This window comes from Mycobacterium sp. NGS59 (genome assembly GCF_059812345.1).
The window spans coordinates 517,754-575,424 of sequence record NZ_JCALCN010000001.1 but is presented as its reverse complement, the minus strand read 5'-3'; the positions used below and the strand labels follow the sequence as shown (position 1 = coordinate 575,424).

The window sequence follows — 57,671 nt, the reverse complement described above, 5'->3', positions numbered from 1 at the left end:
GCCGGTGTGCCACCAACGCGTCGAGGAAGCTGTTGGCCGCCGCGTAATTGCCCTGGCCGGGGGTGCCCAGCAAGCCGGCCAGCGAGGAAAACACCACGAAGACAGCCGGTTCGAGATCACGGGTCAAGTTGTGCAGGTTCCATGCTCCGTCGACTTTGGCGCGCAGCACCGCGTCCACCCGCTCCGGCGTCAACGATGCGATCAACCCGTCGTCGAGGATTCCGGCGGCATGGATGACTGCCCGGAGTGGAAACTCCTCCGGTATCTGTTCCAGCAGCGCGGCAACGGCGTCGCGATCGGCCACGTCAGCGGCGACCACCGACACCCGCGCCGCGCCCGCCTCCAGCTCGCGCACCAACTCCGAAGTGCCGTGCGTGCATGAGCGGCTGACGAGCAGCACGTGCGGGACCCGGTAGTGGGACACCAGGTGTCGGGCCAGCGCAGCACCGGCCATCCCGGTACCGCCGGTGATCAGGACGGTGCCGGCCGAGATCGCGGCGGCGGTGGCGCCTGGAAGAGTCAACACCACCTTGCCGGTATGACGGGCTTGGCTGACGAACCGATACGCCTGCCGCACAGAGCGCACGTCGAAGGTCTTGACCGGCAACGGCGCCAGGCTGCCGGTCCGGAACAAGCCGGTCAGTTCGCTGAGCATCTGTGCGGTGTGATCGGGTCCCGCCTCGATCAAGTCGAATGCCCGGTACCGGATTCCGTGCCCGGTGAGTGCGTTCGCGTCGCGAAGGTCGGTCTTGCCCATCTCGATGAATCGTCCGCCCGGCGCCAACAGTCGCAGCGAGGCGTCGACGAATTCACCGGTCAGGGAGTTCAGCACCAGATCGACGCCGGCGTCGCCTGCGGTGACCCGAAACTTGTGCTCGAAGTCCCGGCTTCGGGAATCGCCGATGTGGTCGTCGTCAAAACCCATCGCGCGCAGCGTGTCCCATTTGCCTCGGCTCGCGGTGGCGAACACCTCCAGCCCCCAATGCCGGGCCAGCTGCACCGCCGCCATGCCGACTCCTCCGGTGGCGGCGTGTATCAACACCCGCTCGCCGACTCGGGCTGCACCCAACACCTTCAGTCCGTACCAGGCGGTCAGGAACACCACGGGCACACCCGCGGCCGACTCCAGCGACCAGCCCGCCGGCAGCGCTGTGACCAGCCGGCGATCGACCACCGCTTCGGGTCCGACAACTCCCAGCAGTCCCATCACGGCGTCGCCGACGGCGACATCGGAAACCCCCGGCCCCACTTCGACGACGACCCCGGCGCCCTCGACGCCCAACTCGCCGCCGCCCGGGTACATCCCTAACGCCACCAACACATCTCGGAAGTTCACCCCTACCGCGGCCACCGCGACGCGCAGCTGCCCGAGAGCAAGGGCGGATCGCGCACAGGAACCTACCTGGACGCCCTCCAGCGTCCCCGAACCGTCGGTGACCAGACGCCATCCGTCATCGGCCTCGGGCAGTGTGAGTCTCGGACTCAGGGGCTTCAGCCGGGCCCGATAGGCCACCCCACGCCGCACGATCAGTTGCGTCTCCCCGCAACCGATTACCTTGCCGACATCGACGGATCCGTCGGAATCAAGGAGCAGCACCCGGCCCGGGTGTTCGGCCTGGGCCGAACGCACCAATCCCCACACCGCCGCGCCGGGCAGATCCGAGACCGCCTCGTCGTCCAACGCCACCGCGCCGCGCGTCAGCACGACCAGCAACCCTGGCTCGTCACCGGCCAACCAGTTCTGCAGCGTCGCCAGGGCCGCGTGAGTAGCGGCATAAACCGCCGACGGGTCGTCGGCATCCCCAGATGGCGGCTGCCACAGCGTGACCGGAGTGTCGCCGCCGTCGGCAAGCGCGACCGGCGACCAGTCGACCTCGAACAGTCCGGCGTCGTCACGCACAACCGACGACTGCGCGGAGACGGGACGGAAAGTGAGGCTGCGCACGGTCAGTACGGGCAACCCGGTCGGGTCGGCCAGCTCCACCCGGACCGCGTGGGTGCCGGCGGGGCTGATCCGGACCCGCAACCGGGTGGCGCCCGCGGCATGCAGCGACACACCCTGCCAGGCGAACGGCAACACCGTGTCGGTCTGCGGACCGCAAACACCCAAAGCGTGTAGCGCGCCGTCCAGCAGCGCAGGATGCATACCGAAACCCGTTGCGGTCAGACCGGCGTCTTCGGCCAGCACGACTTCGGCATAGAGGTCGCCGCCGGACTGCCACACCGCCTGCAGACCCTGAAACGCCGGCCCATAGTCGTATCCCCGCGCGGCCAGCCGAGCGTAGGCGTCGGCCAACTCGATCGGCTCGGCGTTCGGCGGGGGCCACGACGACATGTGGGTCTGCGGAGTCAGCGCACCTCCGCTCAGCATCCCTTGGGCATGAAGAACCCATCCCGAATCCGGTTGAGCGGCAGCGGAATAGATCGAGATTGTACGTCGATCAGACTCGTCTGCGGCACCGGCCACTACCTGTATCCGCACCGCGGCGTCGTCAGGCAACGGCAGCGGGGTCGACAGGGTCAGCTCGTCGAGCACCGGGAGTCCGACTTGATCTCCGGCCCGGATGGCGAGTTCGACGAATCCGGCGCCCGGAAACAGCACGGTGCCGTTGACCGCGTGGTCGGTGAGCCAGGGCTGTGCGGCCGCGGACAATTGGCCCGTCAACACCACGCCGCCGGAGTCGGGCCGCTCCACGACCGCGCCGAGCAGCGCGTGCTCGGCGCCCTGCAGCCCGTCCCGGCGTATATCCCGGGCCGTCGACTCGGCGAGCCAAAACCGCCGCCGCGCAAAGCCGTACGTCGGCAACGCCACCTGCTCGGCGCCGCGGAACGCAGGCCGCCAATCCACGGTCACGCCGGCCACGTGGGCCTGGGCCGCCGAAAGCCAGAACCGTCGCAGCCCGCCGTCGTCGCGACCCAAAGTGGGTACGATTACCGGTTGGGAGGCGGGATTGCGCACGGCCAGCGTGTCTTCGACAGCTGCGGTCAGCACCGGGTGGGGGCTGGATTCAATGAACACCTGGTAGCCCATTTCCGATGCCGCGCTCACCGCGCTTTCGAATTGCACTGTGCGACGCAGGCTTTCGTACCAGTAGTCCGGGGTGAGTTCGGCGGTGTCGATGACGTGCCCGGTCAGCGTGGAGAATAACGTCACGGAGGACGATTGCGGCTCGATACCTGTGAGCGCCTCGAGGAGCGGGGTGCGGATCGCATCGATGTGGGCGCAGTGGGAGGCGTAGTCGACATCGATCCGGCGGGCGCGCAGGCCGTCGGCGTCACATTGCCGCACCAATTCGGCGACGGCGTCCACTTCGCCGGACACGGCCACCGCCGAAACACCGTTCACGGCAGCGATACTCAAGCGCCCGCCCCACGGCGCCACCAGCCTCTTGGCTTCGGACGGTCCGACGGCCAGCGAAGCCATGCCGCCCGTCCCGGACAGCTGGGTCAGCAGCCGACTGCGTCGCGCCACCACACGCGCCGCATCCTGCAACGACAGCGCCTCGGCCACGCAGGCAGCCGCGATCTCACCCTGCGAATGTCCGATCACCGCATCGGGTGTGACGCCCATCGAACGCCACAACTCAGCCAAGGACACCATGACCGCCCACAGCGCCGGCTGTACCACGTCCACCCGGTCCAGACGCGGGGCGTCGGGGGCGCAACGGAGAACGTCGATCACCGACCAGTCGACATGTACGCGCAGCGCCTCGTCACAACGCTGCATCTGCTCGGCGAAAACCGGTGCACTACCCAGCAATTCGGCGCCCATGCCGGCCCACTGCGAGCCTTGCCCGGGGAACACGAACACCGTCTTGCCCATCATCGTGCGTGCCCGGCCGACCACCGCGCCGGAACCCTGCTCGCCGGCAGCCAATCCCGCGAGTTCGGCCAGCAACTGCTGACGATCGGTGCCCACCAGGACCGCGCGATGTTCGAACAGCGACCGTGTGCCAACCAGCGACAAGCCGACATCGGGCGCACTCAGGGCGTCGTCGGCGCTGACCCAGGCCGACAACCGTCGCACCTGGTTGCGCAGCGCGGTGGGCGAGCGCGCCGACACCACCCACGGCGCTGCACCCTCAACCCCTTCGCGCACAGCGATTTCGACCGCAGGCGTCTCCTCCAGAATCACGTGCGCGTTGGTCCCGCTGATCCCGAACGACGACACCGCAGCACGACGTGGCCGTCCAGAGCGTGGCCACGCCTGCGCCTCGGTCAACAGCGACACCGCACCGGCAGACCAATCCACCTGCGGCGTGGGCGCATCCACATGCAACGTCTTGGGCATGACGCCGTGCCGCATCGCCAACGTCATCTTCATCACCCCGGCCACGCCGGCCGCGGCCGACGTGTGGCCCATGTTGGACTTGATCGAGCCGAGCCACAGAGGCTCGGTGCGCCCCTGACCGTATGTCGCCAGGATCGCTTGTGCCTCAATGGGATCTCCCAGGGTGGTTCCCGTCCCGTGCCCTTCGACCACGTCGACGTCGGCGGCGCCCAACCGCGCGCTCGCCAATGCCGCGCGGATCACCCGCTGCTGGGACGGTCCGTTCGGGGTGGCCAGGCCATTGGACGCTCCGTCCTGGTTGACCGCCGAACCCCGCACCAGCGCCAGGACCTGATGACCCAATCGCTGCGCATCTGCCAACCGTTCCACGACCAGCGCACCGGCACCCTCGGCGAAAGCGGTGCCGTCGGCGGCGGCGGCGTACGCCTTGCACCGGCCGTCAACCGAAAGTGCCCGCTGCCGGCTGAATTCGACGAACATCGCGGGCGTGGCCATCACCGTCACCCCACCCACCAGGGCCAGGTCGCACTCCCGGGACCGCAGCGACTGCACAGCCAGGTGCAGCGCCACCAGCGACGACGAGCACGCCGTATCCACCGACACTGCAGGGCCTTCCAACCCCAGCACATACGCCACCCGGCCCGACGCCACGCTCAACGTCGAACCACGCAACCCATAGCGTTCCAGGTCGCCGGGCACCCGGCCCTGGCCGCCGTAGGAACCATGGAAGATGCCGACGAACACGCCGGTCGGCGAACCCCGCAACGTGAGCGGGTCGATTCCGGCTCGCTCCAACGCTTCCCAGGACACCTCCAACAGCAGACGCTGCTGTGGATCCATCGCGAGCACCTCGCTGGGCGCGATCCCGAAGAACTCGGCGTCGAATCCGGCGACGTCGCCGAGGAAACCCCCGGCACGGGTGTAGGACTTACCGACCGCGTCGGGATCAGGATCGAACAGCGACGCGCGGTCCCAGCCGCGATCCGTCGGAAACTCCGAGACCACGTCGCGGCCGTCGGCCACCATCTGCCACAGCGCCTCGGGCGAATCCACCCCGCCGGGATACCGGCAACCCATGCCCACCAACGCAATTGATTCAGTGCTTTGCGTCAGATAGTCGCGGTTTTCCCGCTTGAGGCGCTCGTTTTCTTTGAGAGATCTCCGCAGGGCCTGGATGAGCTCGTCTTGGGTGCTGGTCATGCCACACGAAAAGTATTCAGTGCCAGCGCAACAGCACCAGTTCGGAACAGAACCCCGGCCCCATCGCGATCATCAGGCCCGGACTTCCGCTGGGCGGCGGTTTGGCGATGGTGTCACGCAGCACATGCAATACCGACGCCGACGACAGGTTGCCGATCTCCCCCAGCGAGCGCCAGGTCAATTCCAGCGCTTCCGTTGGCAGATCAAGGGTCTCGGTGATCGCCTCGATGATCTTGGGTCCACCCGGGTGGGTCACCCAGGCACCGACATCGGCGACGTTCAGGCCATGCTCGCCCAGGAACGCGGTGACGTCGTTGCCCAGATACTGCTTGACGACCGCGGCCAGGTCCTTGGACAAGACCAACTCGAACCCGGCCGAGCCGACGTCGTAACCCATGGTGCGCAACGAGTCGGGATAGAGATGGCTGCGCGAGTCGAGGATGGACGGGCCGGCCGCCGCCAGCTGTTCGGCGCGGCGATCCCCGACGCCGACCACCGCTGCCGCGCCGTCAGCAAACAGTGCGCTACCTACCAGTCCGGCTACCGACGGCTTGTACCCGGGGAAGGTCAGCGAGCACAGTTCGACCGCGACCAGTGCTGCGACGCCGTCGGGAGCGCCCCGCAGGTAGTCGTGCAACCGGGCCACCCCCGCCGCGCCGGCCACACAACCCAGCCCGAACAGCGGCACGCGGCGCACGTCGGGACGCAGCCCGACCCGTCCGGCGATCCGGGCGTCCAGCGAAGGCACGGCGAGTCCGGTCACCGTGGTGGTGATGAGCACGTCGAGATCCTCGGGCGCCAGCCCCGCCTCGTCGAGCGCACCCATCAGCGCCTCGACGCCCAGATCCACGGCCTTCTCGATGAAAATCCCGTTGGCCTCGCCGAAGTCGTTGAGTTTCGGGTACTTCTCCAGCGGGAGCACGAGGTGGCGGCTGTTCACTTTCGCGCTGGCGTGCAATTGCCGAACGATGTCTTCATAACCCTCGAAATCGGGAATGTTGACAAAGGTGTCGGTCAGTTCGTGCTGCGAGTAGCGATACGGTGGCAAGGCGCCGAAGACACCTGCGATGACGCTCATTGGTCCCACCCCTTTGATACGAACATCAAGGCCACATTGTTCACCAAGATCGGTCAATCGGATCGCGCAAAGGTCAAAGTTTAGTCCGCCCTAATCCGACCGGCAAAGAAGCAGGACGACACTCAGCGCTGCAGCTGCCCCCGCAGCCCGTCGGCCGCCGAGCGCAACGCGGTGAGTTGCTGGGCAACCTGATTAGGCGCGGTGCCGCCCCGGCGATCACGTGACATGACCGAACCCTCGATGGTCAGCACGTCGCGGACCTGCGGCGTCAAGTCGGTGCTGATCGCGGCCAGCTCGTCGTCGGTGAGCTCTTGCAGCCCGACACCGCGCTGTTCGGCGGTACGCACCGCCGCGCCGGCGGCCTCGTGCGCAGAACGGAACGGAACACCTTGTCGCACAAGCCATTCAGCGATATCTGTGGCGAGTGTGTAACCGGCCGGCGCGAGTGCGGCCATCCGCTCGACATGGAAGGTCAGGCTGCCCACCAGCCCGGCCATCGCCGGCAGCAGCAACTCCAGCTGCAGCACCGAGTCGAACACCGGCTCCTTGTCCTCCTGCAGGTCACGGTTGTAGGCCAACGGCTGGGCTTTGAGCGTGGCCAGCAGCCCCGCCAGGTTGCCGATCAGCCGCCCGGACTTGCCCCTGGCCAGTTCGGCGATGTCGGGGTTCTTTTTCTGGGGCATGATCGAGCTGCCGGTGGACCACGAGTCGTGCAAGCTGACGTAGCCGAACTCCGTCGAACTCCACAAGATGATGTCTTCGGCCAGCCGGGACAGATCGACGGCGATCATCGCGAAGACAAACGCCGCCTCGGCCGCGAAGTCCCGGGCCGCGGTGGCGTCGACCGAGTTGTCGGCGGCGGCGGTGAAGCCAAGGTCGGCGGCGATCGCGTCGGGATCCAGGCCCAGCGACGAGCCGGCCAGCGCGCCCGAGCCGTAGGGCGAGATCGCCGCCCGCTTGTCGAAGTCCACGATGCGGTCCACATCGCGCAGCAACGGCTGCGCATGGGCGAGCAGATGATGCGCCAGCAGGATCGGCTGGGCCGACTGCAGGTGCGTCTTGCCCGGCATGATGTCCGTCGGGTGTGCGGCGGCCTGGTCTGCCAGCGCGGCGACGACGTCGAGCACGCCGTCAGCGACCCGCCGTACCGCGTCGCGCAGCCACATCCGGAACAGGGTCGCCACCTGGTCGTTACGCGACCGCCCGGCCCGCAAGCGGCCACCGAGATCCGCCCCGACGCGGTCGATGAGTCCGCGTTCCAGCGCGGCGTGCACGTCTTCGTCGGAGACCAGTGGACCGAAGCTGCCGTCGGCGACGTCCTCGGCCAGGCTGTCCAGTCCCGCCAGCAAGCCGTCGCGCTGTTCTTCGGTGAGCAGGCCGGCCCGGTAGAGCACCACGGTGTGGGCGCGCGAAGCGATGATGTCGTACGGTGCCAGCACCCAGTCGAAGTGGGTCGATTTGCTCAGCGCGGCCAACGCGTCGGAGGGCCCGCCGGCGAACCGCCCACCCCACAACGACCCCTCGTTGGTGCTCACTTTTTTGTGCCGAGCAGACGCAAAAGCCCCTTTGCGCCCGGCGTGTCGGGGGCTTTTGCGTCTGCTCGCCGGACGACGGTCACCGCAGGTCCCGGCGGGCGGACAGCTTCGACGACAACCCGTGCACGTAGACGAAGCCCTTCGACATGGACTGGTCGAAGGTGTCGCCCTCGTCGTAGGTGGCCAGGTTGAAGTCGTAGAGCGACTCCGCACTGCGCCGCCCGTTGACGGCGATGTGACCGCCGTGCAGGACCAGCCGAATCTCGCCGGTGACGTGCTCCTGGGTCTTGGCGACGAAGCTCTCCAACGCGATCTTCAGCGGCGAGTACCACAGGCCGTCGTATACCAGTTCGGCCCAGCGCTGGTCGGTCTGACGCTTGAACCGGCCCAACTCGCGCTCGAGGGTGACGTGCTCGAGTTCGGCGTGCGCGGTGATCAGCACCATCGCGCCGGGTGCCTCGTAGATCTCGCGACTCTTGATGCCCACCAACCGGTCTTCGACGACATCGAGGCGCCCGACGCCCTGTGCGCCGGCGCGCCGGTTCAGTTCCTCGATGGCCTGCAAAACAGATGTCGACTTGCCGTCGATGGATACCGGCACGCCCTGTTCGAAGCCGACGATCACCTCGTCGGGGGTGTTCCAGTTGACGGTCGGGTCTTCGGTGTAGTCGTAGACGTCTTTGGTAGGCGCATTCCAAAGGTGTTCGAGGAAGCCGGTTTCCACCGCGCGGCCCCACACGTTCTGGTCGATCGAGAACGGCGAGCGTTTGGTGACGTTGATCGGGATGGCGTTCTCCTCGGCGAACGCGATGGCCTTCTCGCGGGTCCAGGCGTAATCGCGGACCGGGGCCAGTACCTCGAGATCGGGTGCCAGCGAAGCGAATCCGACTTCGAACCGAACTTGGTCGTTGCCCTTGCCGGTGCAGCCGTGCGCGACGATGCCGCCGCCGTGCTCGCGTGCCGCGGCGACCAGATGCTTGACGATCAACGGCCGGCTGATGGCCGACACCAGCGGGTAGCGGTCCATGTAGAGCGCGTTGCTGAGGATGGTGGGCAGGCAGTAGCCGTCCGCGAACTCGTCACGGGCGTCGACGACGACGGCTTCGACGGCGCCGCAGTCCAGTGCCCGCTGGCGGACGACCTCCATGTCCTCGCCGCCCTGGCCGAGGTCGATCGCGACGGCGACGACCTCGCGGCCGGTCTCCTTGCCGATCCAGCTGATGGCCACCGAGGTGTCCAGGCCGCCGGAATAGGCCAGGATGACGCGCTCTGACATGAACCAATCTCCTTTATCTGAGGTTCTCGATAGCGGTGGCCAGATCGGCGCCGGTCATCGGCTCACGAGCTGCCACGAACACGGTGTCATCACCGGCGATGGTGCCGACCACGTACGGTAACGCGGCGCGGTCGAGCGCGCTGGCCAGGTAGTGGGCGCCCCCGGGCGGGGTGCGCAACACCGCGAGGTTGGCGCTGGCGTCGGTGGACACCAGCAGCTCGGCGAGCAGCCTGGAAAGCCGTCCGGTACCGCCGGCGACCCCGCGTACCGGGCTGCCGTCCTCGGGGACGACGTAGACGCCGACACCGCCGTCGGCGCCGCGCAGCTTGACCGCGCCCAGTTCCTCGAGATCGCGGGACAGGGTGGCCTGGGTGACCTCGATTCCTTCCGCCGCCAGCAGGGCCGCGAGTTGGCTTTGACTGTGCACCTCCCGGGTGGACAGCATCGCCACGATGCGCGCCTGCCGTCCGGCGCGATTGGCGCTGATCTCCGGTGACGCTTTGGTGTTGCCGTTCGTCATCGTGACCGCTCCAACAGCCAGACCAGCAGCGCCTTCTGCGCGTGCAGTCGATTCTCGGCCTCGTCCCACACCGCGCTGGCCGGCCCGTCCATCACTTCATCGGTGATCTCGTCGCCGCGGTGCGCCGGAAGGCAATGCAGCACAATGGCTTCGGGGTGCGCAAGGTCGAGCAGTCGCTGGTTGATCTGGAACGGCCGGAACGGCTTGACGCGATCCAGGCCGTCGTCTTCCTGTCCCATCGACGTCCAGGTATCGGTCACCAGGACGTCGGCGCCGTCGGCGCCTGAGTCCGGGTCATCGGTCACGGTCAGCTCGGCGCCGGTATCCCGGGCGCGGTGCTCGGTGGCGGCGACTACGCCGGAATCGGGTGTAAACCCTTCCGGTGCAGCGATGGTGACGTGCATGCCGGCGGTCACCGCACCGAGCATCAGCGAGTGAGCCATGTTGTTGCTGCCGTCGCCGAGGTAGGTCAACTTCAAGCCGTGGAGGCTTCCTTTGCGCTCGGCGATCGTCTGCAGGTCGGCCAGCACCTGACAGGGATGGAACTCGTCGGACAGCGCGTTGACGACGGGCACGGTGGCAGCCGAGGCCATGGCGACGAGGCGCTCTTGCCCGAAGGTCCGCCACACGATGGCATCGACGAAGCGGGACAGCACCCGTGCGGTGTCCTCCAAGGACTCGTCGCGGCCCAGTTGGGTGCTGCGTCCGTCGACGACCACGGCATGGCCGCCGAGTTGCGCGATGCCCATCTCGAAGGAGAACCGGGTCCGGGTGGAGTTCTTGTCGAAGATGACCGCCACTCCGCGGGGCCCCTCGAGGGGACGACGGGCGAACGGGTCCTTCTTCAGCTCAGCGGCAAGTTGGAGGACCTCGGCCTGTTCCGCAGCGCTCAGGTCGTCGTCACGCAGGAAATGTCTTGTCATGTCTGTGTTCCCGCCGCGTCGAGGATGCGCGGCAGCGCGGCGACGAAGCCGTCGAGCTGCTGCTCGGCGATGATCAGCGGCGGCGCCAGCCGAATAACGTTGGGCGCGGCCGCGTTCACCAGGTAACCGGCACTTCGGGCGGCTGCCTCGGCGTCTTTGGCGCTCGCGACGGTCAGCACGATCCCCAGCAGCAACCCCCTACCGCGCACGTGGTCGATCAACGGGTGGCCCAGTGATTCGATGCCGTGCCGCAGGGCCTTGCCTTTGACATCGGCACCACGCACCAAGTCGTCGGTGGCCAGCACCTTGAGCACCGCCAGCGCGGCCGCGGTGCAGACAGGGTTGCCGCCGAAGGTGCTGCCGTGCAATCCGGGAGTCAGCAGATCTGCGGCCCGCCCTATCGCGATGCACGCCCCGATCGGCAGCCCACCTCCGAGGCCCTTGGCCAACGTCACCACGTCGGGAGTGATGCCGTCGTGCTGATGGGCGTAAAACGTTCCCGTGCGGCCCATCCCGGTCTGCACCTCGTCGAGCACCAGCAAGGCGCCGTGCCGGGAGGTGATCTCACGCGCGGCCGTCAGGTAGCCCCCGGGAGGGACGACGACACCGCTCTCCCCCATGATCGGTTCGAGAAACACTGCGGCCGTGTCGTCGTCGACCGCGGCTGCCAACGCATCGGCGTCGCCGTATGGGATGTGTGTCACGTTGCCCGGCAGCGGTTGGAATGGCGCCTGTTTGGCGGGCTGTCCGGTGAGCGCCAGGGAACCCATCGTGCGGCCGTGAAACGCCTCCTGTGCCGCAACGAGTTTCGTGCGACCGGTCAGGCGGGTCAACTTGAACGCCACCTCGTTGGCTTCGGTCCCGGAGTTGCAGAAGAACACACGCGCTTGGGCTTCGGCGCCGAGCAGGGCGATCAGTTGCTCGGCCAGCGCGATACCGGGTTCGGTGGCATAGAGGTTGGAGGTGTGCCCCAATGTCGACATCTGTTGTGTGACAGCATCGATGACGGCGGGGTGGCGGTGCCCGAGCACGTTGACGGCGATGCCGCCGAGCAGGTCGACGTAAGTCTTGCCGTCCACGTCGGTCAGCACGGCGCCGTCACCACTAGCCAGCGCCATCGGCGGCGTGCCGTAGTTGTTCATCATGACGGCCTGCCAACGCTGCTGCACCGCTTCGGTTTGCGTCACGCCGACACCACCTTGGTGCCGGTTCCCGCATTCGTGAACAACTCCACCAACACACAGTGCTCGACGCGTCCGTCGATGACGTGTGCGCTAGGCACACCGGCGGTGACGGCCCGCAAGCACGCTTCCACTTTGGGGATCATGCCCGCCTCCAGACGGGGTAACAGTTGGGCCAAGGTGGCCGTGTCGATCTCGCTGACCAACGAAGTTCGGTCCGGCCAGCTGGTGAACAGACCTTCGACATCGGTGAGCATCAGCAGCTTTTCGGCTCCCAGCGCTTCGGCCAGCGCCGCGGCCGCCGTGTCAGCATTGATATTGTGCACCACGCCATCGACGTCAGGCGCCAGCGTCGAGACCACCGGAATCCGCCGTGCGGCAATGAGATCCAACACCGCGGCGGTGTTCACTAGCTCGACGTCACCGACCAGACCGATGTCTGTATCCACGCCGTCGACGGTGACGCTGCGACGCACGGCTGTGAACAGCTGAGCATCTTCACCGGTGATGCCGACCGCGTACGGTCCATGCGCATTGATCAGATTGACCAGTTCCCGGCCTACCTGCCCGAACAACACCATGCGGGCCACGTCGAGCACTTCCGGTGTGGTGACACGGAATCCACCCTTGAAATCACCGTCGATACCCAGCCGACGCAGCATGGCACTGATCTGCGGCCCTCCGCCGTGCACAACCACCGGATGGATGCCACAGTTGCGCAGGAATGCCATGTCGGAGGCAAACGCCCGCCGCAGTGATTCGTCGAGCATGGCGTGCCCACCGTATTTGACGACGACGATCTTGCCGTGCAACTGCTTGAGCCACGGCAGCGCTTCGGCCAACACCTGCGCCTTGACCTGGGTTGACAGCGATTCGGTGGTCTCCGTCATGAGCTGTAGGCCGAATTCTCTTCGACATATCCGTGCGACAGGTCCGTAGTCCGGATGGTGGCGGTGCCGTCGCCGACAGCGAGATCCACCACGATATCGATATCGCTGCCGGTCAGATCGACGTCGCGCGCGCCCGGGGTGCCGACGCCGTCGCGGTAGACGACGAAACCGTTGAAGGACACTGTGATTCGATCGGGTTCCAGGTAGACCGGGGCCAATCCAACGGCGGCCAGGACCCGTCCCCAGTTCGGGTCGGAACCGAACAATGCGGTCTTGACCAGGCTGTCGCGAGCGATCACCCGCGCTGCGGTCACCGCATCGTCTTCTGTGCGAGCACTTTTCACGGTCACGTCGACCCGCTTGGTGACACCCTCGGCGTCCGCCTGCAGCTGAGCGCACAGGTCGTCACAGACCCGCAACACCGCCTCTTCGAGATCCTCTGCCGCCGGGGCGATTTCACTGGCTCCCGAGGAGAGCAGCAGCACGGTGTCGTTGGTCGAGCAGGTTCCGTCGACGTCGAGCCGGTCGAATGTGCGGATGGTGGCGCGTCGCAGCGCTTGCCCGAGGGCGTGGGCGTCGGCCACGGCGTCGGTGGTGATCACGCACAGCATGGTGGCCAGGGACGGCGCCAGCATGCCGGCGCCCTTTGCCATCCCGCCGACGGTCCAGTTGTCTTTGTGGTGCAGTGCAACCTGTTTGGGCACGGTATCTGTGGTCATGATGGCGTGCGCGGCATCGTCGCCGCCGGTAAGGCCACCGTGCATCTCGTGCACCACGTCGCGGACACCGGCCAGTACCTTATCCATCGGCAGCCGGTCGCCGATCAACCCGGTGGAGCACACCGCGACCTCTACGGCGCCGGTCTCGGTTCCCCAGTCCGACAACGCAGTTGCCACTGCTTCAGCGGTCGCGTGGGTGTCTTGGAAGCCACCGGGACCGGTACAGGCGTTGGCGCCACCGGAATTGAGGATCACCGCCCGCAGTCGCCCAGTCGTCAGCACCTGTTGTGTCCACAGCACCGGCGCGGCCTTGACTTTGTTGCGGGTGAGCACCCCCGCCGCCGCATAGTCGGGACCCTCGTTGAAGACCAGCGCCAGGTCGGGCGCACCGGATGCCTTGATGCCGGCCGCGATTCCGGCGGCGCGGAAGCCGGCCGGAGCCGTCACCCCTTGCGCCCGCACCAGCCTCGTGGAGTCGACGGTATCGGTCATGGCGCCACCCCGACGATCGAAAGCCCCTCGCCCTCCGGCCAACCCAGCGCCAGGTTCATCGACTGCACGGCGGCCCCACCGGTGCCTTTGACCAGGTTGTCGATCGCGGCGATCGCCACGAACGTCGCGGCGTCTTCGTCCACCGCGATGGCGATGTGTGCGGCGTTGCTACCGATCACGGACCCGGTGCGGGGCAGCTGCCCGTCAGGCAGCAGATGGACAAAGGGCTCTGCGTCGTAGGCCTTCTCATATGCCGTTCGCAGTTGCGAGATCGGCGCTTGGGTGCGTGCGGTGCACGTCGCCAGGATTCCGCGTGACGTCGGGATGAGCACCGGGGTAAACGACACTGTGACGTTACGGTCGGTCACCGCCCGCAGTCCTTGTGCGATCTCGGGGGTATGCCGGTGGACGCCGCCGACGCTGTAGGCGCGCGCCGATCCGATGACCTCCGCCCCGAGCAGGTCGGCCTTGGCTGTGCGCCCGGCCCCCGAAGTGCCGCTGACGGCGACGATGGTGACTGCGGGCTCGATGAGATCGTCGGCGACCGCAGGCAGGAGGGCCAGCAGTGCCGCCGTCGGATAGCAGCCCGGTACTGCGATACGGCGGGTCCCTTTCAACCGCTCCCGCGCTCCCGGTAGCTCCGGCAGGCCGTAAGGCCAGCTCCCGGAATGCGCAGAGCCATAGAATCGCTCCCATGCCTGAGAATCGGTTAGTCGGAAATCCGCACCGCAGTCGATGACGAGCGTTTCGGGTCCGAGTTGCTCGGCGAGCGCTCCCGAGTGCCCGTGCGGAAGACCGAGGAAGACGACGTCATGACCGCGCAGGACGGCAACCTCGGTGGGTTCGACGACGCGATGAGCCAACGGAACAAGGTGCGGGTGATGCTCGCCGAGCGTGCTGCCGGCGCTGGACGCCGCCGTCACTGATCCGATGACCAGCCGGCCGTCCGAGTAAGAGGGGTGCCCGAGCAGCAGGCGCAGGACCTCGCCGCCCGCGTATCCGGTGGCTCCGGCAACCGCAACCCGTATCGCGTCGACCATCCGGCGATTGTGCATGTTTATGCAGTCGATCGCAAATTCATTCGTTGTGAGCAGATTTTTCGTTCCGCCACATGCGAGGAGGATCGGCGTTATCGTTGTCAAACCGACACGCCGCGGCGTACTGTCCCATTGTGTCGATTTCGCCCCATTCACATCGGAGCAAATGCTCTCGGGCACAACGGTTTTCGGCCAAAAGGTAGGACTGCGGCGGCGATCGCAGACCCTAAGATTCGGGGCCGAAAACTCTTAGAAATAACTGGTTTAAGCGCCCTCCCCTTTGGGGACCTATTGGGCACGTGTTGTCTCAGCGGCGTTCGGGCGTCGCCGAGTCAAGGCTTGTCTATTTGGGTCATCTGGGGAGATGGACATGTCATTTGTTATCGCTGTACCTGCGTTCGTGGAAGCTGCGGCCGACCAGTTGGCCGGTATCGGGTCTTCACTAGTCGAGGTAAGTTCGTCGGCCGTACTCGCCACGACCGAGCTGGCGCCGGCCGCGGCGGACGAGGTATCGACCGCTATCGCGCGGCTGTTTGGCACCTTCGGTAGCGAATACCAGGCCGTCAACGCTCAAGCGGCGGCGTATCACCAGGAGTTCGTCACTCTCCTGACCCGAGGCGCGACGTCCTACGCCGCCGCGGAAGCACTGAATATTTCGGCGCTGTTCAACCTGAACAACATTGCGGCCAACATCGAGATCGGCCTCAACAACGTCGCCGCTGGTTTCCAAGGGGCCCTGAGCGGATCCCTCGGTGGCTTCGGCGGCTCGATCGGAGGTTCCGGGTCTCTGGGCCTGAACGCCGCCACCGCATTGCGGGCTCTCACGGCTCTTCCCAGCCTCGGCGCGGGACTTGCTCTTGAGACTGGTGGCGCATTGGCTTCAGGTCTGGGCACTGGACTGGCGCAGACCGGTCAGGCCATCATCGGCGCCGGCGCGGCCTTCCAGGGCCTGGGGGCAAGCCTGTCGGCATCTGGCGCCGCCTTGAGTGGCCAGGCGAATGCAGCGCTGTCCGCACTCGCGAATGCAGCTCTGGGCGCCAACCTCAATCTGAATCTGTCGGCAAACTTCAGCGGCATCCTCCCCAACCTGGCCGAGCTTGCGGCGACCGGCGGACGACTCATCGGCAACATTTCCGCTGTGCTGACCGGTGGACTGCCCGCGCTCAACGCTGCTGTCACGGGCGGCCTGAATGCCCTGGTCGATTTGGCCGGCGATTTCACCCTGCCGCCGCTGCCCGGGTTCCCCGGCTTCACCTTCCCGCCGCTGAACTTCGGCCTGCCAGGGTTCACCCTGCCCGGCTTCCCCGGACTGGTCCTGCCCGACTTCGGCGCCGCCTTCACCGGCGGCCTCAACGCCCTGGTCGACCTGGCCGGCGACTTCACCCTCCCGCCGCTGCCCGGCTTCCCCGGCTTCACCTTCCCGCCGCTGAACTTCGGCCTCCCAGGCTTCACCCTGCCCGGCTTCCCCGGACTGGTCCTGCCCGACTTGAGTGCGGCGCTGAGCCTTACCCTCAATGCCGGGATCGCGAGCCAACTGGGTGCAGCCCTGTCGGGGTCGCTGAACGGTGGACTCAACGCCCTGGTCGACGCTGGCGAAAGCTTGTCGGCCAGCCTCGGAGCCGGATTGAACGGCTTGACGCGGACCGGCGCGAACGTGGCTGCCAACCTGGTCTCCGCCCTCGGCGGATCCGGTCAAACGGGTATGGCAATAGCCAACATCTGGGTCAACGCCGCGAACGAGATCACCGATGTCCTCGGCGGTGCTCTGGGCGCCAGCTTCGGAGCCGGACTCGCAAGCTTCGGTCAAACTGGTGGAACCTTGGCGTCCACCTTCTCGGGTGCACTGGCCGGACTCTCGCAGACCGGCGGCGCATTCCTGGGATCGCTGGACGACATCGCTCTCAACTTCGCTCTAGCGGGCAACGCCGCGTTGCAGAACCTGCAGCTGGCTCTGCAAGCAGCCCTCAACGCCAGCTTCGGCTTCCAGGTGGGCTAGTAGTCACTGATCCTGATGACGCGGCACCGGCCATTTCGCCGGTGCCGCGTCTCTTTATAGGTTGCGGCGCATTGGCAGGCGACAAGGCGGCGTCCAGACGTTGCGTGCCCGCCGCGAAGAGTCATCAAGCGCCGCAACCGATTCCGCTCACACACCCCGCACTCGGCCTCCGTGCAATCAAATCCGCTGCCTCCCACAGCGATTCATTACCGGAGGCTGCCGTGCGATAAACGCTAGTCCGGCACGCCCGCAGCGGGCTCTGCGTCCTCGTCGAGCAGTTCGATTCGGCATGAGCCGTCAAATGCGTTGGCCCCGTTGGCTCTATCTCGACTAGTTGGTGATCGAGTCGGCGAGTGTCCTAAAGCCGGTGTTCGCCAGCAGCTGGAAAATGCCGCCAAACCTGGTGCCACCCAAAGTCAGGTTGATCGGGATGTTTATGCCAAACAGCTCCAAAGGCACCGTCGCCGTGATGGCATGCGGCGGCACCAGCAGCCCGCTGAACGGCAGATGGGCGACGACCGGAATATTGAGATCACCGAGCACAGGCACAGTGAACGTCACCGGCAGTGGTAGATCCACGATGGCTTCACCGTTGAGCAGACCGTTCAAGATGTATGCAGGCGCGTCGATCACGCCGCCAGCCACCTGGATCGCATTGCCGGTCGCTATGCCGCCCCCGATGACCGTCCCGGCGGTTGCCAACCCGTCGAGCGCCGCGACTGGTGCGCCTGCCACACCGAAGAGAAGCGATAGCGGTAACCCGAAGTTCGCACCGAGTATCAGCGCCGGGGGAATCACGGTTCCGCTGATCGTGGTCGAAACACTGGTATCGGCGAGCGCGGTGAAGAACCGGCCGAAGTTGTTGGGAATCTGGGCGGGTACGGAATCGGCCGGCAGCAGGGTGCTGAATCCGCTGAGATTCTGGCCGGGTAAAGACAGGACCGGGAACAGATCGCCGATCGGTCCGACGAGCTTGATGTCCGCCAGGTTGCTGGTGTCGAATCCGCTCAAGAAGATGTTGAGCACAGCCGAGGTGCCGTCGGTTACCGCGAGGTTGTACTGGCCCGTCGCGATGTCTTGGCTGACCTTGGCCCAGTCGGCCGGGAAGTTCGCTAGGTTCGCCGACAGGTCGCGGCTGAAAGCCGAGAAGGACGTGTTGAGGGTCTGGAAGTTTCCGACCGTACCGCTGACAATGCCGCTGGCAGCAGCTTGGAAGTCGGTTGCCGCGTTACCCGAGGCGAAGTACCCCAGACCGGTCTGCGCGACGAGACCGGGATTCTGCGCCGCGTAGGCGAGTTCGGCGCCGATCTGGGCCCCGTAACCCTGCTGGTTGGCAACGATCTGCCGCAGCAACGGGAACGGGTCAGCGGCAAAAGCATTGCTGAGCGCAGCCAGATTGTTGCCGGTGTTGACGAAGAGTTGCTGCCAGGCACCGCCAATCGGGGGCCGGTGACGACCCCGCCGGTGCTCGGGAACAGTCCGGGGAGCAGCACAGAGCCCAGCCCTTGCAGCTGGCCCGTGAGGAACTGGGCGCCGGTGCCGCCGAGCAGCGCCGATATCCCGGCGCCGAACTGCTGGCCGGCGGCGTTGAAGACCGGGCCGAGCGGTCCGCCGCCGACCAAGGAGGTCAGGATGCCGTTGCCGCCGACGAGCGGTCCCAGCAAACCGCCGGTGCCGCCGAACAGAATCGGGCCCAGCAATCCGCCGCTGCCGCCGAGCAGCCCACCGAGGCCGCCGCCCGTGCTGGCGCCACCGCCCAGGATCGGCCCTAGGATCCCGCCGAGCGGGTCGGCGGCGGCCGCCGAGCCGTTCAGTAGCTGCCTTTCCGCGTTGGCGATCTCGGCGCCGACGTACGCCGCCGCGCCGCTGCTCAACGCACGGACGAACTCGGCGTGAAACGCCGCAGCTTGCGTGTTGACGGCTTGGAATTCTTCGCCGAATCTGCCGAACAGCTGAGATATCGCAGCCGAGATCTCGTCCGAGGCGGCGACAGCAATGCGCGTGGTCGGGGCCGAGAATGCCGCTGCAACCTCACCTAACGAGGAGCCGATGCCTTCCAGCTGTCCGGTTGCCGCCGTAATCCATTCCGGATCGGTGATCACAAACGACACAGCCATCTCCCGTCGACGCCTGATTTACGCCGGGCATGTACCCGGATGCGATGACGGTGAAACGCCAGTGCGGCATTGTTTTTTGACGAGCTAATGAACTAATGGCGCTGCCATTTTGAATTCATTGACACTTACGCGATGGCCGCCGCGAGTTGAGTCGGCGCGTAGCTCAATAGGGCGGGAATGAGACCGCCGGCAGGAGTGCCGGTCAGGACGATGGTGACGGGCACACCCAACACTGAGACCGTCGCGGTGAACGGGCGCAGCGGGGAGAGAATTCCGCCGAGCGGGATGCCGGCCGTCGCAGGCGGCAAGCCCGGCAGCGATAGCGTCAACGGCAGCGTCGCCTCGCCGTTGAGAAAGCCGTCGGCGATGTTGGCCGGGGCCCCGACAAACGCCGCGAACGCGGCCGACGCATTCCCGGCCTGCACCGCACTGAAAAACGTCGTCGTGCTGTCGGCCGCCGCCATCAGCGTGGTGACCGGTGAACCGAGAGCGTTGATCGCCATCACCAACGGCAAACCGAAGGTCATACTCCCGCCCGGTATCGGCGAGACGGTGATCGAGGCCGCGATGGTTGTGTCGGTAAGGCTCTGGATCACGTTGGTCGTGTTCTGCGCGAAATCTCCGGGAATGCTCAAGATCGGCAACAGGTCGCCCAGTGTGCCGACCGGCTTGATGTTCGTGAGATCAGACGTGTCAAGACCGGTGATCAAAGTACCGAGCAACGCCCCGCCGACTGTGCGCACCGCGCCACTCGGGTTGCCCGCCAGTAGTTCTTGGAAGGCGACCGGCAGACTCGGCGGTATCCCGGCTAACCCGATCGAGAAGTCCCTGGCCGCGTTGGTGAGCGATGCCAGGGTCAGCTCGCTGTAGCCGTATTGGTTGGTGAGGAATTGCTGCAGGAAGGGTGCCGGGTTGGCCAGCCAGTTGTTGCTGATGCTTTCCAGGTTCGTCACCGTGTTGTTGATCAGGTCCTGGTAGGGCTCGAAGATGGGGATGCTGCCGCTGACGGCGGCGGCCGCCGCGGCCCCACCGGGCAGGCCGAACAAGGTTTGGCCGGGGTTACCGGCACTCCCGGTGGCCCCCGGTGTAGCGCCGGCTCCACCGCCGCCCCCTGCTCCGCCGTCGCCGCCGACGAGCACCGCGTTGCCGCCGTTGCCGCCCGACCCGCCGGCGCCACCTGTGCCGCCGTTGGTGTGCGCCCCACCTGTGCCGCCGGCGCCGCCGTCGCCTGCACTACCGAGACCGAAAGCATTGCCACCAGCACCACCCACACCACCGGCCCCACCAGGAGTCGAGGCACTGTTCCTAGCCGTAGTTCCACCGGTGCCGCCGGTTCCGCCATCGCCGCCGCTGCCGGCGAACAGCCCGCCCGCGCCGCCCTGGCCGCCGGCTCCGCCGCGCCCGCCGGAACCCCCGGTAAGAGTGCTGGAATTGGTGTTGTTCCCACCCGTCCCGCCGGCGCCGCCGGCCCCCCCGTCGCCGAACAGGCTGGCGTTGCCGCCCGCACCGCCGGCGCCGCCGGCACCGGCACCCGTTGCCGCCGTGTTGTTGGCGCCCGCGCCACCGGCACCCCCAGCACCACCGGCGCCGAACAGCAGGCCGGCATTGCCGCCGGCCCCGCCGACCCCACCGGTTTGGCTGGCCAGCAGCGACGTCGAGCCGGTGCCGCCGACCCCGCCGTCACCGCCGAAGCCCAACAGTCCGACGTTGCCGCCCGCACCGCCCGCCGCGCTGTTGGTGCCGCCGGCCGATCCGCCGTCGCCGCCGCGGCCGACGAAGGTGTTCCCGCCCGCTCCGCCCGCGCCCGCGCTGCTCGACCCGCCATCACCGCCTTCGCCGAAGAACGCATTGCCGCCGACACCGCCGGCACCGGTCGTGCTGGAACCACCGGCGCCACCGTTGCCGACGAACCCACCGTCCGCGCCGGCTGCACCTGTTCCGACGCCACCGGCGCCGCCGTTGCCGTAGAACAGTCCGGCGCGGCCCGCAGCGCCACCGCTCGGCCCTGCGCCGCCGTCTCCGCCGTTGCCGAAGAACACGGCATTGCCGCCGGCTCCGGCAGCGCCTGCGCCGCCGCTTGCCCCGCCGATGCCGCCGTTGCCGTAGAACAACCCACCCCGGCCACCGCTACCGCCCGCACCGGCTGCGCCGCCTCCGGCCCCGCCGGCGCCGCCGTTGCCGAACAGACCCGCGGCTCCACCGTTGCCGCCGGTTCCGCCATTCGGTCCCCCGGCACCGCCTGTGCCACCGTTGCCGTACAAGATGCCGCCGGGCGCGCCGTCTCCGCCGCGTCCGGCCAAAACCCCGGCGGCCCCGTCGGCGCCGTCGCCGATCAGCGGGCGCCCGAGCAGCGCCTCGGCGGGTGCGTTCACCGCGGCGGCCAACGCCTGGGTGGCATTCGCAGCCTCGGCGGCCGCATAGGAGGCAGCGCCCGCGTTCAACGTCTGCACGAACTGGGCGTGAAACGCCGTCGCCTGTGCACTCAGCGTCTGGAATTGTTGGCCATAACTGCCGAACAATTGCGAAATTGCGGTCGACACCTCGTCTGCCGCAGCGGCGGCCAATCCGGTCGTCGGACCCGCCGCAGCGGCGGCGGCGTCACCGAGTGCGTTACGAAGTACGGCCAAATTGTCAGCGGCGACCGTGACCAGATCCGGTGTGGTAGCTAAGAACGACATTTTCAGCTTCCCTCGCTTCTGGCAAAGTGCACCTGAATCAGGTCAGGGTGAAACGCAGCCTAAGTCCAACTCTCACAAACGCGGGGCCGATTTGCCGCGATTGGCACCATTACAGATAACTGGACCGGCCTTATCACCCTGCTGCCTGAAACGCCGGTGCCAGCGGCAAGCCGAGTGAGCCGGCAGGACGTTTTCAGCTACGCAGTACCGCGCCGACCCGCTCGGCGGCGAAGCGAACCGCGGCGTCGCGGGCCGCGCTGGCGTCGTCTTCGGTCAGTGTCCGGTCGGGGGCGCGAAACCGCAGCGCGAACGTCAGCGACTTGCGGTCCTCGCCTATCTGGGCTCCGGCGTACACGTCGAACAGTTGGATGTGTTCGAGCAACTCCCCGGCCCCTTCGCGGACGGCGTCCTCTACCGCTTGGGCGGGCACGTCATCGGGCACCACCAGGCTGACGTCCTGGAACACCGCCGGGAACGGGGACACCCGCGGTGCCGGCAGCACTCCCGCTATCGGTAGCGCGTCCAGGTTCAACTCGATGGCGCACGTGCCTTTCGGCAGGCCGGCGCGCTCGATCACAGCCGGATGCAACTGCCCGGCGTGCCCGATCAACGTGTCGGCGATCAGTACCTCGGCGCACCGGCCCGGATGCCACGGCAGGTACTGCGTCGCCCGGAAGACGACCTCGACGCCGCTGGCGCGCGCGACGACCCGCACCGCCTCGAACGCATCGGCGGCCTCCACGGGCCGGCCCGCCCCCCACGGACCGCGCGGCTCGCGCAGTCCGGCCAGCACCGCTGCCAGATGCTGCGGTTGGCGCGGCAAGGACGCGTCCAGTGTGGCGATCTCGGCGTCGGTGGGTCGGCGGTCGACCGGGATCAACTCGACGCCGCGGGTCTGTTCGGTCGGCTGGACCACCTGCGCAATCGCGAACAGCGCGGCATCGCCTAAACCGCGGGATACGTTGCGCCCCAGCGCTTCCAGCAGGGCTGGCAACAGTGTGGTGGCCAGCTGCGGACGGTCGGCTTCCAGCGGATTGACCACGTTGGTGGTATTGCGGCGGGGATCGTCGGCGGGCAGGCCCCAGACGTCGAACACCCCGGCCGGCAGGAACGGCGTCGGCAGGATCTCGACGTAGCCGGACAGCGCCAGCGATTTGCCGACCGCGCGGCGACGCCGCTGCTGGGGCGTGAGTCCGCGACCCGCCGGCGCTGCCGGCAGCACCGACGGGATGACTTCGAGACCCTCGAGCCGCAGCACCTCCTCGACCAAGTCGGCGGGCTGCACCAGATCCGGGCGCCAACTCGGCGGCGTGACGGTCAGAGTGGCTTCGTCCGACTCCACCTGCGCACCGATCTGGGCCAGTCGCCGGGCCGTGGTGCCCGCGGGGTAGGACACGCCGGCGAAGCGGTCCGGCAGGTCGGGGGGAATCCGGATCGGCGAGCCGGCCCAATCCGAGACCGAGGTGCCGACCGGGGGATCACCGCGCCAGTCGGTCAAGGTGGGTTCGGCAGTGCCCCCGGCGATGTCGACCAGCAACCGCGCGCAGCGATCCAGCACGGCCACCGAGATCGCGGGGTCGACGGCGCGCTCGTAACGGCGGGCGGCCTCGCTGGGCAGATGGAGTCGGCGCTGGGTGCGCGAGATCGCGGCCGGGTTCCACACCGCCGCTTCCAACAGGACGTCGGTGGAGTCGGCGCGCACCTCGGTGCTGGCCGCGCCCATGACGCCGCCGATCGCCGTCGTCGCGACCTCGTCGACGATGAGGACATCGACGGGTTCGAGCTTGCGTTCGATGTCGTCGAGGGTGACGACGGTCTCGCCGGGACGGGCGAAGCGCACCGCGAAGCCCCCGGTGATGCGCGCCCGGTCGTGAGCGTGCATCGGGTGACCGAGCTCGAGCATGACGTAGTTGGTGACGTCGACGGCCGGTGCGGTAGCGCGGATTCCGCACAACAGCAGTCGTCGCTGCAGCCACCACGGCGACACCGCGGCGGGGTCGATCCCGGTGACCGGACGCAGCGCGAAACGGCGCACACCGGTGTCGGGGTCCACCACCAGTGGCCAGGCCTCGCCGTCGGCCGGCAACGGCGAAACCGAAGCCGGGTCGACGAAATCGAGGTCGTACGCGCAGGCGATCTCGCGGGCCAGGCCGCGCACCGACATGGCATACCCGCGGTCCGGCGTGATGGCCAAGTGAAAGACCACGTCGTCCAGGCCGAGTACTGCGGCACCATCGACCCCGGGCTCGGCGGTTCCCGGTGGCAGCACCAGAATTCCGGAATGGTCTGTGCCCAAGCCGAGTTCGGCTGCCGAACAGATCATGCCGTTGGAGTTGCGCCCGTAGGTTTTACGGGCGGCAATGGTGAAGTTCCCGGGCAGGGTGGCCCCGGGAAGCGCCACGATGACCAGGTCGCCCACCGCGAAATTTGTTGCACCACAGACGATTTCCTGATCCTCGTCGCCGCCGACGTCGACAAGGCACGCGCGGATGGGCTTCTTGAACCCGGTGAGTTCTTCGATCTCGGACACTCGGCCCACCCGCAGCGGCCCCTCGGCCGGACCCAACGCGAGCACCTCTTCGACCTCGTGCCCCACCCGCACCAGCGCCTGCCCGAGTTCGTCGGGGCTGACATCCCAGTCCGGGGCACCGGCGCGGACCACCTCGCGCAGCCAGCTGTACGGGACGCGCATCAGGCGCCCACCCCGAACGGCAGGGAGAACCGCACGTCGCCTTCGACCATGTCACGCATGTCCGGAATTCCGTTGCGGAACTGCAAGGTTCGCTCCAGTCCCATCCCGAACGCGAAGCCGGAGTAGACATCGGGATCGATCCCGGCGGCCCGCAACACATTCGGGTGCACCATGCCGCAGCCGCCCCACTCCACCCAGTCCGCGCCGCCCTTCTTGTTGGCAAACCACACGTCGACCTCGGCGGAGGGTTCGGTGAACGGAAAGAAGTGCGGGCGCATCCGGGTCCGGGCCAGCGCACCGAACTCCGCGCGCGCGAACGCGTCCAGGGTGCCGCGCAGATGCGCCATGGTCAGCCCGCGGTCCACCGCGAGTCCCTCCACCTGGTGGAAGACCGGGGTGTGGGTGGCGTCGAGTTCGTCGGTACGGAAGGTGCGCCCGATCGAGATGATGTAAACCGGCAACTCGCGTTCCAGCAGCGTCCGCACCTGCACCGGCGAGGTGTGGGTGCGCAGCAACTGCCGGGAGCCTTCCGGCGCGATGTAGAAGGTGTCCTGCTCGCTGCGCGCGGGATGGTCGGGCGGGAAGTTCAGCGCGTCGAAGTTGAACTGTTCGGTCTCGACCTCCGGGCCCTCGGCAAGTTCCCAACCCATCGCGACGAACGTGTCGGCGATGCGCTCGGCCAGGATCGTGATCGGATGCCGCGCGCCGGTCGGTTGCCGGGTTGACGGCAGCGTGACGTCGATGCGTTCGGCGACCAGCACCGCCGCGTCGCGCTCGGCACGCAGCACCGCGAGGCGTTCGTCGTAGCAGCGCTGAGCCTCACCGCGGGCAACGTTGACCCGCTTGCCCGCGTCGGCGCGCTCGTCCTTGGGCAAAGCGCCGAGTGCTTGGCGGGCCAGCGCCAGGGGCGACCGGTCACCGAGGTACTCGGTCTTGGTGTGCGCGAGCGCTTCCAGACTGTCGGCGCGTGCGATGGCCTGCCGGGCGGCCTCGACCGCTTGGGTCAACGCTTCCGGCGACAGATCGACGGGTTGATCACCCACGCGGCGGCACTCTCCTTGTTGACGGGGCTGGTCGGGCTGCCCGGCTACCCCGCGCGATGGGCTCGGCCCGCATCGTCGCCAGGTGGGCTCAGGGCACGGCGACGACGCAACTGTCGATCCTAGTCACCGCTGCGGTGCCGCCCCTGTCGGGGACCGGTCGAAACTCGCGAACGGTCTCCCCGCTTGGCGAGGCGCTATCGACACCCACCAGTGCGCCACCCACGCCGATCGTCGACCCGCCGCGGGATGGTGGCTCTCAGTTGGCGTCGTTCTTGTCCGTCCCATCGCCGCCCGACATATCCCTGCCGGGTTTGAGGCGGTAGATGGCCAGGTCCGGCGGGATGCCAGTGAGTTTGCTGGAGAACATCGGCCGGCGCGCCCGCCTGGCGGTGATGCCCAACTCGTCGAGCTCGCTCTGCGGAATCAGGTCCAGGGTCGGGCTGGAGATCATGACGCCGCCCTTGGTCGCGCGCTCCATCACACGTGCCGCGATGTTGACGTCGACGCCCAGCCAGTCCGAACCCAGCCGCTGCGGGCGCCCGGTGTGGATCCCGACCCGCATCCGCGGCGTATATCCGTCCACCTCAACCGATTTGATGGCCTCTTCGGCGGCGCAGACGGCCTTCACCGCAATGCCGGGACGGCGGAAGACGGCCATGATCCCGTCACCCATGCGCTTGACGATGTGCCCGCCGGCGTCCAGCATCGGGGATTCGACGGCGCGGGCCACCTGGCGCAGCAGGGCCAGCGCCGCGTCGTCCCCGGCCTCCAACGACCATGCCGAGTACCCCACCAGGTCGGTGAACACCAGCGTCACCTCGGGGTTGGCGGGCTTGCGCGAGACGGCTTCGGTCATCGCCTGCCACACCTGCAGCACGCCGAGACTGACCTCGCGCGACGCCGCCTCGCGGTCCCCCAACAACCGGTCCGCGGCCCGGGCGGCTGCGCGCGGCCCACCCTCACCGGCGGTGGACAGCGGGTCGCCGAACTCAGGGTCGCCGGGCAGCAGCCGTCGTGCGCGCTTGACGAAGCCGATCACGCCGGGACTGTGGTTGGTGCTGCTGAGCCACTTGGCCGGAGACCGTCGCCGTGGGGCGTCCTGCAGCGCGGTCGCGGTGGCGCCGGACCCCCCGGGCTGCGGTTCGTCTGGCCCGTCCTCCACCCGGTCAGGTTAGGCGGTCTCGGCTGACCCCGGCAACGAGGTCTGTGCCACACGTGTCGAAAACGTCGGCAAACCTGCTGATCACGCCGCTGCGGCGGTGCTGTGGAGAGTGCATAACACAGGCCGGACACACATCTGGATGTTCTGGACAACGCGTGTTGTCACCGTTTATCGTGAGCGCACTAGCTGCTTTGGGAAGCTGCTTTGGAGGCCGTGATGACTGCCATAACGACGACAGCGGCTGACCCCCTCGGGCCCGACTCGCTGACCTGGAAGTATTTCGGAGACCTGCGCACCGGGATGATGGGCGTGTGGATCGGCGCCATCCAGAACATGTATCCGGAGCTGGGTGCGGGCGTCGAGGAGCATTCGATCCTGCTGCGCGAACCCCTGCAGCGGGTGGCCCGGTCGGTGTACCCGATCATGGGGGTGGTTTACGACGGCGACCGCGCGTCCCAGACCGGCAAACAGATCAAGAGCTATCACGCGACCATCAAGGGAGTCGACGGCGAAGGCCGGCGCTACCACGCGCTGAATCCCGAGACCTTCTATTGGGCACACGCGACGTTCTTCATGCTGGTCGTCAAGGTCGCCGAGTACTTCTGCGGCGGACTGACCGAAGCCGAGAAGCGTCAGCTCTTCGACGAACACGTGCAGTGGTACCGGATGTACGGGATGAGTATGCGACCGGTGCCCAATTCGTGGGAGGAATTCCAGGAGTACTGGGAGCGGGTCGGTCGCGACGAACTCGAGATCAACCAGGCGGTGTTGGACATCTTCAACATCCGGATCCCCAAGCCGAAGTTCGTGCTGATGCCCACCCCGGTCTGGGACCAGATTTTCAAGCCGCTGGTCGCAGGTCAGCGCTGGATCGCTGCCGGACTGTTCGAGCCCGCGGTGCGGGAAAAGGCAGGGATGCGCTGGACGCCCGGCGACGAGATCCTGCTGCGCGTGTTCGGCAAACTCGTCGAACTCGCGTTTCTGGCGGTGCCCGACGAGATTCGCCTGCATCCGCGCGCGTTGGCCGCCTACCGTCGCTCGGAGGGACGGATCCGCAGCGATGCGCCGCTGGTCGAGGCGCCGGCCTTCATGGCACCGCCGCGCGACCGTCGCGGCCTGCCCATGCACTACTTCCCGCCGCGCCCCAAATCTCCGCTGGACCCGGCTCGCGCGCTGATGGAACGCGCGGGTTCGCTGGTGCACAACACGCTGTCAATTGCCGGCCTGCGGCCCGCGCGGGGACGCACTCGCGCCGCGTAGCACGCGGGCACTCTGGTACAGACAGATTGCCGCCGACGCGGCAACGTTGAGACTCTCCGCTCCCCCGGCCATCGGGATGCGGACACGATGATCCGCTTGGTCGGCGATGTCCGTCGGCAAACCATGGGCTTCGGGCCCGAACAGCCATGCCGCCGGCCGAGTGAGCAGCGGATCGGCCTCGTCCAGGGCCGTCTCGCCGTCGACGGTGGCGGCCAGCAGCCGCAGGCCAGCCGATCTGAGCCGGTCCAGGACGGCGCGAGCGTCCGGGTCAACCACGACCGGGATCGCGAAGATGCTGCCGGCAGACGCGCGCAAGCACTTGCCGTTGTAGGGGTCGACGCTGTGCCCGGCCAGCACCACCGCGGCGGCACCCATGGCGTCGGCGATGCGGATCAACGTGCCGGCGTTGCCCGGCTCGCCGATGTCCACGGCGACGGCGACCAACCGCGGCGTACCGGCCAGCACCTCGTCCACGCCAACGGCAGGGATCTCGCATACGGCGATCAACCCCGTCGGAGTCACCGTGTCCGACAACGCTTTTGCGGCCCGATCGGTCACCAGATGGGTCGGCGCGTCGGTCAGCAGAGCCTGATGGCGACTCGCCGCGTCCTCGGTGACGAAGACTTCCCGGACCAGTCCGCGCTGCACAGCGGCGGCAACCAGATTGGGTCCTTCGGCGAGGAACCGTCCGGCACGACGCCGACCGACCTGACGATGCAACTTGACTGCCGCGACCACCCGGGCCGAACGCTCGGTGAGCACGGGCCGCAGGTCAGGCAGCTTCTCCCGACGGGGCGTTGACGTCCTCGGGCAGCGCCGCGCGGGCGACCTCGACGAGCGCGGTGAACGCCGCCGGATCGGTGACCGCGATGTCGGCGAGGTTCTTGCGGTCCACTTCGACGCCGGCGGCCTTCAGGCCCTGGATCAGGCGGTTGTAGGTGATGTCGTTGGCACGTGCGGCGGCGTTGATCCGCGAGATCCACAACTTGCGGAACTCGCCCTTGCGGGCGCGACGGTCACGGTAGGCGTAGTTCAGCGAATGCAGTTGCTGCTCTTTGGCCTTGCGGTAGAGGCGGGATCGCTGACCGCGGTAGCCCTTCGATGCCTTCAGGACGCTGCGCCGCTTCTTGTGGGCGTTGACCGCCCGCTTCACGCGTGCCATGGGTGTTCCTACTCTCGTTCAAACAAATCGGTCGGGGGCTGGCGCCGGCCCGAGGTGTATGGGTGGTGGGTGGAGTACGGCGCCGTCAGCCGTTCAGCAGCGAGTTGACCCGCTTGGTGTCGTTGGCGGAGACGGTGGTGCGACCGTCCAGCCGCCTGGTGCGCTTGCTCGGCTTGTGCTCCAACAAGTGCCGGCGGTTGGCTTTCTGCCGGACAATCTTCCCGGTGCCGGTGCGCCGGAATCGCTTCGAGGCCCCGCTGTGAGTCTTGGCCTTGGGCATGTTTCCTCGGTTCTCTCTGATTGGTTCAGGTTCTTACTGGCAGTTACTAGGCCGACGGCTTGCCGTCGTCCGCCGGCGCGGCCCCCGGCTCGCCTTCACGCTGTGCCTTGGCCCGGGTCTTCGCGCCGCGGTGCGGTGCCAGCACCATCGTCATGTTGCGGCCGTCCTGTTTGGCCGACGTTTCGACGAATCCGTATTCGGCGACGTCGGCGCCCAGACGCTGCAGCAGCCGGTAGCCCAACTCGGGCCTGGACTGCTCGCGTCCGCGGAACATGATGGTCACCTTGACCTTCGATCCCGCTTCGAGGAAGCGGACCACGTGGCCCTTCTTCGTCTCGTAGTCGTGGTCGTCGATCTTGGGTCGCAGCTTTTGTTCCTTGACGACGGTCTGCTGCTGGTTCCTGCGGGATTCGCGCGCCTTCTGCGCCGCCTCGTACTTGTACTTGCCGTAGTCCATGATCTTGCAGACCGGTGGTCTGGCATTGGGAGCAACTTCGACAAGGTCGAGATCGGCGTCCGCGGCCACGCGGAGTGCGTCTTCGATACGCACGATGCCTACCTGCTCTCCGCCAGGGCCGATCAACCGAACTTCAGGCACGCGAATGCGCTCGTTGACGCGGGTCTCAGTGCTGATGGGGCCTCCCTCGTTGGCTTCTATTTCAGTGCGGTCCATGCCTGGACCGGCCGGAAACAGTAGCGGGGACACCTGCCATCAGCAAGAAAGCCCTGCACAAGCAGGGCCCAATGCCGACCGATCGCAGCTCGAAATCACTCGAGTCGCCCGCGCCATGCGCGGAACAGGCATCCGGAAAATGCCTGTGACCGGACCAGATAACCTTGACGGCGCTACAGACGCCTGCTCGTGGCTACCGGTGGGAGTGGGACTCCACTTAACTTTCCCTGGCCTTGGCCGGGATGGTCGCGCGGTTAGTCTAGCAGCAGCAATGCGCCACCCGGGCAACCCGGCCGGTAATTGCGGGCGGCTCGAACCCATGCAGGCAAGAGTTTCGCCGTTTGAACGAATATCCTCGCGGTTTGTGACACTCATCAAGCCGCGGGCGCCACTGCGGTCGTCTTCGCGGTATCACTGGCTGCCCGCCGCGGCCGGTTGGACCGTAGGCGTCATCGCAACCGTGTCGCTGCTCGCCAGCCTGTCGCCGATGATCCGATGGCTCATCCACGGACCGCGGGTCTTCATCAACAGCTATTTGTTCAACTTCCCCGACACCAGCTTCGCGTGGTCGTTCGTGCTGGCGCTGCTGGCCGCGGCGCTGACCGCGCGCAAACGCATCGCCTGGTTGGTGCTGCTCGGCAACATGGTGGTCCATGCGGTGGTGAACGCCGCGGACATCGCGGCGGGCGGTAACACGCCGGCCGAGGCGTTCGGCGAGAACCTCGGCTTCGCCTTCCACGTCGTGACGATCGTGCTGCTGGTGCTGGGCTATCGGGAATTCTGGGCCAAGGTACGTCGCGGGGCTCTGTTCCGGGCGACGGCAGTACTGCTGGCCGGCGGCATCATCGGAATCCTGTTGTCGTGGGGACTGGTGGAGATGTTCCCCGGTACCCTCGCGCCATCTGAGCGGTTGCCCTACGTCGTCAATCGGGTGATCGGTTTCGGGGTGGCAGATCCGGAACTGTTCACCGGGCGTCCGCAGGTCTTTCTCAATGCGATCTTCGGGCTGTTCGGCGCGTTCGCGCTGATCGCAGGCACCATTGTGCTGTTTTTGTCCCAGCGCGCCGACAACGCGCTGACCGGCGAGGACGAGTCCGCGATCCGCGGGCTGGTCGAGTTGTGGGGCAAGAACGACTCGCTGGCCTACTTCGCCACCCGCCGCGACAAGTCGGTGATCTTCGCCCCCAGCGGTCGCGCCGCCCTGACCTACCGTGTCGAGGTCGGTGTCTGCCTGGCCAGCGGCGACCCCGTCGGCGACCCGAAAGCCTGGCGGCAGGCCGTCGACGCCTGGCTGCAGCTGTGCCAGACCTACGGCTGGGCACCCGGGGTGATGGGGGCCAGTTCGCAAGGCGCGCAGGTGTATCGGGAGGCGGGCCTCAATGCGCTGGAACTGGGCGACGAGGCCATTCTGCGGCCGAGCGAATTCAAGCTGTCCGGGCCCGAGATGCGTGGGGTACGTCAGGCCGTGACACGCGCCCGCCGGGCCGGTCTGACCGTGCGCATCCGGCGGCACCGCGACATCTCCGCGGAGGAGATGGCCCGCGCCGTCGAACGGGCCGACGCCTGGCGCGACACCGAATCCGAACGTGGCTTCTCCATGGCGCTGGGACGGCTGGGGGATCCTGCCGACGGCGATTGCCTGCTGGTGGAGGCGCTGGACCCCGCCGGCGAAGTGGTGGCGATGCTGTCCCTGGTGCCGTGGGGCACCACCGGCGTCTCGCTGGACCTGATGCGTCGTTCCCGGGAATCCCCGAACGGCACCATCGAACTGATGGTCAGCGAGCTGACCCTGCATGCCGAGAACCTGGGCCTGAGCCGGATCTCGCTGAACTTCGCGGTTTTCCGGTCGGCGTTCGAGCAAGGCGAACAACTGGGCGCCGGTCCGGTGGCGCGGTTGTGGCGGGCTTTGCTGGTGTTCTTCTCGCGGTGGTGGCAGCTCGAGACGCTGTACCGCTCCAACGACAAGTACCAACCCGAATGGGTTCCGCGGTACGCCTGCTACGAAGACGCGCGGATGATGCCGCGGGTCGGCGTCGCGTCGGTGATCGCCGAGGGCTTTTTGGTGTTGCCGTTCAGTCGGCGCGACAAGGCCCACACCGGCCATCACCCAGCGGTGCCGCAGCCGCTGGTGGACACCGGGCTGTTGCATCCCGACGGCACGGCGCCCGACGTCAGCGGCCTGCAAGTGGACGACCTACCCGAAGCCGACGATGCGCGACGGCGTGACCCCGAGCAGGTACGGGTCCGGCTGGCGAAGCTGAAGAAGCTGCGCGCCAACGGGATTGATGCCTATCCGGTGGGCCAGCCGCCCAGTCACACCGTCGCCGAAGCCGTGGCCGCCGACGACGATATCGACGTCTCGGTGTCCGGTCGCATCCTGCGCGTGCGCAACTACGGCGGGGTGCTGTTCGCCCATCTGCGCGACTGGTCGGGCGAAATCCAAGTGCTGCTGGACAATTCGCGTTTGACGCAGGGACGTGCGGCCGACTTCAACGCGGCGATCGACCTGGGTGACCTGGTGGAGATGACCGGACACATGGGTTACAGCGACAAAGGCACCCGCTCGTTGATCGTCACCCGCTGGCGACTGATCGGCAAGTGCCTGCGACCGCTGCCAAACAAATGGAAAGGCCTGACCGACCCCGAGGCCCGGGTCCGGACGCGCTATGTTGACCTGGCAGTCAACCCCGAGTCACGTGAGCTGATCACCGCCCGAGGCAGCGTGTTGCGCTCGCTCCGCGAGACGCTGTTCGCCAAGGGATTCATCGAAGTCGAGACGCCGATCCTGCAGCAGGTGCACGGCGGCGCGACCGCGCGGCCCTTCATCACCCACATCAACAGCTACAGCATGGACCTGTTCCTGCGCATCGCACCGGAGCTGTACTTGAAGCGCCTCTGTGTAGGCGGCGTGGAGCGGGTGTTCGAACTCGGCCGAGCGTTCCGGAACGAGGGCGTCGACTTCAGTCACAACCCCGAGTTCACCTTGCTCGAGGCCTACCAGGCACACGCCGACTACCTGGTCTGGGTCGACGGCTGCCGTGAACTCATCCAGAATGCCGCCGAGGCCGCCAACGGCGCCCAGACAGCCATGCGGCCCAGAACTCAGGACGATTCGATCAACGACGGCTCTCGACTGGAGCCGGTCGACATCTCCGGTGAGTGGGCGGTCAAGACCGTCCACGACGCGGTCTCCGAAGCGCTCGGCGAGCACGTCGACGCCGCCACCGACCTGCGGACCCTGCGCAAGTTGTCCGACGCCGCCCGGATCCCCTACCGGAACTATTGGGATGCCGGCGCGGTGGTGCTCGAACTCTACGAACACCTGGTCGAGGCACGCACCGAAAAGCCCACGTTCTACATCGACTTCCCCACCTCGGTGTCCCCGCTGACCCGGCCGCACCGCAGCAAGCGCGGTGTCGCCGAGCGTTGGGACCTGGTGGCGTGGGGGGTCGAGCTGGGTACCGCCTACAGCGAGCTGACCGATCCGGTCGAGCAGCGCCGGCGTCTGGAAGAGCAGTCGCTGCTCGCCGCAGGCGGCGACCCCGAGGCGATGGAGCTCGACGAGGACTTCCTGCAGGCGATGGAATACGCCATGCCGCCCACCGGCGGCCTGGGCATGGGGGTGGACCGGGTGGTCATGTTGATCACCGGGCGCAGCATCCGTGAGACGCTGCCGTTCCCGCTGGCCAAGCCGCACTGAGCGCAGTGCTCACCGTTTCCCGGCCCGTCGCTACTGGCAGCTGATGGTGCGGTATTTCGATCGTCAGGACGCGCCCAAGTAACGTGTCGGACATGCCCGAGCACCCGCCTGCTGCCGACGCATCGCCCCCGCCGGATTCCGGTTATGACAGCTCCGGTGTCCCGACGTTCGACTCGGTGCGCGAGAAGATCGAATCGCGTTACGGAACCGCATTGGGCGCCGAGGAGCTCGCCGCCGAGACGGCGGAGGGACGCTCGGTCGAGGACCAGTACGAGGCCCGTCAGCGTGCAGCCGCCGAGCGCCTGGCGCAGATCCGGGAGTCGATGCGCACCGATGAGTGACACCATGCCGACCTCGCGGTCGGGCCTGCAGTTCGGGCCCTACCGGCTCGTACGGCTGTTGGGGCGCGGCGGGATGGGTGAGGTCTACGAGGCGCACGACACGGTCAAAGACCGCACCGTCGCGCTCAAACTGATGTCCCAGGAACTCAGCTCCGACACGGTGTTTCGCCGGCGCATGCAACGCGAAGCCCACACCGCCGGGCGGTTGCAGGAACCCCACATCGTGCCCATCCACGATTACGGGGAAATCGACGGCCAGCTCTACATCGACATGCGCTTCATCGAGGGCGAGAATCTCGGCTCGCTGCTCGAACACACCGGCGCGCTGCCGCCACCGCGCGCGGTGGCAATCATCACTCAGGTGGCCGCCGCGCTCGACGCCGCCCATCGCGGCAGCGTCATCCATCGCGACATCAAGCCCGAGAACATCCTGATCACCGGCGACGACTTCGCCTACCTGGTCGACTTCGGGATCGCCGCCGCGGCAACGGATCAGCAGCTCACCAAGACTGGGACGGCGGTCGGCAGCTGGCGCTACATGGCGCCGGAGCGGTTCGCCGACGACGAGACCACCTACCGCTCCGACATCTACGGTCTGGCGTGCGTGCTGTACGAGTGCCTGACCGGCGTACCGCCTTACCAGACTCAGAATCTCAGCGCCCTGATGGCGGCGCATCTGATGCAGCCGATACCACGACCCAGCGAGGCACGTCCGAACGTCCCGCGGGCCTTCGACGACGTCATCGCCCGCGGCATGGCCAAAGAACCCGCCGAGCGCTATCCGACCGCCGGAGAATTCGCCCGAGCCGCCGCCCACGCGCTCAGCGCGCCCGACCAGGACCGTGCGGCCACCATGATCGCGCACAGCCAGCAACACGCCCCGCCGCCCAGCGGTCCGGTGCAGCGCCCGCACTGGGCCGGCCCGCCGCCGCCATTGGCCCCGCCGACAGCCCCGCTGACAGCGCCGGCGGCCCCACCGCACCCGGCGTGGATCCCGGCTCCCCCACCTCGCCGCAATCGATGGCTCTTGCCCGCCGCGGCGCTGCTCGTGGTCCTCATCCTGATCGGCACCGGCATCTGGGTCGCGGTGAGCAATAGCGGCGGCGGACAATCCGTCAGCAGCGACACCACCACCGCGCGCACCTCCAGCACCGCCGCCACCACCACCTCTACCGCGACGAAAGTGACTGCAGCACAACTCGATTCATTGCTGCTGGCGCCCGAGGAGATCGACGCCCTGGTACGCACGACAGGGGTGGTCGTCGACCACAACGTGACCGAGATGAAGGATCCGGGCCCGGACAATGCGCTGTCGGACGAGCGGTGCCTGGGGCCGCTCATCGGCTACCAGACCCGCACCTACAAGAGCAGCGGCTACACCGGGATGCTTGCCCAACTCCTGAAGAAGCCGAACAGCAACCCGGGTTACGTGGTGGTCCAGGGCGGTGTCATTTTCGCCTCCGCCGAGCAGGCGCTGAATTTCGTGACGGAGCAAGCCGAGTCGTGGCGATACTGCGCCGGAAAAACGGTGATTCAGGTCAGCGAGGGCAAGCCATCCGAGTGGACGTTCCGCGAACTCAGCGGCAATCCCCCCAATATCGCGTTGCAGCGCAACTTGGCGGCAAGCACGGTGGTGTGCCAGCACGTGCTCAGTGCGGTGTCCAATGTGGTCTTCGACGTCAACGTCTGCGCACCCGACACGGTCAACCAGGCCAGGCTGATCGCCAATCAGATGGCCACCAGATTGCCAAAATGAACCAACCCTGCTGACCATGCGCAAATTCAGCGTCGCGGAACGACGGAACCGGTTGGCGCGCAGGCATTTCGTCGCCACGCCCGGTTCGGCGACGCGGGTCACCGCCGGTCTGGTCGGATTGCATGCCACCGACCCGGCGACGCCGTACCTGTCGCTGTGGGCACGTTGTCCGGATTTCGTCACCGCCGACCTCGATCGGTCGCTGTACCAACGACGTTCTGCGGTCAAGCAATTGGCCATGCGTCGGACGTTGTGGTTGGTCAACGCCGACGACCTGCCACTGGTGCAATCGGCGGCCAGCGCCGCGGTAGCGGCCAACGAGCGACGCCGCCTGGTCGCCGATCTGCACAAAGCCGGGGTGACCACCGACGGCAACGCGTGGCTGGACCGGGCCTGTGCGGCCGTGCTCGGTCAGTTGGCCGAGCATGGTCCGTGCAGCAGCAGCGAATTGCGGGCCGCGTTGCCCGAATTGGCCGGTAGCTACGACCCGGCACCCGGAAAGCGTTGGGGTGGTTCGGTTCCGCTGGCCCCCCGGGTACTGACGGTGCTCTCGGCGCACGGCCACGTCGTTCGCGGCCCCAACGACGGAGGGTGGACCGTGTCGCGACCGCGGTGGACTAGGGCCGAGGATTGGTTCGTCGAGGCCGGCGACCCCGTCCCCGAAGGTGTGGCGCGCGCTGAATTGACCCGACGCTGGCTGCGCACGTTCGGACCCGCCACCATGACCGACCTCAAATGGTGGTTCGGCGCCACGTCGACGGCGACCCGGGTGGCTCTGGCCGCCATCGGTGCGGTCGAGGTAGATCTGCACGGCAATCCTGGTTACGCGCTGGCCGACGACCTCGGCACCGAACAGACGCCGCCGTGGGCCGCGCTGTTGCCGGGTCTGGACCCCACCACCATGGGGTGGTCGGACCGGGACTGGTACCTGGGCGAACATCGTGACCAGGTTTTCGACCGCAACGGCAACGCCGGCCCGACCGCGTGGTGGAACGGACGGATCGTTGGCGGCTGGTGTCAGGACGGGAACGCGCGCGTGCATCTGCAGCTGCTGGAAGATCCCGGGGGCGACGCCCGGCGCGCACTGCAGCGGCGCGCCGACGAACTCACCGCTTGGCTGGACGGCGTACGCGTCAGCCCCCGCTTCCCGTCGCCGCTGTCGAAGGCGCACTGAGTCAGTTGCCCCGGCACGGGGTATGTGCCGCGCATGGATTGGCTGGTTTCGCATGCAGCGGCCATCGGTTCGGCGTTGCTGGCGTCGTTGATGGCGGCACTGGGCATTGTCGTCCGGCAGGCCGCACTGCAACGGTCCGGGCAGGACGCGTCTACCGCTGCGACCGTGCTTCGCGACCGATTGTGGTGGGCGGGGACGGCGGCGGCCGTCGCTGGATATGCGTTTCAGGCCGTGGCGCTGGCGAACGGGTCCCTACTGTTGGTGCAGCCGCTGCTGGTGTCTTCGCTGCTGTTCGTGCTGCCGCTCAGTGCCCGGCGATCCGGAGATCGGGTGACCGGCGCCGAGTGGGGGTGGGCGACGCTGCTGACCGCGGCGCTGGCGATTTTCGTGCTGGAGGGCCAACCCCGGGAAGGGCACTACCGGCCACCCGTGCCGGCGTGGACGATGGCGCTGGCCGTGGTGGTGCCGGTCTTCGTGATCTGTGTGCTGGTGGCGCGCCGCACCGTGGACAGAACCCGCGCCGCATCGCTGGGGGTCGCGGTGGCGGTGGGCCTGGGTTTGATCGCCGTGCTGACCAAGATCTGCACCCACCGGTTCGGGCTGGGCGGCTGGCATGCTCTGCTGACCGTCCCGGCGCCGTATCTGCTTGTCGCACTGGCGGTCCTGGTGACCGTGCTGCAGCAGTGGGCGTTCAAGGCCGGGGCGTTGCAGGCGTCCGTCCCGATCATGTTGGTCGGCGAACCGGTTGTCGCGGTGCTGCTCGGCGTTGTCGTGCTGGGCGAGGTGCTGACTGTGCACGGTGTCGGGTTCGTCGCACTGCCGGCCGCGGTGGCGGCGATGCTGGCGGCCACGATCGCGCTGGGCCGCGGCGAGGGCGCTCAGACCGAACGGGCAGCTTCCCAGCCGCTCAGGCGCTGACCTTGCGGCGCTTGGCGCCCCGCCGCGGGGCGATGGGCGCGGAGGTGATCACCTCGGCCAGGAACTTGCCGGTGTAGCTTTCCGGCACTGCCGCGACGTCCTCCGGAGTGCCTTGCGCGACAACGGTTCCGCCGCCGGCACCGCCCTCGGGACCCATGTCGACGATCCAGTCCGATGTCTTGATCACGTCCAGGTTGTGCTCGATGACGATCACCGTGTTGCCCTTGTCGACAAGACCGCTGATGACCTTCAGCAGTTTGCGGATGTCGTCGAAATGCAGACCCGTGGTCGGCTCGTCCAGGATGTACACGGTGCGCCCGGTCGACCGCTTCTGCAACTCCGAGGCCAGCTTCACCCGCTGCGCCTCGCCGCCGGACAGCGTCGGCGCGGGCTGGCCGAGCCGCACGTACCCCAGCCCCACGTCGACCAGGGTGCGCAGATAGCGATGGATGCCCGAGATCGGCTCGAAGAACTCCGCCGCCTCCTCGATGGACATGTCCAGCACCTCGGCGATGGTCTTGCCCTTGTAGTGCACCTCGAGGGTTTCCCGGTTGTAGCGGGCACCCTGGCACACCTCGCACGGCACGTACACATCGGGCAGGAAGTTCATCTCGATCTTGATGGTGCCGTCGCCGGTGCACGCCTCGCAGCGACCACCCTTGACGTTGAAGGAGAACCGCCCGGGCTGATAGCCGCGGACCTTGGCCTCGGTGGTGGCCGCGAACAGGGTGCGGATCTTGTCGAACACCCCGGTGTAGGTGGCCGGGTTGGACCGCGGCGTGCGGCCGATCGGCGACTGGTCGACCCGGACCAGCTTGTCCAGGTGGTCGAGTCCGGTGACGCGGGTGTGCCGGCCGGGCACTTGACGGGCACCATTGAGTTTGTTGGCCAGCACCGCCGCCAGGATGTCGTTGACCAGCGTGGACTTGCCCGAACCGGACACCCCGGTCACCGAGGTCAACACCCCGAGCGGGAACGACACGTCGATGCCCCGCAGATTGTGCTCTCGCGCGCCGACGACGGTGAGCTGACGTTTCGCATCGACCGGTCGTCGCACGGCCGGCAACTCGATGCTCTCCCGGCCGGAAAGGTAAGCGCCGGTGAGAGATTCTTTGTTGCGCAACAGCTCTGGATACGGTCCGCTGTGCACGATGCGACCACCGTGCTCGCCGGCGCGGGGGCCGATGTCGACGATCCAGTCAGCGTGCTCGATGGTGTCCTCGTCGTGCTCGACGACGATCAGCGTGTTACCCAGATTCTTCAACCGGGTGAGCGTTTCGATGAGTCGCCGATTGTCGCGCTGGTGCAGGCCGATGGACGGTTCGTCCAGCACGTAGAGCACGCCCACCAGTCCGGAGCCGATCTGAGTGGCCAGGCGGATGCGTTGTGCCTCACCGCCGGACAGCGTGGCTGCCGCCCGCGACAGCGACAGGTATTCCAGGCCGACGTCGAGCAGAAAGCCCAGCCGCGACTGGATTTCCTTGAGCACCTGCCCGGCGATCGCCTGCTCGCGGGTGCCCAGCGTGAGCGCGTTCAGGAAGTCCGCGCAGTCGGCGATGGACAGTTCGCAGACCTCGGCGATGGACTTCGGTCCCAACTCCCCCGCCGCCAGTGAGACCGCCAGGATCTCCGGTTTGAGCCGGGTGCCCTCGCAGACCGGACACGGGATGTCCCGCATGAAGCCCTCGTAACGCTCCTTCATCTGCTCGGACTCGGTCTGAGCCATCTTGCGTTGCAGGAACGCCAGCACGCCCTCGAAGTCGGCGTAGTAGGAGCGGGTTCGTCCGTAGCGGTTGCGGTACCGCACGTGCACCTGCTCGTCGCAGCCCTCCAGGATCGCCTTGCGCGCCTTGGCGGGCAGCTTGCGCCATGGGGTGTTGACGTTGAAGCCCATGGCGTCGCCCAGCCCGGCCAGCATCCGGGTGAAGTACTCCGCGGTGTGTCCCGTCGACCACGGCGCCACCGCGCCCTCGGCCAGCGTGAGCTCCGGGTCGGGAACCACCAGGTCGGGGTCGACCTCTTTGCGGATGCCCAATCCCACGCATTCGGGGCAGGCGCCGTAGGGCGAGTTGAACGAGAACGACCGGGGCTCCAGGTCGTCCACGGCCAGGGAATGCCCGTTGGGGCAGGCGAGTTTTTCGGAGAACCGCTGTTCGCGGGGCCGGTCGTGTTCGTCGCGATCGTCGGGGAATTCCAGGACGACGATGCCGTCGGCCAGGTTCAGCGCGGTCTCCACCGAGTCGGTCAGCCGCTGCTTGGCGGTCGCCTTGACGGTGAGCCGATCGACCACCACCTCGATGTCGTGCTTTTCCTGCTTCTTCAGCTTGGGCGGGTCGGTCAACGGGTGCACCACGCCGTCCACCCGCACCCGGCTGTAGCCCTGGGCGTTCAGCTTGTCGAACAGGTCGGCGAACTCCCCCTTGCGGGTGCGTACCACCGGGGCCAGCACCAGGAAACGGGTGCCCTCGTCCATCGCCAGCACCTGGTCGACGATTTGCTGGGGTGTCTGGCGCGCGATCCGCTCACCGCAGACCGGGCAGTGCGGGGTGCCGGCGCGGGCATACAACAGGCGCAGGTAGTCGTACACCTCGGTGATGGTCCCGACGGTGGACCGCGGGTTGCGGTTGGTCGACTTCTGGTCGATGGACACCGCCGGCGACAGGCCCTCGATGAAGTCGACGTCCGGCTTGTCCATCTGCCCCAGGAACTGGCGGGCGTAGGCGGACAGCGACTCCACGTAGCGACGCTGCCCTTCGGCGAAGATCGTGTCGAACGCCAGTGAGGACTTGCCCGACCCGGACAGGCCGGTGAACACGATCAGCGCGTCCCGAGGTAGGTCGAGGTCGACGCTGCGCAGGTTGTGTTCGCGCGCACCTTTGACGACGAGGCGGTCGGCCACGCTGCCCCTTTCAGCAAAATCGTGTGCTGCCCTGCCATGACGGTTCGGTCATGGCGCAGGCCGTATTCCATGCTAGGTGTCTGCCCCGACAAGCCACCGGGCCAGTAGCGTGACCGGGTATGACAGCCCCTAGCGACAACTACACCGGCCACGTCGAGCCCGGTACCGCGGCCAGGCGCTCGCTGCCCGGTGCGACGATCCTCAAAGCCTCGGTCGGCCCTATGGACAACAACGCCTACCTGGTGACGTGTTCCGCGACCGGGGAAACGTTGCTGATCGATGCCGCGAACGACGCCCAAACGCTGCTTGATCTGATCCGAGAATACGCGCCGAAGGTGTCGCTGATCGTGACCAGCCACCAGCACTTCGACCACTGGCAAGCCCTCGAAGCGGTGGCCTCAGAAACCGGTGCGCCGACGGCCGCGCACGAGATCGACGCCGACCCGCTGCCGGTCAAGCCGGACCGTTTGTTGGCCAATGGCGACACGGTGCAGATCGGCGAGCTGACGTTCGACGTCATCCACCTGCGCGGGCACACACCGGGATCCGTGGCGCTGGCCCTGGACGGACCCGCGACCGGCGGGGTCACACAACTGTTCACCGGCGATTGCCTGTTTCCCGGTGGCGTCGGAAAAACATGGCAGCCGGGCGACTTCGAGCAGTTGCTCGACGACGTCTCCACCCGGGTTTTCGATGTCTACGACGACACCACCGTCATCTATCCCGGTCACGGCGACGACACGGTGCTGGGTACCGAGCGCCCGCACCTGGCCGAATGGCGCGAGCGCGGCTGGTGAGGTCCGCTTTCTAGGTGGTGTGCACGATCAGCACGTCGACCTTGGCCTTGCGTGACACGTTGGCGGGCACCGAGCCCAGCAGTCGTCCCGCGATCGTGCTCAAGCCGACGTTGCCGACCACCAGCAGATCGGCTTTCTCCGATTCGGCGAGGTGCACCAGGGCGTCCACCGGCGCACCCTCGATGGCGCGCTCGTCGACGTTCTTCGCGCCCGCGTTGTGCGCCCGTTCCTTGGCGGTCTGCAGGATGTCGTAGATCGGGGCAGTGCCCGTCACCTTGTAGCTCTCTTCCTTTAATGCGTCGACGGCGCGGGCATCGTCGTGCTGGGGCAGGTAGGCCGACGCGATGATCAGTTTGGCGTCCGCTCCGGCGATTTTGGCCGCCCTCTCTACCGCGCGCAGCGACGAATCCGAGCCGTCGGTCCCTACGACCACGGTTTGATAGGCGCTCATTTACCCTCCCAGGTGTCGGTTTCCGCCAACCCAAGACAGTATCGCGTTGCTGGACGTAGATGGGAGAGATTTGCGGCGTGGCAGCCCTCACCCTGCCGTCGCGAATGCCGCACAGATCACGTCCGCACGATCTCAGACCCTCATGCCCGCGCACTGACGCGCGGCACGGCACCTAAAGTTGAACACCGACATGTCTGTGACGATCGTGGAGAATCCCCTGGCAGACGGCGCAGATCCGGCGCCGTCTGCACATTCGCGGGGCCGCTTTCTCGACCCGTGGGCGATCGCCGCGCTGGCGACGCTCGTCAGCGGCGCTTGGGCCGCGCGACCGTCGCTGTGGTTCGACGAGGGTGCGACGATCTCGGCGTCTGCCAGCCGCACCCTGCCCGAGTTGTGGAAGTTGCTGGGTCATATCGACGCCGTCCACGGGCTGTACTACCTGCTCATGCACGGCTGGTTTGCGATCTTCCCGCCGACCGAATTCTGGTCCCGCGTCCCCAGCGCGCTGGCCGTGGGAGCCGCCGCCGCCGGGGTGGTGGTCTTCACCAAGCAGTTGGCACCGCCGGCTGCGGTGGGGTCGGGCCGGACCCTGGCGCTGTGCGCGGGCGTCATCTTCGCCATCCTGCCCCGGGTGACCTGGGCGGGCATCGAGGCTCGCTCCTCGGCGCTGTCGGTGACCGCCGCGGTCTGGCTGACGGTGCTGCTGGTCACCGCGCTGCGCCGGAACAGCCCCGGCCGGTGGATCGCCTACGCGCTGACGTTCATGCTGTCCATCCTGATCAGCATCAATTTGGGTCTGTTGATCACGGTCTACGCCGCGCTGCTTCCGCTGTTGGTGCCGAAGGGATCTCGCCGTTCTCCAGCCATCTGGCTGGCCATCAGCTCGCTGGTCGCACTCGGCGCGATGACGCCGTTCGCGATGTTCGCGCACGGCCAGATATTTCAGGTCGGGTGGATCGCCGGGCTGACCCGAAATCTCTTCCTCGATGTAGTGCACCGGCAGTACTTCGACTACAGCGTCCCGTTCGCCGTCCTGTCGGGTGTCACCATCCTGGTCGCCATCGCCGTTCACCTGCGCAACGGCTACGGGCCTGCCGGCACCCGGCAGCTGGTGCTCGCCTGCGTCGCGTGGGTGGCCATTCCGACGGCCGCGGTACTGATCTACTCGGCGACCATCGAGGCGATCTACTATCCGCGCTACCTCATCTACACCACACCCGCCGCGGCCATCCTGCTGGCGGTCTGCATCCTCACGGTCGCCCGCAAGCGATGGCTCGTCGTCGGTCTCGTCGTGGCATTCGCTGTCGCCGCATTCCCGAACTACTACTTCAAACAGCGGGGCCCGTACGCCAAGGAGGGGTGGGACTACAGCCAGGTGGCGGACGTCATCAGCGCGCACGCCGCGCCGGGCGACTGCCTGCTGGTGGACAACACGGTGCCCTGGCGGCCCGGTCCGATCCGGGCGCTGCTGGCCACTCGCCCGGCAGCGTTCCGGTCCCTGATCGACGTCGAGCGGGGGTTCTATGGACCCAAGGTCGGTGCGTTGTGGGACGGTCACGTCGCCGTGTGGCTGACGACCGCCAAGATCAACAAATGCACCACCTTGTGGACGATCACCAACCGCGACAGTTCGTTCCCGGATCACGAAGCGGGACAGTCACTTTCGCCGGGCAAAGCGTTCGGGCGCGCCCCGGTCTACCAGTTCCCCGGCTATCTGGGCTTCCACATCGTCGAGCGGTGGCAATTCCACTATTCGCAGGTAGTCAAGTCAACTCGCTGACCGGTCGGGCCGGCTGGCCTTCATCGACGCGATGAACCCGGCGGCGGCCAGCACGGTGAACACCGCGTAGAGCCAGCGGGCCGCGGCAAGTTCGCCGCCGGGGGCGTTGTTGACCACGACGCCGGCGATACCGGCGCCCATGGCCGCCGAGATCACCTGCACGGTGTTGATCGCCGCGGCAGCGGCGCGTCCCTCGGACGGATCGTCGACGGACTCCATCGCGCGCACGGACAGGTGCGGCCAGGCCATCCCGATGCCGGTACCTGCGATCAGCAAGGCCAGCGCCCAGACCACCACCACACCGGTCGGGGCGTCGGCGCGCTGAGTGACCGCCGCCAGGGCCAGACCCGCCGCCATCACCAGCGGTGCGACCGCGACGACGTATCCGACCCGGCGCGGCTGCTGCACCGACGCGCTGACGATCTCGCTGACCGTCCAGCCGACAGCGAGCGCGGCACCCAGGAACCCGGCGACGACGGGAGACAGATGTCCCAACCGTTGACCGAACAACGGCACGTAGGTATCGACCAGCACCGCCATCATCTGCACGGCCATGGTCAGGTAGATCCAGCGCAGCGGCCCGGCGCCGAAAACGCTGGGCGGCAAGACGCCGCCGCTGCGCCGGTCCACCGCGACGAACACGCCGACCAGCAACACCGCCGCTACCAGCAGACCGGCGGTGGCGGCGATGTGACGCGGAAGCTGCGCGACGCTGATGGCCAGCGCGGCGGCACCCATCAGCACCAGCGACCAGATCGGCACCCGGACTCGGGCATCCTGGGCCGTCTCGTCGCGCGGGTCCGAGGCGGGCAGCGCGACGGGCACCAGGATCGCCAGCAATGCCGGCAGGATCGCCATGGCGCCGAACGCCCACCGCCACAACCCGAACTGCGCGAACAGTCCCCCGGCCGCCGGGCCGATCACGGTCGCGACGCCCCACATCGCCGACACCAGTGCCGAGGCGCGTGTCCACAGCGATTTGGGCAGGGTGGAGTTGATCAGCGCGTAACCCAGACCCGCCAGCAGACCACCGGCCACCCCCTGCAGGGCGCGTCCGGCGATGAGGATCTGCATGTTCGGCGCCACCGCACACACCACACTGGCGACACCGAACACCCCGAGTCCCGCCAGAAATGATGTCCGCGCGCCGAAGCGCAGCAGCACGGTGTTGACGGTGGTCGCCGAGATCACCGAGCCGACCAGGTAAAGCGTGACCACCCACGCGTACAGGCGAGCACCGCCGATCTCGGTGATGGCGCTGGGCAGCAGGCTGACGGTCAGGAACTCGTTGGTGGCGTACAGCCCCACGCCGCCGGCCAGCACCGTGGACGTGCCCAGGTGCCGGGTGAGCAGTTCCCGCCAACTGCCGGTCCGGCCCGTCGTCGAGGTCACTTCAGACCGGCGGCGTCCATCCCCCGCAATTCCTTCTTGAGGTCGGCGATCTCGTCGCGGAACCGGGCCGCCAACTCGAACTGCAGGTCACGTGCGGCCGCCATCATCTGCGCGGTGAGGTCCTTGATCAGGTCGGCCAGCTCGGCGCGTGGCATGTTCGCGGTGTCGCGGCCCTCGATCACACCGGCACTGACCGCACGGCCGGGCTCCCCCGGCGCCCGTCGACCGCGGGAGGCGTTGCGGCCGGAGCCGCCGATCCCGACGTCGGTGTCGTCAGCTTCCCGGTACACCTGGTCGAGGATGTCGGCGATCTTCTTGCGCAGCGGCTGCGGGTCGATCCCGTGGGCCTCGTTGTAGGCCACCTGCTTGGCCCGGCGCCGCTCGGTCTCGTCGATGGCTTCTTTCATCGAGTCGGTGATCTTGTCGGCGTACATGTGCACTTCACCGGACACGTTGCGGGCGGCGCGGCCGATGGTCTGGATGAGGCTGCGGGTGGACCGCAGGAAGCCCTCTTTGTCGGCGTCGAGGATGGCCACCAGCGACACCTCCGGGAGGTCCAATCCCTCCCGCAGCAGGTTGATGCCGACCAGTACGTCGTACTCGCCGAGCCGCAGCTGCCGCAGCAACTCCACGCGGCGTAGCGTGTCGACCTCCGAGTGCAGGTAACGGACCCTGATGCCCATCTCCAGCAGGTAATCGGTGAGGTCTTCGGCCATCTTCTTGGTCAGCGTCGTCACCAGCACCCGCTCGTCGGCGTCGGTGCGTTTGCGGATCTCGCCGATCAGGTCGTCGATCTGCCCCTTGGTCGGCTTGACCACGACCTTCGGGTCCACCAGGCCGGTCGGGCGGATCACCTGTTCGACGAACTCCCCGCCGGTCTGGCTCAGCTCGTACGGCCCGGGGGTGGCCGACAGGTACACCGTCTGACCGATGCGGTCGGCGAACTCCTCCCAGGTCAGCGGTCGGTTGTCGACCGCCGACGGCAGCCGGAAGCCGTACTCGACGAGGTTGCGCTTGCGTGACATGTCGCCCTCGTACATGCCGCCGATCTGCGGCACCGTGACGTGCGACTCGTCGATGACCAGCAGGAAATCTTCCGGGAAGTAGTCCAGCAACGTCGCCGGAGCCGATCCGGCCGGCCTCCCGTCGATGTGACGCGAGTAGTTCTCGATGCCCGAGCAGAATCCGACCTGCCGCATCATCTCGATGTCGTAGTTGGTGCGCATCCGCAGCCGCTGCGCTTCCAGCAGCTTGCCCTGACCCTCCAGCTCGGACAACCGGTCGGCCAGCTCCTGCTCGATGGTGGAGATCGCCTGCGCCATGCGTTCCGGACCCGCGACGTAGTGGGTAGCCGGGAAGATCCGCAGGGAGTTGACCTGCCGGATCACCTCGCCGGTCAGCGGATGCAGGTAGTACAGCGCCTCGATCTCGTCGCCGAAGAACTCGATGCGGACCGCCAGCTCTTCGTAGGACGGAATGATCTCCACGGTGTCGCCGCGCACCCGGAAGGAGCCCCGGGTGAAGGACAGGTCGTTGCGGGTGTACTGCACGTCCACCAGCAGCCGCAGCAATCCGTCCCGGGGTACCTCGTTGCCGACCTGCAGTTCGACGGACCGGTCCAGGTAGGACTGCGGTGTGCCCAGACCGTAGATGCAGGACACCGAGGCCACTACCACCACGTCCCGCCGGGACAACAGCGACGACGTCGCGGAGTGCCGTAGCCGCTCCACGTCGTCGTTGATCGAGCTGTCCTTCTCGATGTAGGTGTCGGTCTGCGCGATGTACGCCTCGGGTTGGTAGTAGTCGTAGTAGGAGACGAAATACTCGACGGCGTTGTGCGGCAACATTTCCCGCAGCTCGTTGGCCAGCTGTGCGGCCAGCGTCTTGTTCGGCGCCATCACCAGGGTGGGGCGTTGCAGACGTTCGATCAGCCAGGCGGTGGTGGCCGACTTGCCGGTGCCGGTCGCACCGAGCAGCACCACGTCATGCTCGCCGGCTTTGATACGCCGCTCGAGCTCGTCGATGGCGGCCGGCTGGTCGCCGGCGGGCTGGTGGGGGCTGACCACGTCGAAGCGGGCGCCGGTGCGGACGATCTCGTCGACGGCGCGGTATTCCGAGTGGGCGACTACTGGGTATTCGGTGGCGAAAGCCATAGCACCAGGGTAAAACCAGGCACCGACAGGCTTTGTTCCCGCTGGTCCCGCGCGCTCGCGCCCGGCCGGGGCGAACAGGGTGCTACTTGTGCCGGCTCCACATCCGGCTCACCGGATCGCATTCGATCAGGTACCCGTCGTTGGAGGCCGACATCGCGAACACCGGGATGTCCGGCTTGTCGCAGGACGTGCCGGCGGCGTGCACGCCGGCGGTGATCGGCGCTCTACCCCAGGTGTTGCCTTCGCACACCACCTGTTCGTTGCTGGTCTGGTCATAGCCGAGCTTGTCGACGTCCGAGCACATCCCGCCCAGGACCGGTGGCGACGGACGGGTGCCGGGCGCGGTCGCAGCGCGGATCGCCTGCGCGGGATCGGTCAGCGTCACCCCGGCCGGCACGTCACCGACCCGGGTCGCGACCACCGGCACCCGGAGCACCGCGCCCTGCGCACCGCATTCGCCGCTGCGGACGGTTTCGGTCTGCACACCGCGCAGGGTTCCGTCAGGCTGCGGCGCCAGGGACAACGCCACCGTTTCCTGCTGCGCGGCCGGCGCCGGCCCACTGGCCTGGCGACAGCCGACCCGCTGCTGTTCGGGCGAACCCTGCCAATACCCGGCGACGAACCGCAATGTGTCGCTCTGGCCGCCCTCGGCGGTGTCGGCCAGCTGGTGGGTGGCCTCATCGAGTGCCACGCCGCTGGCCGCGCATCCGTTGGTGGTGCACACGCTGTGGAACGCCCACCAGACGGTGCTGACGCTGTCGTGCCGGATGGATGTGCCGTTCGTCGTACGCTTGGTGCGGTCGAAATCCAAGCGGTAGGTGCCGTCGAGAACCTTCGCCGGGGTCACCGCGACCGGGACTGCCGGCGCAGCAGCGACGGATGGTGCAGCGGCAGGCCGTGCCGCCAGCGCCGGGGTGGGCGGGGCGTTTTCCGGCTGGAAACTGTAGAGGGTCGACCAGGTCGCCGCGACCGCGATCAGCACCGCACTCACGACTGCCGCCGCCATTCGGATCCGCGGCGATACTCGTCGTGTCGAGTCCGTCTGCCCCACAACAGGTTTGACCTCAGCCGACCCGTCCTGCACCGCCGCCGAGACGGCGTCGGCAAAGTTCCGGCACCGGTCGAAACGAGCCTCCGGTTTCTTGGCCAGTGCCTGCGCGAAGATGTCGTCCAGGCACGCCAGGTCCGGCCGGTAGTCACTGACCCGGGGCGGATCGTCGTGCAGGTGTTGGCTGATGACCGCGACCGGGTTGGCGTGCCGGAACGGCGGCGCACCGGTGAGTAGGTGAAATGCCGTGGTGGCCAACGCATATTGGTCTGCACGGCGGTCGATGTTGGCACCCGCCAGCTGCTCGGGAGCCGCGTAGGCCACCGTTCCCACCGCGGCGTTGGTCTGGGTGATCCCACTGATATCCGCCAGATGGCGGGCAACGCCGAAGTCCGCCAACAGAATCCGGCGTTCATCCCCGTCGGGATGGGTGAGCAGGATGTTGGCGGGCTTGACGTCACGGTGCAGCAGTCCCCGATCGTGGGCGTAATCGAGTGCTCCGGCGACGGCAGCCAGGATGGCGCAGACGTCGCCCGTCGGCATCCCCTGCGGGTGTGACTCTTTGACCAGGCGGGCGGCGTCGGTGCCCTCCACGTAGTCCATCGATATCCAGAGCTGGCCGTCGAACTCGCCTCGGTCGTGCACTCCGACGATGTGGGGATGCCACAGTGTCGCTGCGAGATCGGCTTCCCTGTCGAATCTTTCGCGGAACTCGCTGTTCGAGGTGATGGTCTGGGCGAGGACTTTGATCACGTCGCGGCGCGGTAGCCGCGGATGCAACGCGAGATAGACCTCGGCCATTCCGCCGACGCCCAACTGGCGCAGGATCGTGTAACCGGCGAAGGACGCACCCCGGGTCAATTCCGAACGCTCGGCCGGCGGCGGCACCGGCGTGATGCGTTGCCGGAGGCGCCCGATAGGCGTCGTCAAGACGCGCCGCCCGGCGTCGAAACGCCGGGCCGCGCCTGATCGATGGTCCATCCGTCGTCGCCTCCCCTCCAAGGCATGATGCACGAAAGGTGTTGGCGCAGGGGCGGTTGCAAGCTGTGAAACAGCTATGTATGGCTCGGTGCGAGACATAGCAACGTCACAGCTGAGTCACAACCAGCAACATCCAACGGCCCCGATACTGGTGGTCGTGAATCGACCAGCACCGCCGGCGTTGACCATTCGGCATGACGGTTCCCAATGTTCCTTCGCCGCAGGCTACGAGGTTGTCGTGGGTCGTGATCTGCAGGCCGACCTGCGCATCCCGGACCCACGGATCTCCCGCGCGCACCTGATCGTGCGTTTCGACCGCGGCCGTTGGCTGGCCATCGACAACGGCTCGCTCAACGGCACCTATGTCAATGGCTATCGGATGCCGGTAGTGGACCTGCATGACGGCCAGAGCGTCAATGTCGGCAATCCCGCCGGACCACGACTCACCTTCGAGATCGGTCGGCAGGCAGGCCTTCCCCCGCGTCCGCGCAGCGCGTTCAGCAACTCCAGGGCAAGCCACGACAGCGGTCCCCCGACCCTGGCCTGGTCGACCATCCCGCCGCGACCGGCACACCCTCGGTCAAACGGGCGTCCGCTGCCGGCGTGGCCTCAAGAGGAGGCCACCAGCGTCGACATCGCGCCACCCCCGCCGGCCGAACTCACCGTGATCGACGCCAGGTCAGCGGATATGTCGAACCTGGCGACCAGGATGGTCAGGGTCCTCGCGCCTCGCTCGTCGCCGACCCCGAGACCGGCCTCTAAACCAGCCCCTGTCAAGACAATCGGCCGCGCCAGCGACAACGACATCGTCGTCTCCGACGTCCTGGCCTCCCGCAGGCACGCGACGCTGCGGCCCACCCCGTTGGGCGCCGAGATCGAGGACCGCAGCATCAACGGCACGTTCGTCAACGGCACCCGGGTCGGCTCGGCGATCCTGTCCGAGGGCGACGTCGTCACGATCGGCAACGTCGACCTGGTGTGGCACGAGGACACCCTGGTGCCGCGCAGCGAAACCGAGTCTCGCACCGGCGGACTCGAGGTGCGCGGGGTGGACTACACCGTCGACGGCGGCAAACAATTGCTCGACGCCATCTCGCTCACCGCGCGGCCGGGCACGCTGACCGCGGTGATCGGCGGGTCGGGTGCCGGCAAGAGCACGCTGGCCAGGCTGATCGCCGGCTACGTCCGGCCCAGCAAGGGTTCGGTCAGCTTCGAGGGACACGACATTCACGCCGAATACGCGTCGTTGCGCAGCCGGATCGGCATGGTGCCGCAGGACGACGTCGTGCACCGCCAGCTCACCGTGCATCAGGCGTTGGGCTACGCCGCGGAGCTGCGGCTACCGCCGGACACCAGCAAATCCGACCGCGCCCGGATCGTCGCCCAGGTACTGGACGAACTCGACCTGACCAAGCACGCCGACACCCGGGTGGACAAGCTGTCCGGCGGCCAGCGCAAGCGGGCCTCGGTGGCACTCGAACTGCTGACCGGCCCCTCCCTATTGATCCTGGACGAGCCCACGTCGGGTCTGGATCCCGCGCTCGATCACCAGGTCATGACGATGCTGCGGCAGCTGGCCGACGCGGGCCGGGTGGTGATCGTCGTGACGCACATGCTGTCCTACCTGGATATCTGTGACCAGCTGCTGCTGGTGGCGCCCGGCGGAAAGACGGCCTACTGCGGGCCGCCAGACCAGATCGGCGGTGCGATGGGCACCACCAACTGGGCCAAGATCTTCAGCCAGGTGGGCGCCGACCCCACCGAAGCGAATCGGCGGTTCCTGGCCCAGAACCAACCCCAGGACCGGTCCGGAACCGAATCCGTACCGGCCGACCTGGGCAAACCGGTGCAGACCAGTGTGCGGCGTCAGATCTCGACCGTCGCGCGCCGCCAGATCCGGCTGGTCTTTGCCGACCGCGCCTATTTCGTGTTCCTGGCGCTGCTCCCGTTTGCTTTGGGCGCGTTGTCGCTGACCGTCCCCGGCTCCAACGGGTTCCGCGCGGTCGGTGAGCACGGTGGGACACCCGACGAATCCGCGCAGATCCTCAACCTGCTGCTGCTGGCCGCGGCCTTCATGGGCACCGCGTTGACGATCCGCGACCTGGTCGGCGAGCGGGCGATCTTCCAGCGTGAACAGGCGGTGGGACTGTCGACGACCGCCTATCTGCTGGCCAAGACCGCGGTCTTCTGTGCGTTCGCCGTGCTGCAGGCCGCGATCGCCACGACCATCGTGATCCTCGGCAAGGGCGGACCGACGCGCGGCGGCCTGGTGCTGGGTCACGGCAACTCGGCGGCGACCGTCGAGTTGTTCCTGGCGGTCGCCGGCACCTGCGTCACGTCGGCCCTCCTGGGCTTGGCGATCTCGGCGCTGGTGCGTTCCACCGAGCAGATCATGCCGCTGTTCGTGGTGTCGATCATGGCGCAGCTGGTGCTTTGCGGTGGGATGGTACCGGTGACGAATCGGATTGTGCTGCAACAGGTTTCCACGGCAGTGCCGGCGCGCTGGGGTTATGCCGCGGCGGCGTCGACGGTCGACGTCAGGTCGCTGGTGCCGGGCTCGCTGCTTCCGCAGGACCGGTTCTGGCAGCACACTTCGCGGATCTGGCTGGTGGACATGGGCATGTTGGCCGGGTTGTCGGTGTTCTACGCATGCTTCGTGCGGTGGAAGATTCGGCTCAGGCGGTAGCCGCGTCCGGCTCGGTGGTCATGTGTCGGCGCACCAACTTGCGCCAACGCCGCTGCCGGTAGCGGTAGATCCCGGTCGCGACTTTGGCCACGACGGCGGTGGCGATGCCGGCTTCGATGTCGACGGTGTCGCTGTACCGGCACGAGTGTTCGTCGATCGGCTCGGCGTGCAGCGTGTGGTTCCAGGCCTTGAGCAGCCCACCGTGTTCTCGGGTGCGGATGGTGCGGGTGGCCTTGTCCACCTCGACGACGTCGATGGTGTGCCGATAGGCCGGGAACAGATGAAATGCGACCAACCATCCGGTGCCGCGCTCCCCTTCCCGCAGGGGTTCGCTGCGTCCGGTCAGCGCGGGAAAGCCGAAGAGACCGCGGCAGACGTACAGGAACGTGGCCGGGGACAGCATCGCCGACCACACCCGGTCGGCGTTGGTGGGCAACAATGTTTCGATATGGACAGTGCGCATCATCGGCTCCTCATCGCTGGTCCTGATTGTGCTGGTGAACGCGCCGAATGACTACTCGCTTTGACCAGGAGATGCCAGATCGCCCCGACTGATCGCTTCCGGCAGCGCAAGCAGCCCAAACAGGACCGCGCCACCGCGACCCGGCAACGGGTCCTGGACGCGGCGGCTCACATTTTCGCCGAGCACGGGTACTCCGCAGGGACCACCAACCGCATCGCCGAGCGCGCCGGGGTGTCGATCGGTTCGGTGTACCAGTACTTTCCGAACAAGGACGCCATCTTACGCGCCTTGATGGACGCACACGTCGACGCCGGGATGCGCATCTTCAACGAGCGGCTGTCGGCCGGCCTGCCGCCGCGACTGGACGACACCCTGCGGTTGTTCGTCCGCGCGGCCATCGACAACCACCGTGACGATCCGCGGCTGCACCGCGTGCTGTTCGAGGAGGCACCGCGGGCACCGGCATTCCTGGATCGGTTGCACGAACTGGAACGGCTCAGTGTCGAGACGATCAGTTGGGTCCTCGATCAGCATTCCCATCCCCAGAGCGGACTGCACGCCCAGATCGTGGTCGCCACCATCGATTCCCTGGTGCACCGCCTGATCACGGCAGCCGAACCCGTCGATTTCCAAACGGCCGAAGACGAAATCGTCGCGTTGCTCACCCGCTACCTCGAGGCTCCGGCCTCAGAGCACCGGTAGGGGGTCCCCATCCATCCGCCCAAGCACGAGACGTTCGACCTGGCCGACCGCATCAACATCGACCCAAAAGGCATCGTGCGGGCGGTCGACGAGTACACGGTGCTGCCCTGGGGGCTGTATCTGGCCCGACCCACCCCGGGCCGGGAGCAGTTCCACTACCTCGAATCGTGGCTGTTGCCGTCATTGGGGTTGCGCGCCAGCGTGTTTCATTTCAATCCCGGACACGAGCGCGACCACGACTACTACCTGGACGTGGGTGAGTACACGCCGGGACCGACGGTCTGGCGATCCGAAGACCACTACCTCGACATCGAGGTCCGGACCGGGCGCGGGGTCGAGTTGGCCGACGTCGACGAGTTGCTGGACGCGGTGCGGCAGAACTTGCTGACTGCCGAGGCGGCGGAGTTGGCGGTGCGCCGCGCGACGTCCGCCATCGCGGGTCTGGCCGCCAACGACTATGACCTGACACGCTGGCTCTCCGCCGCCGGTATGGAACTCACCTGGCGGCGGAGATAGCCGACGACACGCTTTTTCAGACCGCCAGCAGCCGCTCGAAGAACTCGCGGTAGTGCATCAGCGCCAGCCGCAGGTCCTCGGTGGAGGCTTCCTGTCCGCGCGCCCACTGCTCTTCCAGTCGCGAACGGGCTTGGGCGAAGCTGAATGTCAGCTGATCGACCAGGTCGGAGACCAGGACGTCGGCCTTTTGGACGCAGTCCTTGGGGTCGTCGACGAATGCCGCCTGCACCGCGGCCCAGCGGCCGCGCAGTTCGGTGAGGTCGTCCTCGGCGAACAACGTTTCCTCCGTTGCCGATTCGTGACGAACCGGGGCCTCGGCAGGCGGCTCGGCCAGTGTCTCCATCTGCTCGTCGCCGGCGACCGGCGGGTTCGTCGCCGGTGGCTGTTCAGCCACCGGCGCTGTCGCCGTGGGGTTTTGGGTCTCGCCGTAGGCGTCGGGGACCCGTGCTTGCTGCTCGTGCGTAGTCATGCGCTTGCCTCCTTTAGGCATCTGTGGTTTCGAGCAACTTCTCGAACAGGGCGCGGTAGTGCACGAACGCTTCCCGCTGCTGCTCGGTGTCGACATCACCGCGCTGCTGGGCCAGGTGGATGTTGTGAGCGGCGCGGTAGTTTTCGACGATCTGCGGGTGGTCGACGGAGATGTCAGCTGCCCGCTGGTCGAAATCGTCTACGGGATAACCCCGTTCGCGCATCACGTCGGTCACCAGCCGGTCGGCGACGCCGACCGCGGTCGCCGGGTTGTCGACGAACCCGGTCTGCACCTGGTGCCAGCGGTTACTGAAGTCCGACAGTGCCGACGGCGTCAGCGGAACGATGTCGAGTTTCTTGCGATTCTGTTCCCGTGCGGTGAGTTCGTGCTCGGCCGCCTTCGAGTCGCCGGTCTCGGACACCAGACGTTCGTACTCGTTGCCATAGTGCTGCTTGAGCCGCTCGGTTTTCCTGCGGCTGCTCGCCAGACTCGCTAAAACAATGACCGCGGCGACCACCAGAACGACGAGGACCGCAATCAAAATCCATTGCCAGAGAGCCATTTTCTGCTCCTCTCGTACTCATGTCGAATAACCGCCGCGGACCCGGAGCAAACGTCTCCGGGGCCGGCGGATGTCAGTAGTAGTGCCTGCGACCGCCGACGGCGCGTCCCATCGAACCGAGAACGGCCAGGATCGCACCGATGACGAGCAGGATGATGCCGAGTGTCCAGACGATGGAAATCTTGAAGACGAATCCAACGACCAGCAGGACGAGGCCAAGAATGATCACGATGAGCCCTCCTTCGGGCGATCGCCGGTTGAACGGTTGAGGTCCCGATGCTGATGAGTCCAACACCCTTAAGGGGGGTAGCAATACACCCCTAGGGAGGTAATCTTGCGCGGTATGCCACCGCCGATCACCATTGCGCTGGTTGACGACTACGACGTCGTCGTCAAAGGCGTCGCCAACATGCTCGACCCCTACCGCGACCGCGTCGTCATCGCCGAACTCGACTCCACCATGCCGGTGAAGGACGCGGTCGACATCGTCTTGTACGACTCATTCGCACAGCCCGAATCCGACCACGACGAGATCGAGGTGTTGGTCGCCAACAAGCGCGCAAGCCGAGTTGTGGTGTACACGTGGAACTTTCACCCCGACCTGATCGAGAGCGCCCGGGACAAGGGCGCCCACGGCTACTTGTCCAAGACGCTGCCCGCCCGGGAGCTCGTCGCCGCATTGGAGGCCGTCCACTCCGGCGAAGTTGTCATCAGCGATGCGCCGGCCCGCGCGCGCAGCGCGCCCGGACTGGACTGGCCGGGCCGAGGCGAAGGGCTGAGCGACCGCGAGGCTGAGATCCTGGCCCTGATCACACAGGGCAAGAGCAATGCCGACGTCGCCCGGCTGACCTATCTCAGCCCCAACACGGTCAAGTCCTACATCCGGACGATCTACCGCAAGATCAGCGTCGGCAGCCGTACCCAGGCGGTGCTATGGGGTGTGGACCACGGCTTCACTCCGGATCATCACCGGATCGAGCACTGGCGCGGTGGCCCGTAGCCGGCAATAAGGCGTCCAGGTCGGCGATCGCCCGCAGGGTGTCGTTCAGATGTGTGCAGGTGCTGGTGCCGACGAATTCCACACGGACGCGCTCACGTAACTCCTCGAGCGCCATGCCCTGGATGCGCGCCGCGCTGCCGATGGCGCCGGGGCACTCCTGCCAGGGCAACACCCGCACCTCGGCACGCACCGACGCGATGGTCCGCGTTGCCGTGTCGACGGTGCCGGCGACGGTGTACTCGTGCACGATCGTCTCGACGACGTCGTCGTCCATGTGCGAGTCCCGGAAGTGGGCGTCGAATCCGGCGTGGCCACCGTCCAGCGGCCAGGTGTCGAGGCGACGGAACCGGCGCATCCCTCGCGCGCGCAGCGGTTCGACATCGTGCAGCCCGTCCAGCACCGGCGCCAGCGGTCCGCGTCCGGTCGGGATGACATCGTGTTGCCGGGCGTATCCGATCAACGACGCCTGCGGCGCGAAACCCGCGCAGATCCCAGCCATCCGGTCGGCGACACCCGCCGGCATCTTCTGCTCGGCGCCCAGGACGATCGCCGCGTGCTGGAGGGCATATCCCGAGACCAGGGCCGCACCGACCCAGTCGTCGAGCAGGAGATGAAGCAGGCTTGCTTGCAGTACGTCGTCGGGAAACGCCTCGGCGACCACCGAGCGGAACCCCCGGCCGACCCGACATCCCCGCAGCGTATCGAGACGGTGATCCGTTGGCGCCGAGGAGATCTCGTCGATCACCTGACCGATTAGACGCGCGTTCATCCGGATCTCTGCCAGCACCTCGTCGCCGTCGGCATCGCGAGCCCGCAGGTCGACGACCGAGCCACCGGGTTCGTCCGGATGGGTGTCGATGGTGCTGGTACGCCGGCGCCGCCCTGCCACCAGGGGAGCCACCCGCTCAGCAACCGGCCGCCGCGGTCCGAGGATATCCGTGACGAACGGCATGGATTCAGGGCTTCCAGCCGGTGCTGTCGGCCCACTGCCAGGCACGCTGGTAGGCGTCGCGGAACCACGGTTCCTTGGCGGTCGCATACCGGACGATGTCGCCGTCGCCGTCGGTCTCCGCCGTACGCTTGGCCGCCTGATATTCCTCGCGCACACCGGCATCGGCTTTGAGCCAGTCGACGAACAGCAGCGCGAACTGCTGGTTGGGCCGCCCGGGCAGCCGGATGTGCACGTTGGTCGGCCGGCCGGGGTCCGCCGAGGCGTGAATCCGCTTGTGCCACAACGCTGCATCATCGGAGTGGTCGAAGCCCGGCACGGTGCTGCGGGCGGCGGACCTGGTGGTGTCCTGGGTGATGTGTTCCAGGCGCGGATAACCCGCCGCCAGCAGCGGTTCGACGAGCTCGTCTGCCACGTCGAATGATTCGACCGTGACCTGAATGTCGATGACGTCCTTGGCAGCCAGGCCCGGCACCGCCGTCGACCCGATGTGGTCGACTCGCAGAGCCCGGTGCCCGCAGGTGGTCTGCAACCGGTTGACGACGCGCCGGGCCTGGTCCGGCCAGGACGGGTCGGCCGGTGCCAGTCGCGCCTGCGCGCGGGCGTGCTCACGGCGAGTCAGATTGTGCGCGAACGGGACTATCCGGTTGTGCCACACATCCCGCGCCCGCTCGACCAGCTCATCCGGACTGCCCGAGTTGTCCAGCCAGATGTCGGCGACCTCACGGC

44 protein-coding genes and 1 pseudogene (2 of these 45 running past the window's edge) are annotated in these 57,671 nt (G+C 67.3%); 14 read left to right on the top strand and 31 right to left on the bottom strand.

Annotation, left to right across the window (positions count from 1 at the left end; translation table 11 throughout):
* The 10 genes from AC5Y46_RS02385 to argC all read right to left on the bottom strand — a co-directional run.
* A protein-coding gene (locus AC5Y46_RS02385) for an SDR family NAD(P)-dependent oxidoreductase (RefSeq protein WP_499989947.1) crosses the window boundary here: on the bottom strand, positions 1 to 5,491 show its 5' portion. 794 nt of this gene lie to the left of the window's left edge; the window shows 5,491 of its 6,285 coding nt (coding positions 1–5,491); the start codon lies at positions 5,489 to 5,491; the stop codon falls past the left edge of the window.
* Positions 5,492 to 5,507: 16 nt separating this feature from the next.
* On the bottom strand, positions 5,508 to 6,569 hold the full coding sequence (locus tag AC5Y46_RS02380) for a type III polyketide synthase (protein ID WP_499989946.1): 1,062 nt from the start codon (positions 6,567 to 6,569) through the stop codon (positions 5,508 to 5,510).
* 122 nt (positions 6,570 to 6,691) lie between these two features.
* A complete protein-coding gene (gene argH / locus AC5Y46_RS02375; RefSeq protein ID WP_499942827.1) occupies positions 6,692 to 8,104 on the bottom strand; it encodes an argininosuccinate lyase in 1,413 nt (470 codons plus the stop codon).
* A 79-nt stretch (positions 8,105 to 8,183) separates the two neighbouring features.
* Complete coding sequence (locus tag AC5Y46_RS02370) at positions 8,184 to 9,380, bottom strand: argininosuccinate synthase (protein ID WP_499989945.1); 1,197 nt, start codon at positions 9,378 to 9,380, stop codon at positions 8,184 to 8,186.
* 13 nt (positions 9,381 to 9,393) lie between these two features.
* Positions 9,394 to 9,900, bottom strand: a complete 507-nt coding sequence (locus AC5Y46_RS02365) for an arginine repressor (protein WP_499942831.1) — start codon at positions 9,898 to 9,900, stop codon at positions 9,394 to 9,396.
* Entirely contained in the window at positions 9,897 to 10,823 is a 927-nt protein-coding gene (gene argF, locus AC5Y46_RS02360) for an ornithine carbamoyltransferase (RefSeq protein ID WP_499989944.1), read from the bottom strand. Before argF ends, AC5Y46_RS02365 begins: the two co-directional genes overlap by 4 nt.
* On the bottom strand, positions 10,820 to 12,010 hold the full coding sequence (locus AC5Y46_RS02355; protein ID WP_499989943.1) for an acetylornithine transaminase: 1,191 nt from the start codon (positions 12,008 to 12,010) through the stop codon (positions 10,820 to 10,822). The genes argF and AC5Y46_RS02355 overlap by 4 nt, the downstream gene beginning before the upstream one ends.
* Positions 12,007 to 12,894, bottom strand: coding sequence for an acetylglutamate kinase (gene argB / locus AC5Y46_RS02350; protein ID WP_499989942.1), 888 nt, complete (start codon positions 12,892 to 12,894; stop codon positions 12,007 to 12,009). The genes AC5Y46_RS02355 and argB overlap by 4 nt, the downstream gene beginning before the upstream one ends.
* Positions 12,891 to 14,105 (bottom strand): bifunctional glutamate N-acetyltransferase/amino-acid acetyltransferase ArgJ, encoded by a 1,215-nt coding sequence (argJ, locus tag AC5Y46_RS02345; RefSeq protein WP_499989941.1) that lies wholly within the window; start codon positions 14,103 to 14,105, stop codon positions 12,891 to 12,893. The genes argB and argJ overlap by 4 nt, the downstream gene beginning before the upstream one ends.
* Positions 14,102 to 15,145: an N-acetyl-gamma-glutamyl-phosphate reductase gene (argC, locus tag AC5Y46_RS02340; RefSeq protein WP_499989940.1), complete on the bottom strand. Its 1,044-nt coding sequence runs from the start codon at positions 15,143 to 15,145 to the stop codon at positions 14,102 to 14,104. Before argC ends, argJ begins: the two co-directional genes overlap by 4 nt.
* 367 nt (positions 15,146 to 15,512) lie before the next feature.
* Between argC and AC5Y46_RS02335 the strand changes: the two genes are divergently transcribed.
* Positions 15,513 to 17,138: a PE family protein gene (locus tag AC5Y46_RS02335; RefSeq protein WP_499989939.1), complete on the top strand. Its 1,626-nt coding sequence runs from the start codon at positions 15,513 to 15,515 to the stop codon at positions 17,136 to 17,138.
* A 330-nt stretch (positions 17,139 to 17,468) separates the two neighbouring features.
* Here AC5Y46_RS02335 and AC5Y46_RS02330 read toward each other — a convergent pair whose 3' ends face one another.
* The gene (locus AC5Y46_RS02330) at positions 17,469 to 18,491 is read right to left on the bottom strand and encodes a hypothetical protein (protein ID WP_499989938.1); all 1,023 of its coding nucleotides are present in this window, start codon (positions 18,489 to 18,491) and stop codon (positions 17,469 to 17,471) included.
* Positions 18,492 to 18,643: 152 nt separating this feature from the next.
* Between AC5Y46_RS02330 and AC5Y46_RS02325 the strand changes: the two genes are divergently transcribed.
* Entirely contained in the window at positions 18,644 to 18,910 is a 267-nt protein-coding gene (locus AC5Y46_RS02325; RefSeq protein WP_499989979.1) for a hypothetical protein, read from the top strand.
* 117 nt (positions 18,911 to 19,027) lie between these two features.
* Here the strand turns inward: AC5Y46_RS02325 and AC5Y46_RS02320 are convergent.
* The 5 genes and pseudogenes from AC5Y46_RS02320 to AC5Y46_RS02300 form a co-directional block, all read right to left on the bottom strand.
* Positions 19,028 to 19,255: pseudogene (locus tag AC5Y46_RS02320) on the bottom strand (PE family protein); the annotation flags it as partial.
* Between the two features lie 125 nt (positions 19,256 to 19,380).
* Positions 19,381 to 21,933, bottom strand: coding sequence for a PE family protein (locus tag AC5Y46_RS02315; RefSeq protein WP_499944245.1), 2,553 nt, complete (start codon positions 21,931 to 21,933; stop codon positions 19,381 to 19,383).
* Between the two features lie 193 nt (positions 21,934 to 22,126).
* Positions 22,127 to 24,625, bottom strand: coding sequence for a phenylalanine--tRNA ligase subunit beta (gene pheT, locus AC5Y46_RS02310; RefSeq protein ID WP_499989937.1), 2,499 nt, complete (start codon positions 24,623 to 24,625; stop codon positions 22,127 to 22,129).
* Positions 24,625 to 25,668, bottom strand: coding sequence for a phenylalanine--tRNA ligase subunit alpha (gene pheS / locus AC5Y46_RS02305; protein WP_499989936.1), 1,044 nt, complete (start codon positions 25,666 to 25,668; stop codon positions 24,625 to 24,627). The genes pheT and pheS overlap by 1 nt, the downstream gene beginning before the upstream one ends.
* 256 nt (positions 25,669 to 25,924) lie before the next feature.
* Positions 25,925 to 26,830 carry an adenylate/guanylate cyclase domain-containing protein gene (locus AC5Y46_RS02300; protein WP_499989935.1) on the bottom strand — a complete coding sequence of 302 codons (906 nt, stop codon included), beginning with the start codon at positions 26,828 to 26,830 and terminating at the stop codon, positions 25,925 to 25,927.
* A 216-nt stretch (positions 26,831 to 27,046) separates the two neighbouring features.
* Here AC5Y46_RS02300 and AC5Y46_RS02295 point away from each other — a divergent pair, with 216 nt between their 5' ends.
* Positions 27,047 to 28,090, top strand: a complete 1,044-nt coding sequence (locus AC5Y46_RS02295) for an oxygenase MpaB family protein (protein ID WP_499989934.1) — start codon at positions 27,047 to 27,049, stop codon at positions 28,088 to 28,090.
* Here AC5Y46_RS02295 and AC5Y46_RS02290 read toward each other — a convergent pair.
* From AC5Y46_RS02290 to infC, 4 genes are all read right to left on the bottom strand, one after another.
* A complete protein-coding gene (locus AC5Y46_RS02290) occupies positions 28,043 to 28,852 on the bottom strand; it encodes a TrmH family RNA methyltransferase (RefSeq protein WP_499989933.1) in 810 nt (269 codons plus the stop codon). The two genes, AC5Y46_RS02295 and AC5Y46_RS02290, sit on opposite strands and share 48 nt — an antisense overlap.
* Before the next feature lie 10 nt (positions 28,853 to 28,862).
* Positions 28,863 to 29,252, bottom strand: a complete 390-nt coding sequence (rplT, locus tag AC5Y46_RS02285; protein ID WP_023373731.1) for a 50S ribosomal protein L20 — start codon at positions 29,250 to 29,252, stop codon at positions 28,863 to 28,865.
* Between the two features lie 85 nt (positions 29,253 to 29,337).
* Positions 29,338 to 29,532 (bottom strand): 50S ribosomal protein L35, encoded by a 195-nt coding sequence (gene rpmI / locus AC5Y46_RS02280; RefSeq protein ID WP_499944237.1) that lies wholly within the window; start codon positions 29,530 to 29,532, stop codon positions 29,338 to 29,340.
* Between the two features lie 46 nt (positions 29,533 to 29,578).
* Positions 29,579 to 30,166, bottom strand: coding sequence for a translation initiation factor IF-3 (gene infC / locus AC5Y46_RS02275; protein WP_499944255.1), 588 nt, complete (start codon positions 30,164 to 30,166; stop codon positions 29,579 to 29,581).
* 403 nt (positions 30,167 to 30,569) lie between these two features.
* Between infC and lysX the strand changes: the two genes are divergently transcribed.
* From lysX to AC5Y46_RS02250, 5 genes are all read left to right on the top strand, one after another.
* On the top strand, positions 30,570 to 33,905 hold the full coding sequence (lysX, locus tag AC5Y46_RS02270) for a bifunctional lysylphosphatidylglycerol synthetase/lysine--tRNA ligase LysX (RefSeq protein ID WP_499989932.1): 3,336 nt from the start codon (positions 30,570 to 30,572) through the stop codon (positions 33,903 to 33,905).
* Between the two features lie 92 nt (positions 33,906 to 33,997).
* Complete coding sequence (locus AC5Y46_RS02265; RefSeq protein WP_499944235.1) at positions 33,998 to 34,246, top strand: hypothetical protein; 249 nt, start codon at positions 33,998 to 34,000, stop codon at positions 34,244 to 34,246.
* A complete protein-coding gene (locus tag AC5Y46_RS02260) occupies positions 34,239 to 36,002 on the top strand; it encodes a serine/threonine-protein kinase PknH/PknJ (protein WP_499989931.1) in 1,764 nt (587 codons plus the stop codon). Before AC5Y46_RS02265 ends, AC5Y46_RS02260 begins: the two co-directional genes overlap by 8 nt.
* Positions 36,003 to 36,018: 16 nt before the next feature.
* Positions 36,019 to 37,176 carry a winged helix DNA-binding domain-containing protein gene (locus tag AC5Y46_RS02255; RefSeq protein ID WP_499989930.1) on the top strand — a complete coding sequence of 386 codons (1,158 nt, stop codon included), beginning with the start codon at positions 36,019 to 36,021 and terminating at the stop codon, positions 37,174 to 37,176.
* Between the two features lie 33 nt (positions 37,177 to 37,209).
* Positions 37,210 to 38,094, top strand: coding sequence for a DMT family transporter (locus tag AC5Y46_RS02250; RefSeq protein WP_499989929.1), 885 nt, complete (start codon positions 37,210 to 37,212; stop codon positions 38,092 to 38,094).
* On the opposite strand, the gene uvrA is transcribed toward AC5Y46_RS02250, so the two are convergent.
* Positions 38,084 to 40,993 carry an excinuclease ABC subunit UvrA gene (gene uvrA / locus AC5Y46_RS02245; protein ID WP_499989928.1) on the bottom strand — a complete coding sequence of 970 codons (2,910 nt, stop codon included), beginning with the start codon at positions 40,991 to 40,993 and terminating at the stop codon, positions 38,084 to 38,086. The genes AC5Y46_RS02250 and uvrA overlap by 11 nt on opposite strands.
* 119 nt (positions 40,994 to 41,112) lie before the next feature.
* Between uvrA and AC5Y46_RS02240 the strand changes: the two genes are divergently transcribed.
* Positions 41,113 to 41,790, top strand: a complete 678-nt coding sequence (locus tag AC5Y46_RS02240; RefSeq protein ID WP_499989927.1) for an MBL fold metallo-hydrolase — start codon at positions 41,113 to 41,115, stop codon at positions 41,788 to 41,790.
* Positions 41,791 to 41,800: 10 nt separating this feature from the next.
* Here AC5Y46_RS02240 and AC5Y46_RS02235 read toward each other — a convergent pair whose 3' ends face one another.
* Positions 41,801 to 42,241 carry a universal stress protein gene (locus AC5Y46_RS02235; protein ID WP_499944225.1) on the bottom strand — a complete coding sequence of 147 codons (441 nt, stop codon included), beginning with the start codon at positions 42,239 to 42,241 and terminating at the stop codon, positions 41,801 to 41,803.
* 190 nt (positions 42,242 to 42,431) lie between these two features.
* On the opposite strand from AC5Y46_RS02235, the gene AC5Y46_RS02230 reads away from it, so the two are divergent.
* Positions 42,432 to 44,021: a mannosyltransferase gene (locus tag AC5Y46_RS02230; RefSeq protein WP_499989926.1), complete on the top strand. Its 1,590-nt coding sequence runs from the start codon at positions 42,432 to 42,434 to the stop codon at positions 44,019 to 44,021.
* Here AC5Y46_RS02230 and AC5Y46_RS02225 read toward each other — a convergent pair.
* The 3 genes from AC5Y46_RS02225 to AC5Y46_RS02215 all read right to left on the bottom strand — a co-directional run bounded on the left by AC5Y46_RS02225 (position 44,010) and on the right by AC5Y46_RS02215 (position 49,595).
* The gene (locus AC5Y46_RS02225; RefSeq protein WP_499989925.1) at positions 44,010 to 45,413 is read right to left on the bottom strand and encodes an MFS transporter; all 1,404 of its coding nucleotides are present in this window, start codon (positions 45,411 to 45,413) and stop codon (positions 44,010 to 44,012) included. The two genes, AC5Y46_RS02230 and AC5Y46_RS02225, sit on opposite strands and share 12 nt — an antisense overlap.
* A complete protein-coding gene (uvrB, locus tag AC5Y46_RS02220; RefSeq protein WP_499944222.1) occupies positions 45,410 to 47,566 on the bottom strand; it encodes an excinuclease ABC subunit UvrB in 2,157 nt (718 codons plus the stop codon). The genes AC5Y46_RS02225 and uvrB overlap by 4 nt, the downstream gene beginning before the upstream one ends.
* Positions 47,567 to 47,648: 82 nt before the next feature.
* A complete protein-coding gene (locus AC5Y46_RS02215) occupies positions 47,649 to 49,595 on the bottom strand; it encodes a serine/threonine-protein kinase (protein WP_499989924.1) in 1,947 nt (648 codons plus the stop codon).
* 157 nt (positions 49,596 to 49,752) lie between these two features.
* Here AC5Y46_RS02215 and AC5Y46_RS02210 point away from each other — a divergent pair, with 157 nt between their 5' ends.
* Positions 49,753 to 52,281 carry an FHA domain-containing protein gene (locus AC5Y46_RS02210; RefSeq protein ID WP_499989923.1) on the top strand — a complete coding sequence of 843 codons (2,529 nt, stop codon included), beginning with the start codon at positions 49,753 to 49,755 and terminating at the stop codon, positions 52,279 to 52,281.
* Here the strand turns inward: AC5Y46_RS02210 and AC5Y46_RS02205 are convergent.
* Positions 52,271 to 52,744, bottom strand: a complete 474-nt coding sequence (locus AC5Y46_RS02205) for an Rv1443c family protein (protein WP_499989922.1) — start codon at positions 52,742 to 52,744, stop codon at positions 52,271 to 52,273. The two genes, AC5Y46_RS02210 and AC5Y46_RS02205, sit on opposite strands and share 11 nt — an antisense overlap.
* Positions 52,745 to 52,804: 60 nt before the next feature.
* Between AC5Y46_RS02205 and AC5Y46_RS02200 the strand changes: the two genes are divergently transcribed.
* Together AC5Y46_RS02200 and AC5Y46_RS02195 are read left to right on the top strand one after the other, a co-directional pair.
* Positions 52,805 to 53,446, top strand: coding sequence for a TetR/AcrR family transcriptional regulator (locus tag AC5Y46_RS02200; protein WP_499989921.1), 642 nt, complete (start codon positions 52,805 to 52,807; stop codon positions 53,444 to 53,446).
* Between the two features lie 75 nt (positions 53,447 to 53,521).
* Positions 53,522 to 53,962, top strand: a complete 441-nt coding sequence (locus tag AC5Y46_RS02195; RefSeq protein ID WP_499989920.1) for a ribonuclease FAU-1 family protein — start codon at positions 53,522 to 53,524, stop codon at positions 53,960 to 53,962.
* Positions 53,963 to 53,978: 16 nt separating this feature from the next.
* On the opposite strand, the gene AC5Y46_RS02190 is transcribed toward AC5Y46_RS02195, so the two are convergent.
* From AC5Y46_RS02190 to AC5Y46_RS02180, 3 genes are all read right to left on the bottom strand, one after another.
* The gene (locus tag AC5Y46_RS02190; RefSeq protein WP_499989919.1) at positions 53,979 to 54,431 is read right to left on the bottom strand and encodes a hypothetical protein; all 453 of its coding nucleotides are present in this window, start codon (positions 54,429 to 54,431) and stop codon (positions 53,979 to 53,981) included.
* Between the two features lie 13 nt (positions 54,432 to 54,444).
* Positions 54,445 to 54,993 carry a hypothetical protein gene (locus AC5Y46_RS02185; protein ID WP_499944216.1) on the bottom strand — a complete coding sequence of 183 codons (549 nt, stop codon included), beginning with the start codon at positions 54,991 to 54,993 and terminating at the stop codon, positions 54,445 to 54,447.
* Positions 54,994 to 55,066: 73 nt separating this feature from the next.
* Complete coding sequence (locus tag AC5Y46_RS02180) at positions 55,067 to 55,222, bottom strand: DUF6131 family protein (protein WP_499989918.1); 156 nt, start codon at positions 55,220 to 55,222, stop codon at positions 55,067 to 55,069.
* A 114-nt stretch (positions 55,223 to 55,336) separates the two neighbouring features.
* Between AC5Y46_RS02180 and AC5Y46_RS02175 the strand changes: the two genes are divergently transcribed.
* Positions 55,337 to 55,993, top strand: coding sequence for a LuxR C-terminal-related transcriptional regulator (locus AC5Y46_RS02175; protein ID WP_499989917.1), 657 nt, complete (start codon positions 55,337 to 55,339; stop codon positions 55,991 to 55,993).
* Here AC5Y46_RS02175 and AC5Y46_RS02170 read toward each other — a convergent pair.
* Positions 55,947 to 56,945 (bottom strand): DUF2889 domain-containing protein, encoded by a 999-nt coding sequence (locus AC5Y46_RS02170; protein WP_499989916.1) that lies wholly within the window; start codon positions 56,943 to 56,945, stop codon positions 55,947 to 55,949. The two genes, AC5Y46_RS02175 and AC5Y46_RS02170, sit on opposite strands and share 47 nt — an antisense overlap.
* Positions 56,946 to 56,949: 4 nt before the next feature.
* Positions 56,950 to 57,671, bottom strand: the 3' portion of a protein-coding gene (gene coaE, locus AC5Y46_RS02165; protein WP_499989915.1) for a dephospho-CoA kinase. Its footprint extends 493 nt past the window's final position; only the last 722 of its 1,215 coding nucleotides appear in the window; the start codon falls outside the window, past its right edge; its stop codon occupies positions 56,950 to 56,952.

Bases quoted from the DNA above. Each gene is read 5' to 3' on its own strand.
- AC5Y46_RS02315 (WP_499944245.1), bottom strand. From the start codon at position 21,933: ATGTCGTTCTTAGCTACCACACCGGATCTGGTCACGGTCGCCGCTGAC.
- rpmI (WP_499944237.1), bottom strand. From the start codon at position 29,532: ATGCCCAAGGCCAAGACTCACAGCGGGGCCTCGAAGCGATTCCGGCGC.
- pheT (WP_499989937.1), bottom strand. From the start codon at position 24,625: ATGCGCGTCCCGTACAGCTGGCTGCGCGAGGTGGTCCGCGCCGGTGCC.
- AC5Y46_RS02295 (WP_499989934.1), top strand. From the start codon at position 27,047: ATGACTGCCATAACGACGACAGCGGCTGACCCCCTCGGGCCCGACTCG.
- AC5Y46_RS02185 (WP_499944216.1), bottom strand. From the start codon at position 54,993: ATGGCTCTCTGGCAATGGATTTTGATTGCGGTCCTCGTCGTTCTGGTG.
- AC5Y46_RS02215 (WP_499989924.1), bottom strand. From the start codon at position 49,595: ATGGACCATCGATCAGGCGCGGCCCGGCGTTTCGACGCCGGGCGGCGC.
- AC5Y46_RS02260 (WP_499989931.1), top strand. From the start codon at position 34,239: ATGAGTGACACCATGCCGACCTCGCGGTCGGGCCTGCAGTTCGGGCCC.
- argC (WP_499989940.1), bottom strand. From the start codon at position 15,145: ATGGTCGACGCGATACGGGTTGCGGTTGCCGGAGCCACCGGATACGCG.
- AC5Y46_RS02190 (WP_499989919.1), bottom strand. From the start codon at position 54,431: ATGACTACGCACGAGCAGCAAGCACGGGTCCCCGACGCCTACGGCGAG.
- argB (WP_499989942.1), bottom strand. From the start codon at position 12,894: ATGACGGAGACCACCGAATCGCTGTCAACCCAGGTCAAGGCGCAGGTG.
- AC5Y46_RS02230 (WP_499989926.1), top strand. From the start codon at position 42,432: ATGTCTGTGACGATCGTGGAGAATCCCCTGGCAGACGGCGCAGATCCG.
- AC5Y46_RS02265 (WP_499944235.1), top strand. From the start codon at position 33,998: ATGCCCGAGCACCCGCCTGCTGCCGACGCATCGCCCCCGCCGGATTCC.
- argF (WP_499989944.1), bottom strand. From the start codon at position 10,823: ATGACAAGACATTTCCTGCGTGACGACGACCTGAGCGCTGCGGAACAG.
- argJ (WP_499989941.1), bottom strand. From the start codon at position 14,105: ATGACCGATACCGTCGACTCCACGAGGCTGGTGCGGGCGCAAGGGGTG.
- AC5Y46_RS02335 (WP_499989939.1), top strand. From the start codon at position 15,513: ATGTCATTTGTTATCGCTGTACCTGCGTTCGTGGAAGCTGCGGCCGAC.
- AC5Y46_RS02365 (WP_499942831.1), bottom strand. From the start codon at position 9,900: ATGACGAACGGCAACACCAAAGCGTCACCGGAGATCAGCGCCAATCGC.
- AC5Y46_RS02370 (WP_499989945.1), bottom strand. From the start codon at position 9,380: ATGTCAGAGCGCGTCATCCTGGCCTATTCCGGCGGCCTGGACACCTCG.
- uvrB (WP_499944222.1), bottom strand. From the start codon at position 47,566: ATGGCTTTCGCCACCGAATACCCAGTAGTCGCCCACTCGGAATACCGC.
- AC5Y46_RS02175 (WP_499989917.1), top strand. From the start codon at position 55,337: ATGCCACCGCCGATCACCATTGCGCTGGTTGACGACTACGACGTCGTC.
- AC5Y46_RS02205 (WP_499989922.1), bottom strand. From the start codon at position 52,744: ATGCGCACTGTCCATATCGAAACATTGTTGCCCACCAACGCCGACCGG.
- AC5Y46_RS02235 (WP_499944225.1), bottom strand. From the start codon at position 42,241: ATGAGCGCCTATCAAACCGTGGTCGTAGGGACCGACGGCTCGGATTCG.
- AC5Y46_RS02250 (WP_499989929.1), top strand. From the start codon at position 37,210: ATGGATTGGCTGGTTTCGCATGCAGCGGCCATCGGTTCGGCGTTGCTG.
- rplT (WP_023373731.1), bottom strand. From the start codon at position 29,252: ATGGCACGCGTGAAGCGGGCGGTCAACGCCCACAAGAAGCGGCGCAGC.
- AC5Y46_RS02170 (WP_499989916.1), bottom strand. From the start codon at position 56,945: ATGCCGTTCGTCACGGATATCCTCGGACCGCGGCGGCCGGTTGCTGAG.
- AC5Y46_RS02380 (WP_499989946.1), bottom strand. From the start codon at position 6,569: ATGAGCGTCATCGCAGGTGTCTTCGGCGCCTTGCCACCGTATCGCTAC.
- AC5Y46_RS02255 (WP_499989930.1), top strand. From the start codon at position 36,019: ATGCGCAAATTCAGCGTCGCGGAACGACGGAACCGGTTGGCGCGCAGG.
- AC5Y46_RS02240 (WP_499989927.1), top strand. From the start codon at position 41,113: ATGACAGCCCCTAGCGACAACTACACCGGCCACGTCGAGCCCGGTACC.